General features: G+C 57.4%; 47 protein-coding genes. 29 read left to right on the forward strand and 18 right to left on the reverse strand.

The window, feature by feature from the left end:
• Positions 1-424 precede the first annotated feature (424 nt).
• Positions 425-643, reverse strand: a complete 219-nt coding sequence (locus Q8N04_08930) for a hypothetical protein (protein ID MDP3090787.1) — start codon at positions 641-643, stop codon at positions 425-427.
• 159 nt (positions 644-802) lie between these two features.
• A complete protein-coding gene (locus Q8N04_08935) occupies positions 803-3,751 on the reverse strand; it encodes a DUF3427 domain-containing protein (GenBank protein ID MDP3090788.1) in 2,949 nt (982 codons plus the stop codon).
• A 573-nt stretch (positions 3,752-4,324) separates the two neighbouring features.
• Between Q8N04_08935 and Q8N04_08940 the strand changes: the two genes are divergently transcribed.
• The 9 genes from Q8N04_08940 to Q8N04_08980 all read left to right on the forward strand — a co-directional run bounded on the left by Q8N04_08940 (position 4,325) and on the right by Q8N04_08980 (position 10,251).
• Positions 4,325-4,579, forward strand: coding sequence for a hypothetical protein (locus tag Q8N04_08940; GenBank protein MDP3090789.1), 255 nt, complete (start codon positions 4,325-4,327; stop codon positions 4,577-4,579).
• Complete coding sequence (locus Q8N04_08945; protein ID MDP3090790.1) at positions 4,576-4,911, forward strand: hypothetical protein; 336 nt, start codon at positions 4,576-4,578, stop codon at positions 4,909-4,911. The genes Q8N04_08940 and Q8N04_08945 overlap by 4 nt, the downstream gene beginning before the upstream one ends.
• Before the next feature lie 26 nt (positions 4,912-4,937).
• On the forward strand, positions 4,938-5,315 hold the full coding sequence (locus Q8N04_08950) for a hypothetical protein (protein MDP3090791.1): 378 nt from the start codon (positions 4,938-4,940) through the stop codon (positions 5,313-5,315).
• A 216-nt stretch (positions 5,316-5,531) separates the two neighbouring features.
• The gene (locus Q8N04_08955) at positions 5,532-6,176 is read left to right on the forward strand and encodes a hypothetical protein (protein ID MDP3090792.1); all 645 of its coding nucleotides are present in this window, start codon (positions 5,532-5,534) and stop codon (positions 6,174-6,176) included.
• Between the two features lie 91 nt (positions 6,177-6,267).
• On the forward strand, positions 6,268-6,915 hold the full coding sequence (locus tag Q8N04_08960; GenBank protein MDP3090793.1) for a hypothetical protein: 648 nt from the start codon (positions 6,268-6,270) through the stop codon (positions 6,913-6,915).
• 142 nt (positions 6,916-7,057) lie between these two features.
• Entirely contained in the window at positions 7,058-8,119 is a 1,062-nt protein-coding gene (locus Q8N04_08965) for a hypothetical protein (GenBank protein ID MDP3090794.1), read from the forward strand.
• A 193-nt stretch (positions 8,120-8,312) separates the two neighbouring features.
• Positions 8,313-9,422: a DUF2914 domain-containing protein gene (locus tag Q8N04_08970; protein MDP3090795.1), complete on the forward strand. Its 1,110-nt coding sequence runs from the start codon at positions 8,313-8,315 to the stop codon at positions 9,420-9,422.
• Positions 9,422-9,808, forward strand: coding sequence for an FKBP-type peptidyl-prolyl cis-trans isomerase (locus tag Q8N04_08975; protein ID MDP3090796.1), 387 nt, complete (start codon positions 9,422-9,424; stop codon positions 9,806-9,808). The genes Q8N04_08970 and Q8N04_08975 overlap by 1 nt, the downstream gene beginning before the upstream one ends.
• A 125-nt stretch (positions 9,809-9,933) precedes the next feature.
• A complete protein-coding gene (locus Q8N04_08980) occupies positions 9,934-10,251 on the forward strand; it encodes a DUF4288 domain-containing protein (GenBank protein MDP3090797.1) in 318 nt (105 codons plus the stop codon).
• Between the two features lie 136 nt (positions 10,252-10,387).
• Here Q8N04_08980 and Q8N04_08985 read toward each other — a convergent pair whose 3' ends face one another.
• Positions 10,388-10,804, reverse strand: a complete 417-nt coding sequence (locus Q8N04_08985; protein ID MDP3090798.1) for a putative toxin-antitoxin system toxin component, PIN family — start codon at positions 10,802-10,804, stop codon at positions 10,388-10,390.
• Complete coding sequence (locus Q8N04_08990; GenBank protein MDP3090799.1) at positions 10,801-11,049, reverse strand: hypothetical protein; 249 nt, start codon at positions 11,047-11,049, stop codon at positions 10,801-10,803. Before Q8N04_08990 ends, Q8N04_08985 begins: the two co-directional genes overlap by 4 nt.
• 348 nt (positions 11,050-11,397) lie before the next feature.
• Between Q8N04_08990 and Q8N04_08995 the strand changes: the two genes are divergently transcribed.
• The 3 genes from Q8N04_08995 (at position 11,398) to Q8N04_09005 (ending at position 13,240) form a co-directional block, all read left to right on the forward strand.
• The gene (locus Q8N04_08995) at positions 11,398-12,414 is read left to right on the forward strand and encodes an endonuclease/exonuclease/phosphatase family protein (GenBank protein MDP3090800.1); all 1,017 of its coding nucleotides are present in this window, start codon (positions 11,398-11,400) and stop codon (positions 12,412-12,414) included.
• A gap of 72 nt (positions 12,415-12,486) precedes the next feature.
• Positions 12,487-12,846 carry a DUF1499 domain-containing protein gene (locus tag Q8N04_09000; protein ID MDP3090801.1) on the forward strand — a complete coding sequence of 120 codons (360 nt, stop codon included), beginning with the start codon at positions 12,487-12,489 and terminating at the stop codon, positions 12,844-12,846.
• A 70-nt stretch (positions 12,847-12,916) separates the two neighbouring features.
• Positions 12,917-13,240: a PilZ domain-containing protein gene (locus Q8N04_09005; GenBank protein ID MDP3090802.1), complete on the forward strand. Its 324-nt coding sequence runs from the start codon at positions 12,917-12,919 to the stop codon at positions 13,238-13,240.
• 10 nt (positions 13,241-13,250) lie between these two features.
• Here Q8N04_09005 and Q8N04_09010 read toward each other — a convergent pair whose 3' ends face one another.
• Together Q8N04_09010 and Q8N04_09015 are read right to left on the reverse strand one after the other, a co-directional pair.
• Complete coding sequence (locus Q8N04_09010; protein ID MDP3090803.1) at positions 13,251-15,230, reverse strand: patatin-like phospholipase family protein; 1,980 nt, start codon at positions 15,228-15,230, stop codon at positions 13,251-13,253.
• A gap of 79 nt (positions 15,231-15,309) precedes the next feature.
• The gene (locus Q8N04_09015) at positions 15,310-15,495 is read right to left on the reverse strand and encodes a hypothetical protein (GenBank protein ID MDP3090804.1); all 186 of its coding nucleotides are present in this window, start codon (positions 15,493-15,495) and stop codon (positions 15,310-15,312) included.
• Between the two features lie 254 nt (positions 15,496-15,749).
• Here Q8N04_09015 and Q8N04_09020 point away from each other — a divergent pair, with 254 nt between their 5' ends.
• From Q8N04_09020 to ylqF, 3 genes are all read left to right on the forward strand, one after another.
• Positions 15,750-16,112 carry an S-adenosylmethionine decarboxylase gene (locus Q8N04_09020; protein ID MDP3090805.1) on the forward strand — a complete coding sequence of 121 codons (363 nt, stop codon included), beginning with the start codon at positions 15,750-15,752 and terminating at the stop codon, positions 16,110-16,112.
• Between the two features lie 83 nt (positions 16,113-16,195).
• Entirely contained in the window at positions 16,196-16,531 is a 336-nt protein-coding gene (locus tag Q8N04_09025) for an SCP2 sterol-binding domain-containing protein (GenBank protein MDP3090806.1), read from the forward strand.
• A gap of 127 nt (positions 16,532-16,658) precedes the next feature.
• On the forward strand, positions 16,659-17,519 hold the full coding sequence (gene ylqF, locus Q8N04_09030) for a ribosome biogenesis GTPase YlqF (GenBank protein ID MDP3090807.1): 861 nt from the start codon (positions 16,659-16,661) through the stop codon (positions 17,517-17,519).
• Positions 17,520-17,990: 471 nt separating this feature from the next.
• Here the strand turns inward: ylqF and Q8N04_09035 are convergent, their stop codons facing one another.
• The 12 genes from Q8N04_09035 to Q8N04_09090 form a co-directional block, all read right to left on the reverse strand.
• On the reverse strand, positions 17,991-18,497 hold the full coding sequence (locus Q8N04_09035; protein MDP3090808.1) for a hypothetical protein: 507 nt from the start codon (positions 18,495-18,497) through the stop codon (positions 17,991-17,993).
• Positions 18,494-19,264, reverse strand: coding sequence for a TIGR04255 family protein (locus Q8N04_09040; GenBank protein ID MDP3090809.1), 771 nt, complete (start codon positions 19,262-19,264; stop codon positions 18,494-18,496). The genes Q8N04_09035 and Q8N04_09040 overlap by 4 nt, the downstream gene beginning before the upstream one ends.
• Before the next feature lie 139 nt (positions 19,265-19,403).
• Positions 19,404-22,592, reverse strand: coding sequence for an efflux RND transporter permease subunit (locus Q8N04_09045; GenBank protein MDP3090810.1), 3,189 nt, complete (start codon positions 22,590-22,592; stop codon positions 19,404-19,406).
• A 65-nt stretch (positions 22,593-22,657) separates the two neighbouring features.
• Positions 22,658-23,845, reverse strand: coding sequence for an efflux RND transporter periplasmic adaptor subunit (locus Q8N04_09050; protein MDP3090811.1), 1,188 nt, complete (start codon positions 23,843-23,845; stop codon positions 22,658-22,660).
• Positions 23,842-24,492: a TetR/AcrR family transcriptional regulator gene (locus Q8N04_09055; GenBank protein MDP3090812.1), complete on the reverse strand. Its 651-nt coding sequence runs from the start codon at positions 24,490-24,492 to the stop codon at positions 23,842-23,844. The genes Q8N04_09050 and Q8N04_09055 overlap by 4 nt, the downstream gene beginning before the upstream one ends.
• An 85-nt stretch (positions 24,493-24,577) precedes the next feature.
• Positions 24,578-25,009 carry a PilZ domain-containing protein gene (locus Q8N04_09060; GenBank protein ID MDP3090813.1) on the reverse strand — a complete coding sequence of 144 codons (432 nt, stop codon included), beginning with the start codon at positions 25,007-25,009 and terminating at the stop codon, positions 24,578-24,580.
• A 14-nt stretch (positions 25,010-25,023) separates the two neighbouring features.
• Positions 25,024-25,419, reverse strand: a complete 396-nt coding sequence (locus Q8N04_09065) for a PilZ domain-containing protein (GenBank protein ID MDP3090814.1) — start codon at positions 25,417-25,419, stop codon at positions 25,024-25,026.
• Between the two features lie 36 nt (positions 25,420-25,455).
• Positions 25,456-25,827 carry a PilZ domain-containing protein gene (locus Q8N04_09070; GenBank protein MDP3090815.1) on the reverse strand — a complete coding sequence of 124 codons (372 nt, stop codon included), beginning with the start codon at positions 25,825-25,827 and terminating at the stop codon, positions 25,456-25,458.
• Between the two features lie 48 nt (positions 25,828-25,875).
• Positions 25,876-26,262, reverse strand: a complete 387-nt coding sequence (locus Q8N04_09075) for a hypothetical protein (GenBank protein MDP3090816.1) — start codon at positions 26,260-26,262, stop codon at positions 25,876-25,878.
• A gap of 331 nt (positions 26,263-26,593) precedes the next feature.
• Positions 26,594-27,016 carry a PilZ domain-containing protein gene (locus tag Q8N04_09080; protein MDP3090817.1) on the reverse strand — a complete coding sequence of 141 codons (423 nt, stop codon included), beginning with the start codon at positions 27,014-27,016 and terminating at the stop codon, positions 26,594-26,596.
• Between the two features lie 295 nt (positions 27,017-27,311).
• Positions 27,312-27,827: a hypothetical protein gene (locus Q8N04_09085; GenBank protein MDP3090818.1), complete on the reverse strand. Its 516-nt coding sequence runs from the start codon at positions 27,825-27,827 to the stop codon at positions 27,312-27,314.
• A gap of 16 nt (positions 27,828-27,843) precedes the next feature.
• Positions 27,844-28,368 (reverse strand): hypothetical protein, encoded by a 525-nt coding sequence (locus Q8N04_09090; GenBank protein ID MDP3090819.1) that lies wholly within the window; start codon positions 28,366-28,368, stop codon positions 27,844-27,846.
• A 181-nt stretch (positions 28,369-28,549) separates the two neighbouring features.
• On the opposite strand from Q8N04_09090, the gene Q8N04_09095 reads away from it, so the two are divergent.
• From Q8N04_09095 to Q8N04_09160, 14 genes are all read left to right on the forward strand, one after another.
• Positions 28,550-29,047 carry a thiamine pyrophosphate-binding protein gene (locus Q8N04_09095; protein MDP3090820.1) on the forward strand — a complete coding sequence of 166 codons (498 nt, stop codon included), beginning with the start codon at positions 28,550-28,552 and terminating at the stop codon, positions 29,045-29,047.
• Entirely contained in the window at positions 29,044-29,622 is a 579-nt protein-coding gene (locus Q8N04_09100; GenBank protein ID MDP3090821.1) for a thiamine pyrophosphate-dependent enzyme, read from the forward strand. Before Q8N04_09095 ends, Q8N04_09100 begins: the two co-directional genes overlap by 4 nt.
• Before the next feature lie 88 nt (positions 29,623-29,710).
• Complete coding sequence (locus Q8N04_09105; GenBank protein MDP3090822.1) at positions 29,711-30,793, forward strand: alanine--glyoxylate aminotransferase family protein; 1,083 nt, start codon at positions 29,711-29,713, stop codon at positions 30,791-30,793.
• The gene (locus Q8N04_09110; GenBank protein MDP3090823.1) at positions 30,790-31,509 is read left to right on the forward strand and encodes a phosphocholine cytidylyltransferase family protein; all 720 of its coding nucleotides are present in this window, start codon (positions 30,790-30,792) and stop codon (positions 31,507-31,509) included. The genes Q8N04_09105 and Q8N04_09110 overlap by 4 nt, the downstream gene beginning before the upstream one ends.
• Before the next feature lie 98 nt (positions 31,510-31,607).
• Positions 31,608-33,032, forward strand: coding sequence for a CDP-alcohol phosphatidyltransferase family protein (locus Q8N04_09115; GenBank protein ID MDP3090824.1), 1,425 nt, complete (start codon positions 31,608-31,610; stop codon positions 33,030-33,032).
• 261 nt (positions 33,033-33,293) lie between these two features.
• Positions 33,294-34,313: a lysylphosphatidylglycerol synthase transmembrane domain-containing protein gene (locus Q8N04_09120; protein ID MDP3090825.1), complete on the forward strand. Its 1,020-nt coding sequence runs from the start codon at positions 33,294-33,296 to the stop codon at positions 34,311-34,313.
• 237 nt (positions 34,314-34,550) lie between these two features.
• A complete protein-coding gene (locus Q8N04_09125; protein ID MDP3090826.1) occupies positions 34,551-35,627 on the forward strand; it encodes a glycosyltransferase family 2 protein in 1,077 nt (358 codons plus the stop codon).
• Entirely contained in the window at positions 35,624-37,465 is a 1,842-nt protein-coding gene (locus tag Q8N04_09130; protein MDP3090827.1) for an NAD(P)/FAD-dependent oxidoreductase, read from the forward strand. The genes Q8N04_09125 and Q8N04_09130 overlap by 4 nt, the downstream gene beginning before the upstream one ends.
• A gap of 29 nt (positions 37,466-37,494) precedes the next feature.
• Positions 37,495-37,803 carry a hypothetical protein gene (locus tag Q8N04_09135; protein MDP3090828.1) on the forward strand — a complete coding sequence of 103 codons (309 nt, stop codon included), beginning with the start codon at positions 37,495-37,497 and terminating at the stop codon, positions 37,801-37,803.
• A gap of 39 nt (positions 37,804-37,842) precedes the next feature.
• Positions 37,843-39,648: a hypothetical protein gene (locus Q8N04_09140; protein MDP3090829.1), complete on the forward strand. Its 1,806-nt coding sequence runs from the start codon at positions 37,843-37,845 to the stop codon at positions 39,646-39,648.
• Positions 39,635-41,260, forward strand: a complete 1,626-nt coding sequence (locus Q8N04_09145) for a glycosyltransferase family 39 protein (protein MDP3090830.1) — start codon at positions 39,635-39,637, stop codon at positions 41,258-41,260. The genes Q8N04_09140 and Q8N04_09145 overlap by 14 nt, the downstream gene beginning before the upstream one ends.
• On the forward strand, positions 41,257-42,429 hold the full coding sequence (locus Q8N04_09150; protein MDP3090831.1) for a glycosyltransferase family 2 protein: 1,173 nt from the start codon (positions 41,257-41,259) through the stop codon (positions 42,427-42,429). The genes Q8N04_09145 and Q8N04_09150 overlap by 4 nt, the downstream gene beginning before the upstream one ends.
• Positions 42,430-42,582: 153 nt before the next feature.
• Positions 42,583-44,166 carry a glycosyltransferase gene (locus Q8N04_09155; GenBank protein ID MDP3090832.1) on the forward strand — a complete coding sequence of 528 codons (1,584 nt, stop codon included), beginning with the start codon at positions 42,583-42,585 and terminating at the stop codon, positions 44,164-44,166.
• A gap of 3 nt (positions 44,167-44,169) precedes the next feature.
• Positions 44,170-45,744, forward strand: a complete 1,575-nt coding sequence (locus Q8N04_09160; protein MDP3090833.1) for a glycosyltransferase — start codon at positions 44,170-44,172, stop codon at positions 45,742-45,744.
• Positions 45,745-45,988: the final 244 nt, after the last annotated feature.

Below are 45,988 nucleotides of genomic sequence, written 5' to 3' on the forward strand. Positions count from 1 at the left end.
TGCACTCGTCTCAGTTCCTTCACACTCATGATGACCCTGTCCTCTCCGACCATCCAGCCCTCCGTCTGAAAGCCGGCAGTCTAGCAACGAAGAGGACATTTCTACTGTGGTGAAAGCGGACATTATCATTGTGGTATTACAACGAGGAGAAAGGCGGGCTAGTGGCCTTCTGTGCTTGTGCAGTGTGTGGTCTCGGAAGGGAGAGGGGGAGCAGCCAGACCATCCTTCTTGCTTGCAGGACATAGGAGGGGATAGAAGCTGATGAGCTTTTGTGCTCGCGCAACGCGGGGCCTCGGAAGGTCTTCGTTGAACCCGCGCATTTGAGGATCGACAGGCTACTTTTAAAGAAAGAAGTAACGATTAAGCGGGTGCATGCAGTGGGAGACTCTTCTGGGCCATCTTGGAACGACGTGCACAAGCGAGCTTAGCATGGAGCATTTGTCTCAGCATCAAAGTGATAACCGGCCATTTCCAAACTGGCGTGGAACTTTAGCCCCAATTCGGGCTGAGTGAATGCTGCATGCATAAGATCCGTTAGCACATCGGTTAAGTTAGCGCTTGGATCATAGGGATCGCCGAATTGGAGTGCGTAGCTCTCGAGAATTTCTCTCCCACGTTCCGCTCGTTCTTTGTTGGTTGGCATATGCCCCTCCATGTTAGCGTAAGCTTAATAGCTGTGTCCTTTCCCTTACGAAGGGGAAGCAGAAGAGAATGCGCAGGCACCATACGCTGAAAACGCGACGCGTGACTCACTCGATTTTCTAAAGCGCCAATTTTACTGTTCCCTAAGAACGCTGAATTCTTAGAATAGACGAATTGGGAGAGGTATTTCAAGCTTCCATTCGATGGACATTGGCTTCTCCCCTTCTGCCTTTTCGATCGTCACCGGGCCACAAGCTTGATAGGGATCCCCCTTGCTTCGGCGGACGAAGAGTTGAAAGGACCAGCCGTTGGTGGGGCTCTCAAGGTACCACCGACCGGCTGGTGTATCGGGTCCATCTGAATTCTGGCTTTGCCAGTGAAATCGTTCGGTGCTGATAGCGTAATCGCGGTAGGCAATGCGGTCGTGGAAGCCCTCTGACTTGTCGAGGGTGACAAACAGGAGTTCCATCTTCTTATTTTGCAGTGGAAGCACACCAGATTGGAAGGGAGTTCGTCGCTCTGCGGTTAGCCAGCCTACCGCGGTTAGGATTTCACGAATGCCGTAGTTTGCATGAAGGCACAGAGGTAGGTCGGTTAGGCCAGGTATCGGGTGAAAGCGCAAGGTGCTTCTTGCCTGAAGGACTGCACCCAGCTCACCGAGTTCAGCAGAGATTTCTGGTGCCTGTGAGAGTCGGGCAAGAAAGGCTTCTCCACTACCTGCTTGGTGATGTTGACCGTCTATCTGATAGGCGAGCATCTGGGTCCGGCGACGGTCACGGTCACTGAAGCTTTGGTATTGCGCGGAGGATTCACCGATACGTATAAGAAGGTCCACTTGCTCCGGGTCGTTACAGTGCAGCAAGTTTGAAAAACGGTGACCAAAATATTTGTCTTCTGGGCTTTCAGGTGTGGACAATAACCCAGCATCGCGTCGCAAAGCGGTCCACCCACTGCGGCCTTGGCTGCGATAAAGTTCATCTAGCTGCACTGCTTGCTCACGCAGGAATTCTGCAAGCCGAGCAGTCGCTCGTCCGCGGAGCGCAATATAAGTCTGAAGCTCGCTGCGGAGCCGCCGCCATGATTGGTTCATGGTGGTTCGCAGGCTCCTGAGGATTTGCTCTTTCGTTAATTGCTGCAACTGAATGTGGCAGCCCACTGGAAGGGAGCTGAATCCTTCGTTCACAGCGTCAATCATCTGGCTGCGTGAAAGCCCACTTATTGTTGAAAGTAGACGATCAAAACGAAAGTCTGCGCGGTATCGGCCAACAAAGTCTAATACAAGGCAACCTTGCTTGCCCTCATGAAGTCGTAGACCACGTCCGATCTGTTGTTGGAATAGCACGGGACTTTGCGTCGGTCGAAGGAGTAACAGCGTATCAACAGAAGGAAGGTCAATGCCCTCGTTATAAAGGTCGCAAGTGACAAGCGCGCAAACTTCCCCCCGGGCTAAACGTTCTGGTGCTTGGCGACGTACATCAGTGTCTGTCGAGCCTACTATACAGAGCGAAGGCAGTCCGGCCTCGTTGAATTTCCGCGTCATGAATTCGGCGTGTGCGACTGTTATGCAAAATGCAATCGTTTTGCTCCGCTTGGGGTTGCCAGTCAATCGCCGCCATTCGTCGATAACAAGTCTCGCGCGGGTGTCATTCCCAGTCACAAGATTGTCGATGGCCTCTCGCTCACCCGGTTTATCCCAAGGCACTTCTGAGAAGTCGGTGTCGTCGTCGCAGCCATAGTATTCAAACGGGCAGAGTAGTTGGAGGTCTAGTGCATGCCAGAGGCGTAACTCGACAGCAGGCGATCCATCAGGCCGATTGTCGAAGTACGGGAAAATAGATTTCCCATCTGAACGCTCTGGTGTGGCTGTTAGACCTAGCAGGACCTGAGGGAATACTGATTTGACGAATGCATCGAAGCGGTCCGCTGCCAACCGGTGGCACTCGTCGATAACGACGGTGTGCCAATATTGTGGACCGCATCTTGTGACGAGGTCGCGCGCGCAAACACTGTCGATGGTGGCGAAAATGTGATCGTAGCTCTGCGGCTCAGAGCCACCTGTTAATATTTCACCGAATGAGTGGTCGCGCAGTACCTCGCGGTAGGTTCGTCGAGCCTGGAGTAGAATTTCTTTGCGGTGCGCGACGAAGAGTAAACGTGGGCGGCCGCCGATAGCTTGACAGGCCGCACGGTAATCAAATGCCGCAACTATGGTTTTGCCTGTGCCGGTTGCTGCGACAACGAGATTGCGAGACCTGCTATGTTCTCGCTCCAGCATAAGTTGCTCTAGCATGTCCTTCTGATAGTCCTTAGGCGCAAGGTCGAGGAACGTCGTTGTGGCCGAAATTTGGTCACCGGCCTCCCGCTTCAGCGCGCGGGTCAACTTGGAGCGGTGCTCTGGGTTTGCAGCATCATAATGCTGGAACTCACCATCGTTCCAAAGTGTCTCGAAGTGGGCTTGGGCGCGAGCAAACAGTTCAGTCTGTCCCTGCTCGGTGAATTTGACTGTCCATTCGAGCCCGCCGAGCAGCGCCGAGCCTGATAGGTTTGCACTGCCGACGTAAGCCGAACCAAACCTTGTTTTACGTTTGAAGATCCATGCTTTTGCGTGCAGTCGTGTCCGTCTGCCATCGAGAGAAACCTTAATTTCGCAACCTGGCATTTTTGCGAAATAGTCGAGCGCTTCCATCTCAGTCGCACCAGTGTAAGTGGTGGTGAGGATTCGCAGGCGGGTTCGTGGCTGGCCACCAGTGCTCACGGCTGTAGCTGCCTGAAGAATATCGAACAACTTCCGAACTCCTGCGACTGTGATGAAGCTGACTAACACGTCAACTTGGTCACAGCAGGAAATTTCACGACGGAGTTCAGAGAGCAGGGATGGAGAACCTTTGCCCGAAGTAAATAGCCATGGAATGGCAAGCCCGGTTTCTGGAAATTTCGGTGCAACTCCGATTCTATGAACCGCCTGGAGGATCTGAGGCGGCTCAATAAGCGGGTCCACGCTTCCCGCTACCTGTCGCCTAAGCTGAACTAGTAGCGCGTTAACGAGGGCAAGCTGTTGCTTTACCTTATCCGCACCATCTCCTTCAATTTCATCGAGCAGCAGAGTCACTTGTCTGGCTAGAGCGTCCGTGATTCGCTCTGCTGCTTGTTCAGGAGGTAATGCGGATAGTGTGCGGTATGAGGGATCTCGAAGGTCAGCTATTAGCTGCGCCAACGATTCGGTAACGATACTATCGTATAACCCATCAGGTAGTTGCATCGGTGCTAGCGTATTGCCGAAGGCTTAAGGTGCGACGGAGGCTACTCGATCACGTTGTCGTGAAGAGACACACTCACGATTTAGACCTCCAAGGAAAATGCAAGAGCAGGTGTTGCGACCATGGTATTCATCGGTATTCATCCGGAGGCCCACACTTACCTGATTGGGTTATCCAAGACAACTCCACACAGACTAGGTTCCCACTCAACTATTCGTACCAAAGAATACGCGTTCCCATTTAGGAAAGCACCCCTCATTTATGGGCAGGGCTGAGCTGGTTGCTTGGCAAATTTGGATTGGTTGCTAATAAGAAAAAGAGGTAAGTATCGGTGTTATATTCTGCGCCCCTTGCCTCTCGCCGCTCGCCTTCGCTATACTCCCCCTACTATGAGTATCAGAAAAGGCGGCGGAGATTGGGAGCCTATGTTGCTGGGGATCGAGCCCCGGAACTGCAAAGTGTGCAACGAAGGGCTCTATCGGAACAAAACCTTCTTCACCGGCGGCTGGTCCCGTTGCGCCCTCTGCGATGAATTTGTCCATTACAGCTGTCTCGCCAGCGGCAAAGTATCGTTTCTGAAAGCCCGTCCGCGCGTGTGTAAAACATGCCGCGCGGCTCAAGAGGGCGCCCCCTCTCCTTCGGCGAAGAAGGACGAGACTCCGGCTGCCGTCGGGTCGTGACCTCCAACTCTCCGTCGAATCAAGCTCCGTCCCGCACCGACTGGCACGCCTATTTCTCTGAAGCGATCCGGCTGGCGCTGGCCCCGCTGGTCCTGCTCTTCGCGGGATTTTTTACGTCCAATTTCATCATCAGTGGTCAGTACACCTGGCCGCGGACGAGCCGCACGCTGGCGCTGACGCTGACGATCGTCATTCTCTCCTACGAGTTTGTCTACAAAGAACAGCTCGCGCGCCAGGCCTCACCGGAGCGGGCGAAATCCGTGCTGTTTTATTCCTGCGTGATCCCCTATCTGGTCGGTATTCTTGTGATGTTCGCCTTGTGGAAGCTGTAGCAGGCGTGCCTGGGAAAGGGTAGACAATGGCCCAGGTCATTCGAAGCGGCGCCTTTCTGCAACAATGTTGGTCGGTCCATCCGTTATGCCTGACGGTAAAACGGATTGCCGACGATCGCACAGTGGTGCTGCTGTGTAGTTCCTGCCGGTCCGCGCATCATTTGCAGTGTAACTCTGTCGTGGCCCAGGCGTCGGCCGAGCAAAGCCAGAGCGATGCTTCGGTTTCCCCTGTGGTCGGTGAGTCTGAGGGGCTGACGCAGTTGGCGAGCTGTATTGCCGGCCATCGCCCCGCATTGTCGCTGCGTGAGATGGATGTCTTTGAAGACCGCGTGCTGATCCGTTGTGCCGATTGCCGATGCCACTACGATCTGGCGGTCGCGCAGTTTGAAATGCGGCAGAAATAGCGAGAGGATGTTGCAAAAGCCCTCCAGCAGCGTTCTCGCTTCGCTCAAGGCCTCAACGAATACAAGAGTCGACTTGAGGCAAAGGACCTATCCGCTCGCATGTGATCGAAGCGAGCGGGTCAAGCGAGCTTGGTATGTACCTCCTCGGCCTTTCGCTTGCTGCGGCCTTGCTGGAAGTTCTTTTTCATCATCCTCCGGGACGCAGCGTGGGCGTGCATGCTAGGGCATGATGGTTTCTCCGCATCACCTTCCCTCGCTTTGACCGATGAAGAGGCCGCGCTGGTGGCGGATGCGCAATTCTTTCGCAAGAAAGAGCGGATCTCGGCCAAGGTGCGGGCTCAGCTCGATGCGACCTTCGCGGGACTGACGGAAGAGTTCGGCCATGCCAGCTTGATGGTGCCGCCGGGGTTCAAACCTCATGCGCATCAGTTTGTCAAAGGCGAACAGCTCGAATTCTTTCCCTACCAGTACCTCGACTATCCCAAACATTTCGATGGGGGCAACAAGTTTACCTATCGGACGCTGTTCTGGTGGGGCCATCATCTGGTCTGCGCGTTGATTCTCGAAGGGGACGGCATCAAACAGTACAAGAAGCACATCGTTGATCGGTTTCATCAGCTGGCCGGGCGGGAATTGGAACTGTCGCTGGCTCCGACCTTGTGGGAGTGGAAGCGGGGGGAAGGCTATACCCTGCCGATCACGCACGATCGCAAGGCGCAGATCGCGTCGGTGCTGGCCGAGCGTCGGTTCATCAAGATCGTGAGGTTTGTGCCGATGACCGATTCCCGGCTGCAAGCGGGTTCGCTCCCTGACCTGAGTCGGGAAACCTTTCGGTCGATGTTGCCGATTCTCACGGCCTGACGGTCGGTGTCCTGGGAATTGTCTCTGAATGCCAACTTGGGTAAACTGGGCCAGCGTCGGCGCACTATTTGTTTAGCGTGAGGAGGCGTCTGTGAAATCAATGATGCTGCGGCAGGTGATGGGAGTGGGTCTGGTCGGAGTCATGGCTGTGATGGCCGGATGTGTGGGGAAGGGAGAGACGCGCTATCTCGACGTCAGGACGCCGACGGCCGCGGCTCCATCTCCTGAACAAGAGCCGGTCAAGATTGTGATTGAGCCGTTTGAAGACCGCCGCGATGACAAGACGCGAGTGGGACAGCGGACACATCTCTGGGGCGGCACAACGGTATTCAATGTGTCGGGAGAACGTCCGGGAGAAGTGATCGCCCAGGCCCTGGCGGATCGTCTGAAGAATCGCGGCTGGCGGGGACGCCCCTGGAAAGTGCAAGTCGGCCGGAGTGCGGATGCTCCGGATGCCGACATTATTATCAGTGGCCAGGTCTCTGAATTCTCGGCCACGGCCAAGAGCCGGGTGTTTTCGACCGTGATTAACGCCAGCAACAAGTTCAGCATTCAGGCGCGCAATGTCGGGGATAGCAGCACGACGATTCGAAGCGTCGAGGGCGCGCAGCGGACCACGGTCTTCTGGTTTGCCGAGGAAGATGTGCAGGAACTGCTGGCGGCGACTTTGAAAGACGGCATCGACCGGTTCATTGCGGATACGATGGTCTCAGATCGGGCATTGCGACCAGCCCACTAGCGGGATGGGCCGGATCGCAGGTCTATCTGGTCTATTCAGTCTGTTCGGTCTGTCTGGTGCCGGACCAAACAGACGAGACAGACAAAAAGACCAGACAGACTAAGAAGGACTAGCCATGGGGTGACAGGGGAGATTCGGAAGAGTGCGTGAGCGGCGCTGGGAAACAACGACACCGCTGACGTTCAACCAGATCCTGGCGGTCGGGGAACGGCTGGCCGCGTTGGGTCTCAAACCGGCGGTGCCCGCGCAGGATGTGATCTGCTACGTCGAGGAATGGACCGTGTCCGCGCCCGACGAATTCGATCAGCTCGATCCCTGGGCTACGGAAGACGTGACGCTCGTGCATGTGCGCGAGGGGTGGCGGGGGGACTTCTTCCTGCTGGCCGGCGCCTACCACACGGCCTTTCAACGCTATCAGGACGTCGGCACCTATTGTTCGGTGAGCCATCCCTGGCGCATTCGCGAGTCGTTGCGGCGACACGAGCCACGCAGCATGTTCTGGCTCGGGTTCCGGCATGCCCATTCCTTCCTGCGCATCCGCCTGCAGACGACGGAGGTGATTACGCCTGGGGAAACGCGCGCGGACAGCGAACGCGCGGAATGGCTGGATGAACGGCGGGCCGCTTTTCTCGATGCCATCACCATTCTGGAACTGCCCATCGAAACGCTGATCGAGAAGGAGCAAGTCATCTTGCGTCCGGCCGATCCGACGACACCCTTCTTCTGTTCCTGGCCTGACGCCTTCGGGCCCTGCCAGTTTGAGTACAACACGACCGACTCTTTTGAGTTCCTGGTGCCGGCCAGCAAGCTGGCGGCCACGTTTGCGCAGGAACCGGCTGGCGTGCGGGCCTATCTGACGGGATTCTCTGAAGAGGCGCTGGCCGATTTCGCGGCTATTGAGCCGGGCGCCCGCTTTGCCTATCGCTGTTCGGTCCACTGTCCCTTGGATGAGTTGCCGGAAGTGTTGGAAGCGATCCAGCCGGAGGGGCGCCTGTATGCCACGCTCTGTGAGTTTCAAACGCAGGCGGTGTTGCCAGAAGGAGACGATGCCTCGGCGATCATCGGCATTGTCGGATTAAACGGGCAGTTCCAGATCGAGGCGCGGTTGAATCGGGCTCCGCTCAAAGAAGAGGCCATGGGGCCATGGCTGGAGCGTCTAATCGGGCATCCTCTAAGCTATGCTCCCTTGCCCGCCTTCGTCTAACAGGTTGCTGAAACCGGCCGCCAGCGGCGTTCTCACGTCGCAGCTCCCCTGCGGCGTACCGGCGGAGAGTACGCCTCGGGGTTCTGCTCGTTGCGGCCTTGCTGGACAACCGGTTTGAGCAACCTCTATTGAGCTGCTCCTCAAGAACCAATTTTTCATTGAAGAAACCCTTCGGATTTCGCACAGTGTTGGCATGAGCCCGCTCGCGAAAGTCCAATCCCTCCTCACTAAGCCCTTTATGCCGGCGGTGTTTTTTCTGTCCGGTGTGACGTACGACACCCTGACGCTCACGCGCATCGACCGGCTGCAAGACAATCTCTTGTTGCTGATCTATCTATTGCTCTTGGGCGTCCTCGTTGTGCTGACCGGCCGGTTAGGGATTGAGCCGCCGCCGGAGCGGGAGCAATTGGCCGCGCTCTCGCCCTTTACACGGTGGGTGCTGCGCGCCAGGCCCTATTACCCGATAGCGGTGCAGTTTCTGTTGGGCGGGTTGTTCAGCGCTTACGCGATCTTCTATTCCCGTAGCGCCACGCTGACGAGCAGCGCGATCTTCTTCGCCCTGTTGATCCTGCTGCTGGTCGGAAACGAGTTTCTGCGCGACCGGCTCTCCAGCCTGCGGCTTTTAGTCAGTCTCTATGCGTTAGTCTGCTTCGCATTTTTCACCTTCTTTCTTCCGGTCATGACCGGTCTGATGAACGCGGCCATATTTCTCGCGGGTGCCGGATTGACGGCGGCGGTCACCTTTCGGGGCGTGCATTTGATTTATCGCAACAATCCGGATCGCTCCAAACGTGAAGCGGTTGGTGTGACGGCTCCAGCCTTCGGGCTTATTGCACTGCTGGTGGGGTTTTATTTCCTGAACTGGATTCCGCCGGTGCCGCTCTCGATGAAGTTCGGCGGCATTTATCGCGAAGTGCAGCGGCAGGGGGATCATTTTCTCCTGACCTACGATCGGAAATGGTACGAAGTCTGGAAACGCTCCGAGAATCCCTTCCCCGCCGACGAGCCGATCTACTGCTTCACGGCCGTCTTTGCCCCGGTGGCGCTGGATACGACGGTCTATCACCATTGGTATTTCCGTCCAAACAGCAGCAAGCCGTTCTCCCATGCCGACAGGATTCCCATCAAGATTTCCGGCGGCCGCGAAGGCGGCTATCGGGCCTACACCTTCAAACAGCGCCTCGATCCCGGCGACTGGCGGGTGGACGTAGAAACCGAAGACGGCCGCATCGTCGGCCGCGTGTCGGTGCGAGTCGAACAACGGAACGAACAACCGACTGCTTTGAAAACGCTGGCCTACTGATGAAGCGCCTGAGTGGAATCAAGTTACTGGAGGAACGGGAGGGGGAAGGTCGGCAGGCTGAAAAGGGCGACAGGGTTGTCTATAACGCGCGGATCTTTCTGAATCAGGGCAATGAAGTCCCGCTCAACGCCATCCAGGCAGAGCAGGTTCCCAAGGAGATGATCCGGGTCGTCGACGGTGCCACCCTCATCGACCACACGATCGTACTCGGCCCGCGCCAGGCCATCGCCGGGATCGAACACGCGCTAGTAGGTATGATAGCTGGCGGCTATCGTAAAGTCCGCATCGGCTCCCACCTGGCCTATCGGGACAAAGGAATTCCTGATCTGGTTCCCGCCGATGCGGTGTTGGTGGTGGAGGTTTGGATACGAGAAGTGGGCGAGTGATTTGAGCACTGTTAACGAATTTCTGGTGTCGCTTTCTGGAGGTAAGGTGATGGGCAAGCGAAAGAAAATACCTCTCAGAAAAAAATCATACTGGTTGGTGGATATTCACTGAGGTTGCGCAGTGGGTGTCCAATCGCCAGACGAAGCTAACCCCGAACAGCCGTTGCCTGGTGTGGGAGAATACACGACTGATACGCGCAAGTAATCGAGATCAAGCGTATCGAAAGGCACTAAAGTTTGGTCGGCTGGGAAATCCTTCGAAGACAAAAGGTGGAGAGTGGAGGTTCGCCGGAATTTCTATGCTAATGCCTGTCTATGAAGAGATCGAAGATGGTGCTGAGATTTTGTGGGTCGACCATGGCACATTGCCGATAAAAGCCATTAAGAAGTTGGTTAAAACGAAGCGCCAGCTCAGTGTTTTTGATGATGGGGAAAAGAAATAAGATATGTTAAAAAAGTACATATTAGAATGCTTGTGTTATGAAGCAATTAGCTCCCTGTCCCTCCAGCCCCAACTGCGTGTCTACCCAGGCCACGGATGAGGGCCATGCCGGTCTTTTGTCTCGGGCTGCGTTGTAGCTAGGATTTGCGCTTCAAGAGTTTAAGGAAGTGTGCCACCGGCACGATCTCGATTGAGCCGACTGTGCCTAGCGAGAGCAAGTCGTCATCGCCGCTCACGAGCCAACGAACCTTTGCGGCTTTCGCGCAGGCGATGAACTTCAGGTCGTCGGGATCTCGTAATGAAGGGACTGTCACGGGGGCTGTTCGCACGGTGTCGACAAAGGGCAGCAGGTCTTCCTCAATCAGGCCGTGAATCTCGTCGTCAGTCAGTTTGAACTTACGGTAAGCCAGCACTCGCAGGTATTCTTCCAGGATCTCAGCGGAGAGGACTGGACGGAGGCGGCCCGATTGCCAGGCGGGAACGAGTTGGGAAGGCGGGCCGGTAAAAAGGAGCGCCGACACGAGCACGTTCGTGTCCAGGACGGCCCGGATCACCGCCGGCGACCCTTGCGGCCGCGAGCCTGCTGGATGGCCCGGTCGATATCACCGGGTTCTATGCCGAGGTCGCGGATTTTCTGTCGGACCGCCGCCAGCCGGTTGCCATGTTCGCCGACGGTCACTGGGCGAAGCATGACGACGCCTTCGTGCAGTGAGACGTCAAAGTAATCCGTGTCAGGAATGTCCTTGAGGATTTTCTTTGGCAGGGTGACTTGGTTCTTCGAAGTCTTTTTGGCTAACATGTGCAGTGCCTCCTGTAAAAAAGGATATCCTACTTCCTTACTGTAAGGCAATTCACTGGGGTTTCTATGGAAACGCGCGCTCCCTGCCCCTCCAGATCCAACCATGTGTCGGCACAAGTCACAGAAAAGGGTCATGCCATTGCGACGATTTGCGATCCCCGTCCGTGACACGAAGATGGCAACTCGTAATCATGTGCGCCCGCTGGTGAGTCACTGCCGCCTCGACTTTTTTCTCCATTCTGTTTAGGCTCTGCCTGCTGTATTTCTTCTTGCGTAGTCGAAGCAGTACTGCGGCACGATCGCCTACGATCGTGTCGCAGATACCGTGTTTATCATGAGGGAACTCTCATGCCTTTCTATCGCGCGATAGACAATCGAACTCCGGTGGGTCGACGAACAGCGGAAGGGCTGCTCCGCCTCAAAAAGGCGTTGGATTCAACTGTGCCGGCGAAGACGCTCGATCAGACGTTGCTCTTGGCAAGTTGGAATATCCGGGAGTTCGGCGGCAACAAGTCCGATGGGCGGGATAAAGAGGCGCTCTTTTATCTGGCGGAGATCATTTCGCGGTTTGATTTGATTGCGATTCAGGAAGTGCGCGACGATCTCGACGCATTGGACGGCTTGATGGGGATTCTCGGAGGCTGGTGGAAATTCCTGGTGTCCGACGTGACACTCGGCGTGCAGGGAAACAGCGAACGGCATGCCTATATTTACGATACGCGGAAGCTGGCGTTCGGCGGATTGGCCGGCGAGTTGGTTCCGCCCATGAAGAAAGACGGGAACACGTTGGTGTCGGATTTTGCCTTCTCACGGACGCCCTATCTGGCCGGGTTTCGTGCGGGCTGGTTCAAATTTACGATTTGCACGCAGCATTTGTATTACGGGGATGCGAAACCGGACGATCCGCAGCGTCAGAAAGAGTCCGAGGTCGTGGTGAAGCTGCTGAAGGCTCGTATGAAGTCAAAGGATCGATGGGCCAACAACGCCGTCCTGCTGGGAGACTTCAACGTCTTCAGCACCAACGATGCCACATTCAAAGCGATCGAGAAGGCGGACTTTGAGATCCCCGCAGGGTTGAAAGGAAAGTACACGAACGCCAATCTGGACAAACCGTTCGATCAGATGGCTTTTCTGGCTCCGGACATCAAAAGCCAGGTGAGCGTCGCCAAGGCCGGCGTGTTTCCATTTTTCGACCAGGTGTATCGCAACGACGATCAGGCCACGTACCTGCCGGACAAGGATGCCAAGACCTATCGCGAGTGGCGGACCTACAAGATGTCCGATCATCTGCCGATCTGGGTCGAGTTGGGGGTAGATTTCGGCGCGGACTATTTGAAACGAAAAGCTAAGCCGCCAGTGCCGTGATTGCATCAATGGCTCAAGCGGGGTGCTTTCTGTCGGATATGAGATGTGATCGCCGAAGGGGAATCAGCTGATATGGCAACCAGAAGCCTGACCTGTCCCTCCAGCCCTAACTGCGTGTCTACCCAAGCCCAGGACGAAGGCCATGCCATTGCGCCGTTTCGTTACCGCAAGTCGCGGGCTGAGGCGAAGGAGTCGCTCAAGGCCATGGTTCAGGCCATGCCCCGTACCAGGCTCGTCGAGGAAGATGAGTCCTACCTGCACTACGAATTCACCAGTCTGCTGCTCCGCTTTGTCGATGATGTGGAGTTCCTCTTCGACGACGAGAACAAGACCATTCACTTCCGTTCGGCCTCACGTACCGGCCACAGTGATCTTGGGGTAAACCGGAAGCGGATGGAAGAGATCCGGTCATTCGTCAGCGACAAGCTCTAGCGCTATTCGGTAATTTCCTTGGGGGTTGTCCGCCCTCTTGCTATGCTTCCAACCCAGGAGGCCGGATTCTATGGGGTTCAAACGAAAAGGCTCGCGTGTTGATGTCAGTCGTGCCGGGCGTTTGCAACGAGGGGCACTCTCGGCGTCGTGCAAGGTCTTGGATGTCAGCGAAACCGGCGTGAAGATTGAGAGCCGCCTGTTCGTGAAGAGCGGCGATACGCTCCAGTTGGTGCTCGATCTTGAGCAGGGCCGAACACTGACCTGTGGATTACAGGTCGTCCATGTGCGATCCCCGAAGTTCGGCGCGACGATCTCGTCCATCAGCCCAGAGGATCGTGAGCGACTGGCCCATATTCTCGACGACCATGTGCAGAATAGCTTTTCCCGCCGCTAGACGCTGACCACTATAATCTTCGGCAGGTCGCAGTGGGGGCGAGTTCCGTTTCTGACAATTCCAGCTTCGAGAGGTAGGCCCAGCCCATCAGGTAGCCCAGGTGCCGGTAGGCTTCGAATTCTTCCAGCTCATACCATTGAAACACCGTGCTCGTCTGGGGAAACTCCTTGCCTTCAGGCGCCTCGACGATCTTTGTCACCTTCTTGATGGCCAGTTGCGCCCGTTCACGGGCCTGGTCGTCATTGATCATTGCGAGCAGCCGGTTCCCATCCAGATGGGTCGGGTTCGTGGGCGGACTGGCCCGCGGCGCTTCGGCCAACGGGCGGCCGCTCTCCGGATCGGTGCTCACGAAGATCTTTCCAGGCGCGGCCAATGACGGGTTCTTTTTGAAGAGGGTCGGGTTGTACGCATATGGCTTCAGGTAGTGAATGACGGTCGGGGTGCCGTCAGGGCGTTTGACCCAGAAGCGCCGGTACCAGACAATCTCGTGCTCTTGCGGAATCTCGCCGCACCATTCGACGCCCTCGCCAAAGTAGCTCTTCATCCGCTTCTGTAAATTGTGCAGGTAGTCGTATTGCCAGGTGGTGTCCAGCGTGGCATCGCCCACGATGATGTGACTGACCTGGCGGCGTAAGAGAGTTTGGACGCCCAGGTTGTCGTAGAACGACCCGTCGGTGATCTCGATCCACCGGCTCTTGGTGTCGGGCCAGATCCGTTGGATGGTCATCATCAGGAAATAGTCCCAGACGGTGGTGACGGGGGTATTGAACCGGCGGGCGTAGTTCCAGGTTTGATACTCGTTGTTGATATTGAAGGGGGCAGTGCCGAACCGGAACAGCAGGCGCGCGATGTCGTTCCTGTACCATTCTTCGACCAGGCTATCCAGGTCCAGCCCCGCGCCGGAGGCGGTCATGGCCTGGGAGAGCCGGACGCAGGCGTCCGCCCTGATCCGTTCCGGTCTCGGCTTGTGGCAGGTGCCTTCGGTCAGATCCTCCACCACGACTTTTCGCGGATTGAACCAGGCCGGCTTCCCGTCTTCGGTCTGGGCTTCGACTACGGGCAAGCCGAACCCGGCGCTCTGGATATAGCCGAGGCCGTCGGAGCCGGTGTAGTCGCGCGTAAACTCGAAATTGTAATTGTCGCGGTAGGGACGGTTCGACTCGCCTTCATAGGCGCGTGGCCGGCCGCGGTTGACCAGATTGCCGTTGATGATCAGATACGGCGCATCGGCGTCTTTGCGATTGAGCCGAACGAGCGGAGTCTCGTGCTTCCCGCGCAGGTAGGTGAGCTGAATCCGGTCTTCATAGGGGGTGAAGAGGTGGAGTTCGTTGCCGATCTCCGGCGGAGTTTTAATGTGGAGAATCAAATCCCACATGTAATAGGGGATCAGTCGCCACATATAGCCCCACATGAGCTTCGGCCCTTCCCAGAAGCCGCCCTCCTTGATGAAGCCGGAATGATGCCGCAGATGGGCGACGAAATCGTTGTGTGGGTCGAGGAGCTTGCCCTGGTCCATCGTCTGGACGAGATTGCCGTAGACATCGTCCTGTTCCTGGCCCAGATGAGCCAGCATCCAGCCTGCCACATAGGATCCGCCTGACACGGTGCTCAGGTAGTCGATCTTGGGCAATCGCTGCATGTCGTGGAGCGATTGCAACAGGCCCAGATGGAAGGTGGCCGAGCGAATGCCGCCGCCGGAGAAAGCCAGGCCGGTCAGGTGCGGGGGCACCTGCAGGACCATCGGGACATGATCGGCGACGCCGTTGGACTCGCCGCTGGCCACGGTGTTCCGCCGCTGTTCGATATAGGCGTACTCCTCCTGGTAATCCTGGACGAGGGTCCTGGGTTGATAGGTGAAGGCCCGCTGGCGGATGTCATAGGTCTTGGTCGGAACGGTTTGGCAGGCGGAGAGTGCGGCCAGCAGAAGCAGGCCCGCGCTCGACAGGCAGAGATCGCGCGATGATCGCCGGAGGTCCATCACAGGCGGCACTCTAGCGGAATCCCGGAAGTGAAGAAAGAGGGCGCGAGTGATTCCACTTAAGCTTTGGAGCGGAGCAACCGAGAGGGGGTTAGTGTTTGACCGGAGGGAGCTTCGGGCCCAGTCGGGTCGTGTGTTGGAAGACGCACTTCGGGCAGGTGTAGTGGACGAATTGCGCGCCGCCGACCAGGCGTTTCTTCATCGACACCTTGCACCAGGTGCAGAGTCGGTCCGGGAGCGTCGCTGCGGATACGGTCGGAGTCGATGGGTTGCTCATAGTGGGGCGCATTGTCACCGAGGGGTGTGAACCTTGTCAACCGACTTGGAGCGCACCGGGTGGCCCGAGCTAAAAAAAGTTTTCGCGCTGCGTCTCACTGAAAAAACTTCATGGTATAGTGCAAAAAATGTGCTGCGCGCGTGCCTCTTTACTCTTTAACAGAAAGGTCTCTACCCATGAGCATCTCGGCTGGATCCGAGTCGTCAATCTTACCAACGAGCACCCCTGCGGCCGCTTCGCTACCTGTCCAAGACATGGTAGGACCCGGCAAGGCATGGGGCCTTTGCACCGCCGTCGATCTCCAAGATTGCAATCCCGACCTCATCCGTGATGCTGACCACATCAAGCGCTACGTCGTTGAGCTGTGCGAGCTCATCGGGATGAAGCGGTTTGGCGAGTGCCAGGTCGTGAATTTCGGCGAAGGTCGTGTGGCCGGCTACTCCATGGTGCAGCTGATCTCGACGTCGTTGATCGGCGGCCATTTTGCCAACGACACCAACAACGCCTATCTCGATATTTTCAGCTGCAAGGGGTATGACCCGGCCGTCGTCGAATCCTTTTCGAAGGAATTCTTCGGCGCGCGCCGAAGTATGGCGACGGTCACGCTGCGTTACTAGTTAGTTGCTGAATTGCCTGCGCGTGGGGGCCACAGATCCGTGGCCCCCATTGCCGTCACCGACAACCTCCCCTCTATCCATTCATGAAACCCTCCACCGTCGGTGAATTTTTCCAGTTGCTTCCGGCCTCGCTTGATCGGGATGCCGCCGAAGATGTGACCGTCGTGTATCAATTTGATCTGAGCGGCACTCAGGGCGGGCAGTATTCGGTCCAGGTAAAGGATGGGGCCTGTACGGTGCAGTCAGGGGTGCATGCCGATCCGCAGGTGACGATCTCTATGGCGGGGGAGGACTGTCTGAAGTTGCTCAACGGCAAGCTCAATGTTCCGGCCAGTGTGATGACCGGCCGCCTTCGCGTGAGCGGAGATATGGGCCTGGCCATGCAGCTCAAAGCGCTGTTTCCTACTCTCGGGGCCTGACTCCCCCTCGGTTGTTCATCGCTCAATTCTTCGTGACCGATTGCACGCGCGGAGCCTGCGCTTGACGGCTCTTGCCCTTCTCTGCGACGCTGTGCACCTGTTCTTTTGATCAGAAAGACGACCCATCATGTCGATACAGTGGTTTCCCGGTCACATGAATGCCGCGCGCAAAGAAGCGGCCAAGACGATGGAAGCGATCGATGTCATCGTCGAGGTGCTGGATGCGCGGGTCCCCCAGGCCAGTTGTAATCCATTGATCGAGGAGTTGCGTCTGCCCCGGCAGCGTCCATGCCTTAAGGTTCTGAACAAGGCCGATCTTGCCGATCCGGCGGTCACGAAGGCCTGGATCGAACGGTATAACCAACAAGAGGGTGTGACGGCGGTGGCTCTGTCGTGCAAGGGGGCAGGTGACGCGGCCAAGATCCCCCGGCTGTGCCAGCAGATCGCGCCCCATCGCAATAGTATCGTCAAGCCGTTGCGTATGCTGATCATGGGTGTCCCCAATGTCGGCAAATCGACCCTGATGAACACGCTCCTCAAGCGGCGCATCGCCCGTGTGGGGGACGAACCGGCGGTGACCAAAGTGCAACAGCGGCACAAGCTGAACGACAAGATGGCCATCATCGACTCGCCCGGACTGCTCTGGGGAACGATCAAAGATCCACAGGTAGGTTTGTTGCTCGCGACGATCAATGCCGTCGGACACACGGTCGTGGATGACGAAACCGTCGCCGAATTTCTTGCCGGGAAGCTGCTCGAGCGGTATCCCGCCAGGTTGACTGCCCGCTATGGGTTTGCGACCGAGGGCCTGACGAGCGCGGGGGTGATAGAAGCCATCGCCAGAAAGCGCGGTTGCCTGTTGGCCGGAAGCGGCGGGGCATTGGATCGGGACAAGGCGGCGAGGATTCTCTTAGCCGATTTTCGCGACGGCACGCTGGGCCGCGCCAGTTTGGAAGTTCCAGGGCCGGAGGAAAGCGAACATAGCTGACGGCCCATATACTGTTTTATGATTTCTCTATAGTGGTAGGTAGCTGTAGCCGATTTTTCTTAGAAGCAGCCCTAAGTTTCAGTTAGTCAGGCAGCAGTTTGGTTTTGCCCGCAATTCTAGCGATCTCGATGGCCAAGATTTTCTGGGAAGGTTTGTCTTTGGGCCACCCAATAATGTCAACGTGCTGTGGATTTTCTGGAGTAGGCGTTAACTCCATGGAGAGGCTTTGAGGAATGTGCGACGGGTTAATGTCAGCACGACCATAAAGATTCTTGCCTGCCAATTCGGCGATGTGACGCCCGCGGGCCCAAAGATCAGCTTCGGGTAAGGCCTCGCGTTTCGTGACAGATAGTCTAGGGTAAGGGTGAGGAATGAATGGGTCTGGTCTTATGGTGAAGTCAGCCCTAATGTGATTCCGTTGAAGGAGGAAGCGACTAAGCGTCTCGGATTCGAACGTAGTCGCTGGATCACTCATGCCAGCAACGGGCTTGAAACCTTATATATAAGCTGCAAGAGAGAGGTGGGCGAATCACCAAAGAAAGCCTCCGTCCCATAAAACTTACTGATTCCATGGATGCCAGCATAGTGGAGATTATTGTCTGGACTGATGCTAATGGATAGTTGTTCCTGTGGCGATTGGTACCACTCGATCGTTAAATGACCGTCGGCTTCTGCTCCAATGGTGGGTGCAGGCGTGCCGAGAGGGAGAGCGTCCAGAAACGCCTCTGCTGTGAGGTATGTTGTATAGCTGACAGGCAGCGCTCCATACCCATCCCAGTTGGGCGTTCGACAGTCTTGGTAGACGCGGCACAGCTCGGTCAGAACTCCCTTCCCACGTAAACCTAATTCATGCGAATCGTGCAATCGTCGCACTTCTGCTTTGGTCGTAGTGTGAAGAAAGTCGGCAAGATCACTTTGCCCTTGCGAGGACATAGGATCTGCAGAGAGAGCAGAGCTAATGGTAAGTGGAAGAATCATCGAAAGAGTTCCTTGGCTTTTTCGGTAATGCTACCAAAGAAAGCTTTATTTTTTAACCAACGCATATTTTTTAGACAGGCTTCAAGCCCTGCTGTTGTGGTGGAGCGAGGCATGTTTGTAAAAACATCGATGTCCAGGATTAAGGCAAACCGGTTATTTGTTGTCGGAGAAGGTGATTGAATGGTCTTGGTGATCATAATGGAGTAAGGGGATTCAGGAACTTGAAAGATGCCTTGGTGCATGAAGCCAAGAAACGGCATGGACATGTTCTCGGGAGGACTTGGCGGGCTAGTCATATAGCGCTCAAAGTTGACCTCCCCTTGTGGGAGAATAATCTGGTTGATGAAGCGAACGCCAATTCGAGAGATAGTTTCTGGTTTGGAAAGAGAAGTGGAAAAATCCCAGAGCCGGAGTCCTTCCTCTTGGAATTGCTCCCAGTCTTGATATGGTGATAGTCGGCTGAAGGTCATGCCGTCTCGGTGGATGTTGACGATGTATCCCCGATCGGCTGATCGGAATCGCATGCCTTTCCATCCCAAATCTTGGAGGCCTTGTTGGATTTCCTCGCCTTTGGCTGTGCTGAATCTAACTTCGTGCTTAATCTCTCGCTGGGAATCGAGAAATTCATATGCTGGTAGGTGCTGTTGTGCCGCTTCGAGAAGTCGCTGCTCCGTAAGCTCTACAGTGGCCCGTGCTTTGATGTCGAGGACGGCTTCAATGGCAGGGGCTTGGGGGAAATGCTCGAAAGTCTCTGCAAGATTAATCACTGGCCCTCTTGGGAGATGTCACAAGATGGTCTGTAGTATAAATGGTGCAGCAGGTTAGCATACTCAATTGTGGAGGGGCTACCCGAGCTTCAGGGTTTGGTTTTACATGGGTTCTCTTAAGTTCCCCCTCAAGGTATTGTTACTCGAGTACCGGAAGCGGGCTGGTCGGTACTAAGGGAGCAGTGGCCTGCTGCTCCTTCTCGAATTTTCTGGGGTGCCACTCTTCAAACATCATATACATCGTGGGCACGAGGAAGAGGGTCAGCAAGGTCGAGACGCTGAGCCCTCCGACGACGGACCGCGCGAGGGGCGCGTTGGTTTCTCCGCCGGTGCCCCAGCCGATGGCCATCGGCAACAGGCCGAAGACGGTCGCGAGCGAGGTCATCAGGATCGGGCGCAGCCGCGTGCGCGAGGCCGTGATGACCGCGTCCGCCAACGAGTGGCCTCTGCGGCGCAAGACGTTCGTATAATCGACGAGCAGCACGCCGTTCGAAACCACGATCCCGAGCATCATGATGATGCCCATCATCGAGGTGGTCGACAGAGTCGTGTTGGTCAGGAAGAGAATCAAGATCACGCCGGGGAAACCCATCGGCACCGAGAACATGATGATGAAGGGGTCGATCAGCGATTTAAACTGCGCCGCCATCACCATGTAGACCAGGGCCAACGCGAGGACGGTAGCGAACTGCAGGCCCTGGAAGGTTTCCCGCTGTTGCTGAATCTGCCCGGCCAACTTGATAGTGAATCCGGTCGGCAACTGGATGGCGGCAAAGGCCGACTCCAGGTCTTCGGCAATGGCGCCCAACGGGCGCGTGGTGGGGTTGGCGGTAATGTGGACGACGCGCTGAAAATATTTCCGGTCGATCTTCACCGGTCCGGCATTCAGCTTCAGTGAGGCCACGTTCTTGAGGAGCACCGGCTCTCCCGCCTTCGTGGTGAGCAGAATGTTGTCCAGGTCGGTCAGGTCCTTGCGGTGCTCTTCGGCCAGCCAGGCGCTGATGTAGTACTCATTTCCGTTCTGCGGGTCGGTATAGATGATCGGGTCGGTCTGGCCGTTTCCGTTGAGCGAGAACAGCACGGCGTTGGCGACATCGGTTTCACTGATGCCGAGCAGCGCCGCCTTTTCCCGATCCACCACCACGTTGATTTCCGGGTAGTTCTCTTCGCGGCTCACTTCGATGTCGGCGATCCCCGGTATCTTGTGCATGGCGTCTTCGACCTGGCGGATCACGCCGCGCGCCTTTTCAAAATCGTATCCGTAAATCTCGACGTCGATCGATTTCTGCGAGCCGAAACTGGTCACCCGTTTTACGAGTCCACCCGGATCGAAGAACATGGCGACGCCGGGGAACAGCTTGATGATTTTCGGCCGCACGTCGTTCATGACCTGCACCTGGTTCCGCGTCCGTTTGTCCGGCGGTGTGAGGTAGACGGAGATGACGGAGGTATGCGGGCCGGTGTTGGGATTGAAAAGGGAGGAGCGGCCCTGAGCGAGGACGCCGGTGCTGGAGACCATCGTTTCCAGTTCATCCGGCGGAATGTTTTCTCTGAGCACCCGTTCGACTTCGGCGACCTGCTGCTCCGTCTTTTCTACGCGTTGGCCGACCGGGGCCCGCAGGACGATGCGGAACTGGCTTTCGTCCGAGACCGGCAGGAACTCCGTGCCGATCATCGGAAGCAGCATGAGGGAGCCGATGAAGATCAGCACGATGGTGGCGATGAACAGGCGACGGTGCGCGAGCACCCAGCGCAACGAGTCTTCGTAACTCCGATCCAGCGATTCGTAGCGGTCCCGGCTCCAGTCCATGATGCGCACGAACCAGGCCGGCATGGACCGATGGGCCTCCTGCTCGGGCTTCAGGAACTTGTAGCAGAGCGCCGGGGTGACCGTGCGCGAGATGAAAAAGGACGTGAAGAGGGCGATGGCGATGGTGACGGTCAACGGGATCAGTAACAAACGTGCAATGCCGACGACGAAGAACATGGGCAGAAAGACGACCACGGTCGTGACGGTCGAGGCGAAGATCGGCATGGCGACTTCACGGGCGGCTTCCAGGATGGCGTCCCACCGGCGCGGCGTCGTATTGAGATGCCGTTGAATATTTTCTAGTTCCACGATCGAGTCGTCGACGAGCCGGCCGATGCCCAGGGCGAGCCCTCCCAGCGTAAAGACGTTCAGTGTTTGACCGGTGAAGTAGAGCACGATGAAGGTCACCAGGATCGAGAGCGGAATCGAAACGGAAATGATCAAGGTGCTCGTCAGATTGCGCAGGAAAATCAGAATGACGGCGGCGGCGAGCAGTGACCCGTGCAGGGCCTGCTCGATCAGGTTCTGGATGGATTGGCGAATGTAGACGGATTGATCGAAGGAGATGCCGAGCTTCACGCCGGGCGGAATGCCGATCATCTTGGGGAGTGCCGCGCGGAGGGCGTCTACGACTCCCACTGTGTTGGCGATGGGTTGCTTGTTCACGCGGAGATACACGGCCCTGGTGCCGTCGGTACGGACGATGTTGGTCTGGATGTCGGAGGAATCGGTGACGGTTCCCACATCGCGCACGCGGACGGGGTTGCCCTGCTGATTCACTTTGACGATGACGTCTTGGATCGGATCGACGGTCTTGAACTGATTGTTCGTGAAGACGTTGTAGTCGAGATTGCCGGCCTTCAAGTCGCCGGAGGGCAGGATCAGGTTGGCCGCTTTGACGGACTTGACGACGTCGAGGATCGAGAGCCCGCGCGCGGTGAGCAGGGCCGGGTCCAGATTGATATTGATCTGGCGGATCTTCCCGCCTTCCACCGTGGCGGCGGCGACATTGGCGATCTGCTCGATCTGCGGGGCAATCGTGTTGTAGGCCAGGTCGTAGAGCGCCCGTTCGTCCAGATCGTCGCTGGAGACCGTCACAAAGGACACCGGGATATTAGAGACGTCGAACTTCACGATAAAGGGTTGCAGGATGCCCGGCGGCAGACTGTTCAGAATCTGGGTGATGCGCTGCATCACCTCCATCTGGCCGACATTGATGTCGGCGCCCCAGTTGAACCAAATCTGGACTGCGCCGATGCCTTGCTTGGAAAAGGACTCGACATGCTCCACGTTGGAAGCGGAGCTCACAGCTTTTTCGATGGGATAGACGACGCTTTGCTCGATGTCGAGCGGCGGTGCCCCCTTATAGATGACTCCGACGAAGGCGACGGGTACCTGGATGTTGGGGAAGAGATCGACGGGGAGCCGTTCCAGCGAGGTGACGCCCAGCACCACCATCGCGAGCGACAACATCAGGATGCCGATACGGTTGCGTAATGCGAGTAGGGTCAGCCACATAATGAAGAGAGGTGACGTGTGACAAGTGACAGGTGACGAGTGGAATGCTGGTTACGCGTCACGTGTCACCTGTCACGTTTGGTCGGTTCGAGCGACTGTGTCTGAACGGGGGTGCCGTCGTGCACGAGGTCTTTGCCCGAGACGATGACCTGTTCGTTGCCGCTCAGTCCCTTGGTAATTTCCACGCGATTCTCCTGGCGAGCGCCGATCTCCACATTCACGCGTTGCGCCTTGCCGTCCCGCACGATGTAGACATACTGCACGTCTTCCAGCCGGCTGACGGCGTCGATCGGGATTTGCACGGCCTGTTGGTGGATGCCCACCAGGGCTTCGACGCGCGCGAACATACCGCCTTTCAGCGCCCGGTCTTTATTGGGCAGATCGATCTCGACGGTCATGGTGCGGGTGGCGCGATTGAGTGCCTGGACGATGCGGGTGACCGTTCCGTCGAATACGCGATCGGGATAGGCTTCGGCGCGGACCTCTGCTTTCTGCCCGATATGGACAAGAGGAATATCTTTCTCGACGACTTCGATCAAAATCCGCACGGTTTCGATCTCGTGCAGGCTCAGGATGCCGCGCGAATTGGCCGAGGTGCTGGCGGTGGCGCTGGTGACGTTGGCGCCCGGATCGAGGTTGCGCTCGGCGACATAACCAGCAAAGGGTGCGCGGATATAGGAGTAGGCGAGATTCGTTTCCGCTTGGGCGAGCGCAACTTCCATCTGCTTGACCTGGGCCTGGAGGGATTCCAGGGCGGCAGAAGCGCCGTCGAAGTTCACCTGCGCATTATCCAAATCCTGCTGCGAGACAAACTGGTCTTTAATGAGGGCTTGCATCCGGTCGAGCGTCAGCGTTGCATTGCGAACGGCTGCTTGTTGTTGCGCGACCTTTGCCTTGGCCGCTGCGAGGTTGGCCTTGGCCTGATTGACGGCATGTTGATAGTCCGTATGGTCGATCTCCACCAGCAGTTGATTGGCTTTGACGTGATCCCCCTTATCCACGTGAATTTTGGCGATGTAGCCATCGACCCGCGAAAAGAGGTTCACCACCTGGTTGGGAATTATGTCGGCGGTGTAGGCCAGGCGGATAGGGAGGTCCTGTTTCAACGGGAGGGTCGTTCCCACCGTGATGACGCGTGTCTTCTTGTTATCGGTTTTAGCGCCGCTGCTCAGACGGAAGACCACCAGCGCGGTGACGGCGAAGAAAATGATCACGCCGAGAATGACGAAGGGGTGTTGTTTCAGCGACCTCATATCCGGGTCCTTGCTTTCCTGGGGCGGCTGGTGCGAGGCACCGCCACGAGTCCTTGGAGAAAGATGTCGACATAGGTGGAGACGGTGTCGTCATAGGGCCGATCGATCGGGACCCCGAAGATTTCGTGTAGCAGGCGATGATGGACGACCATGCCGATGAAGGCGCGGGCGGCCAAGAGGGGATCGACCTGTCGAAAAGCGCCGTCCTCAACCCGCGTGTGAATGTAGGTTGCCAGATGGTCGTAGAAGACTTTGTGGTGCTTGCCGAAAAACATGTCGGACAATTCGTGGCCTTCCAACGCGCTGAACAGCAGGAGCCGCAGTAAGGTGGGGTCGACGCCGGAGCGAATCCGGTAGCTGGCGATCAAGGTGAACACGCGCCGGTCGTCCCGCTTTTTGGCGGATTCCTCGATCGCGCTGAGGAGTTCGCTGACCGTGACTTTTTCCGCAAGGATGGCCGCATACAGGGCGCGCTTGGTCGGAAAGTGTTTGAAGACCAGCGCTTCACTGATACCGGCGGCCCTGGCGATCTCTTTCGTCGTCGTGCCGTTGAAGCCTTTTTTGGCAAACAGTGTCGTCGCGGCCTGGATCAGGCTCGCCTGGCGCTCGGTGCTGGACTGTCTGGATGGTTGGGCTATCCGCGGCATCGTATGTAAGTGAGTCATTACTCACCGAAAAGGTAGCACGGCCAGAACGGGGAAGACAAGCAATCGCTCGAATCGAAGTGGGCCGTTATCTCAGGATCTGTAGGCGTGTTTGCGAATGGTGCGGCTCTTCGACCGTAGCAAAGAGCGGGAGAAGATCGCTCATGGCGGCATCGGGGAGGTGCTTCCAGAGAAACCGGCGCAGGCGTGAACGTTCGAGCGGACTCACGCGCGCAAAGCTCAGCCCGTACCGGGACCTGTCGATCCACACGACCTGCGCATCCGTAATCAGCACCGTCTGCGGAAGTTCGAGGACCAGGGCCAGTCTCTCTCCCACCGTGAGACGGCTGTTGCTTTCGAGACTGCATCCGACATCAGAGAGGTCGAGCAGGAGGGCCTTGCCGATCCGGCTGGTCTTATGGCGCTGCGCAAACTGCAGGCGTCTGGTTACAGTGATGCGATAGGTCTGTCGCTGGTCTGCTCGTGATGGCGGATTCTGTTGCGCGGTGGATGAAGACATCGTGGGTACTCCTGTTAAGCTTTTCCGCTTGTGCGAGTTGTGTGAAAGAATGACTGGAGAAACCGCTGAAGGCGGGGCTCTGATGTGGCCGGAATAGGTTGGGGTCTCAGACCAAACCGGTGCTCGTGGACCCACGCGACCTGAGCCTGAATGACGAAGAGCGGATCTTTCTTGTCCGGCAGAGAGAGAAACAGGGTGAGATCCATGTCGACTGTGACCGGTTGGTTGCCCCGGACCCCCAATCCTCCCCGCGACATGTCGACAACCGTGCCATTGCCCATGATGACGTCGGTTTCGTTCGAGCCCGAATACATCAGGCCGAACGAGAGCGGGATGCGGTTGATCCCGCGTCGATCAGCCATGGGGCTATTGAAAAATCCTGGTGTCTTCGGGACAGGGTGCAGTGTCATAACCGGATCCTTTCACGCCGTGACGGGCGTCGCGGTCTAGTGACAGTCAAGGAGGGCATCCATCCAATCCATCGTCCCGATTTTCTGAGGTGGGAGCTGCATGCCGCAGCGTTGGCCATCCATCCAGAGTACCCGCACTTGCGGGATGCAGAGAGGGCGTTCAGCCTCGGGCAGTTCGAGAAAGAGCGCGAGTTCCATTCCCTGTTTGAGTCCCCGGGCGCCCGTGAGGCCGAAGCCGCGGCGGCTTAAGTCAACGATGGTCGCATGGCCCATCACAATCTTTTGGCCGTCCGCGCCCGAATATCGAACCTTGAAGGTCCCGCCGATCCGCGGATCCTGCCGGCGCTCGGCTCCGCCTCCGGCGGTGTGTGAGGGCGAGGTTGTCGAATCTGATTTCCACCAACTCATTGTGCGAGATCTCTCTTTCTGTTCCCGTGTCTGTGGCTTATGGCGTGACTACACCGCATAGCAGAAGTCTGCCGGCGCCTCCCGGCGATTTTGCACCAGGGTTGCTAGTTGCTGCCGGGTTGCCTCAGGCACTTGCCGGAGATCCATCTCGAAGGAGTGCGATGTGGATGATGACACCTGTCCGCCCACAAGGTAGAGATGATCATCCGAGTCAGGAATGGCGACCATCAGGGCGAGTTCCGTCCCGGGTTTTACCGGGCAATCACCATAGATCTGCATCCTGTCGGCTGAGGCGGCGGTGATGGTTCCATCGCCAATGACAAACCGACTGTTATCCATTCCCGAATAGCAGGCTTGCAGGTTCTGACGGGCATCCGTTTCGTGCCGAGCGATCATCGGGGAGCCCTGCTCTGCGTATGTCTTGGTGTGTTCCATGGTCTGGTTCCTTCCCGGCCTCTCGCGGCCGTTTGCGTTGTCCTGATGGTGTAACCCTACCCCGAGGCAGGCCGTTTGACAGCCCCCTAGGCGGGGGGTGAGGGGACCCTCCTGAAGGGGGGCTATATCAGATAGCCGCGTCAGTATTGGTGCTGAACCCGCATCAGGTCTGTCGGTATTGTCGGAATGTGAAGATGCGGGAGAGATCATGACCGGCCGGAACTGGCCCCTGAGGACTCATTCGGGCAGGGCGCTGCCGGTTCCTGATAGGCAAAGGCCCCGGCGGTGATGTACCGTCGAGGCCTTGCGAAGGCGCTGTGGAGCAGGGAGTTTAGACTAGCCGGAATCGGGGCCGCTGATCGTGAACGGTCGCATGCGAGATGTTTTTCCAGATACAGGCTTGCAGCCGTTTCCGCTGGTCTTGCGAGAGCTGCATGAATCGAACGGAAAGCTGGCATCCCGACACCCAGACAACATGCGCTGAAGTGAGGCACAACGGGCCCTCTCCATCGGGAAGATCAATAGTAAGACTGAGGAGGGTTCCCCGAGTGACCGGGCGATCGCTGATGATCTTGCATCCCGATACGGAGATATCTTTGGTCAGCCCCTGTCCGGCATGAGGCTGACTAGGGATGTCGCCCTTGTATCGGACTTTACAGCTGATAGCGAGTCGTTCGGTATAGCGTTTGTCGAGGCTGGAATAGGCCGGCCGCATCGGCTTCGGGGGCTCGGGGAAGGACTTTCTCATGCTCATATTGCCCTCAGATCAATGTCTAGGTGGTGATGATTCTACCCTTGTCGGCTGTTTCGTGGTCTGACTGTACCGTGATTTGCGCATGCTTGAAATTCCCTGAGTGGAGGGGGTGATACCCTTCTTTGAGTGGGGGGAGCAGAGTGAGTAGCACCGGCTCTATCGAACAACATGAAGGAGTATTGGTTGAAATGCCAACGATTGATGGATATGGGGAGCGGGGTTATATCCCATGAAATGAAGCCGGTTTTAGCGATCTTGGGAAACGTCCGTACGGAGGCGAGAGATAAATCAGGTCTTAGAAGACCGTTCCTGAATTTCCTTCCGAGAGTTTTTCGCGCAGAATGCGGCTCTCGAAAAAGATGATCCCTCGTTCGATTCGTGACTCGTACCGGAGCGTAATTTCCGTGTCGAAGCCATGCCAGGCATAGACGCGGATCGGGCCCACCGAGATCTGTCCCGGCGTGCGATCGAGCGGACCATATTGGGTTTGCAGATAGGTCAGGATCTGTTCGTGCGTATCTTTGCCCTGGTAGCGGACCAGCACGCGGCCGAACTTCCCGTCAAAAGTTGTGTAGCGCAAGACCTCGACCGGAATCGTTCCGAGCGTCGGCTTTCCGGTTTTCAGCTCATACGACAGCAAGCGCCCTGCTTCTTCGACTTTGGCGAACTGGTCGCCTTCCGTCAGCGCCGATTCCCAGGGCAGCCCTTCAAACCCGTTTGGATCGTTGAGAATCGGGACGGCCAGCGCCAGAGCCGACTGGAATAGAAGCCCGAGGGTCAGGGTGGTCAGGCCTAAGGGGAAGCGGATCATCGTGTTTCAGATTCCCTTACTCAGCGGAGTCCGTAATATGGTCGTTGAATCGCGGCGCCAGTGTGCGGCTGTCGATGAAGATGAACCCGCGTTCGGTGTTGGCTTGATAGGTCACATTGATCTCGGTTTCCGGCCCACGCCAATTATATTGCTGATTCAGTCCCCGCGCCATCTGCCCGGGGATACGTTCCAACGGCCCGAATTGCGTTTCGAGGAATCGCATGACCTGGGCATGGATCTGCTCGCCCTGGTAGCGAATGGTGACGCGGGCGAACTGATCATCAACCGACAGGAGGAGAATGCTGGTCATTTCAGCCCCGGCGAAGGTGGCGGGGCCGGTCGTGGAACGATATTCGGTGATATGGGGGCCGGTCCGTGACGGGACTACATCTGTGCGTCCCTTCAGCACGCTCCCCCAGGCAAGATTCTGAAACCCTTTCGGATCGTTGATCATCGGGACGGCAGACACCGGCAACGTGTGCAGCACGCTGGAAACACAGACAAGCCCGAGGAGAAGACGCCGGAGCAAATGGTTACTCATGGTGTCGCGAACGATCCGAAACACGAGCCATTCTCGCACGCTACCATGGCGTCGGGGTCGGCGCAACCGGGATGTTTTGTTGAGAATGCGCGCAGCCCTGTCTTATAATGCGCCGGCTTTTAGAACGGGACTGTGCCCAGCGGGCTCAGCACAACGGCATCGACAAAGGATCGGGAGCGAGATGATTGAAAGTGATGCATTTGTTCAGGCCTTGCAGGATATAGGAGTCGACTTCTTTACCGGAGTCCCTGACTCGATCCTGGGCGGCATTATTGCGGAACTGATGGTGCGGCGGCTCTATACGCCGGCGGTGCGCGAAGACGAAGCGGTAGGAATGGCGGCCGGCGCCTATATGGCGGGGAAGATCCCTGCTGTGTTGATGCAGAATTCCGGGCTCGGCACCTCTCTCAATACGCTCATCTCGTTGAACATGATTTACCGGCAGCCCTGCATTCTGATCGTGTCCTGGCGCGGCCAAGGGGGCAAGGATGCTCCGGAGCATCTGGTGATGGGCGAGGTGATGCCGCAGTTTCTCGACACCATGAAGATTCCGCACCGGACGCTGACCGAGAAAACCGCCGTCGAAGATTTCAAGTGGGTGGCCGAGACCTTTATGAAGCAACGCATTCCCGTTGCGCTGGTGATTACCAAGGGTGTCGTGAAAGGGTTGCATCCATGAGACCTGAAGAAGGAACCCTGATCAGCCGGGCGCAGGCGTTGGCCGCGCTTCTCGAATTGCTGACCGACCAGCCCGTGATCATCTGCAACGGCTTCCCGTCACGCGAAGCGCACAAGATCGCCGACCGTCCGACTCATTTCTATATGATCGGGTCGATGGGAAATGCCCCGGCGATCGCACTGGGTGTGGCGTTGGCCAAGCCGAACAAACAAGTCATCACTTTCGACGGCGACGGCAACGTGCTGATGGGGATGGGGACCCTCGCCACGGTCGGCGCGTTGAAGCCGAAGAATTTCATTCATGTGGTGTTCGACAACGAAGTGTATGGCACCACCGGCAACCAGCCGACGATTTCGAACGTGGTGCCGCTGGAGAAGGTGGCCAAAGCGGCCGGCTATATGAATGTGGAGCGCGTGCTCGACCGCGAAGATCTCGTCTATGAATTCAAAGATATGCTGAAGAAGGACGGGCCGAGCATGTTGCTGATCAAGGTCAATGAGTTTGCCGAAGATGCCGGACGGGTGCTCCATGAGCCGCCGGACATCACGAAGCGGTTTATGAAAGCCATTGAGTAAGTAGGTAATGAGTGACAGGTGATAGGGTCAGACATTTCCGGACGTGCGTGTTACGCCTCCCGCGTCGCGCAGTACAAGGCTTCACACAATGATTCTCCTCAATCCAGGTCCGGTCAATGTGTCCGAGCGGGTGCGGCAGGCGTTGTTGCGGCCGGATATCTGCCATCGTGAATCCGAGTTCACCGAGTTGCTGCTCCGGATTCAAGGCAAACTGCTGAAGGCTTTTGTGCCCGGCGCGGAATCCGAGTATGCCGCCGTGCTCATCACCGGCTCAGGCACCGCGGCGGTCGAGTCCGCGCTGATGTCCGCCATCCCCCACGGCAAGCGGGTGCTGGTGCTGAATAACGGTGTGTACGGCGAGCGCTTGTCTCAGATGGTCGGCTTGCACCGGTTGGGTGTGTCTGAGCTTAAGTACGATTGGACCGCCAGGCCGGATCCTGAGCGTCTCCGGCTGGCCCTTCGGCAGCATCCTGAAGTCCATGCGGTGGCGATGGTCCATCATGAAACCACCACCGGTCTGATCAATCCGGTGAAAGAGATTGCCGACGTGGTCGACAGTCAGAACCGCGCCTTCATCCTCGATGCCGTCAGCGGGCTGGGCGGAGAAACCATCGATATCGCCGGGTCGCACATTTATATGGTGGCTGGCACGGCCGGCAAATGCATTCAGGGCTTTCCCGGCGTGTCGTTCGTCCTGGTACGCAAGGGGTTTCTTGAGCGGATGCGCCAGTATCCGAAACGGTCGTGGTATCTCCACCTCACACATTATGTCGACGATCAAGGCCGCGGCACGATTCCCTTCACGCCGGCGGTGCAGGTGTATTATGGTTTTGACGAAGCGCTGAGCGAGTTGCTGGAAGAGGGCGTGGCGAACCGGATTCTGCGCTACAAGAAGGCGTCGACTCTGATCCGCGCGCGCATGGCGAAGCTGGGGGTCAAGCCGATGCTGACGCCTGAGCGCCAGTCGAACACCATTACCGCTTACTCGCTCCCCGACGGCGTGACCTATGACCAGTTGCACGATCGCCTCAAGGCGCAGGGCTATGTCATCTATGCGGGGCAGGGACAATTGGAACACAAGATTTTCCGTGTGGCCAACATGGGCGCACTGACCGAGGCGCAGTTGACCGGATTTCTCGACGCCTTCGAACAGGCCTGTAAACCGGCATGAAGGCGATCATTCTGGCCGCAGGAGTCGGCAAGCGGCTGTGGCCCGTCACGCAGCATCACCCGAAGTGCCTCATCAAGATCGGCGAGCAGACTCTGCTGCACCGGTATCTGACGCTCTTGTCGAGTGTGGGGGTTCGTCAAGCCGACATTGTCGTCGGCTACAAGCAGGAAATGATCCGCGCCGCCGTCGAATCCGATGCCTGCGGCGTCCGGGTCAATTTTTTGGTGAACGAGCAGTTCCATCGGGGCAGCATCTCGTCTTTGTGGATCGCCAGGACTGCGTTCACCGACGACACGATTGTTATGGATGCGGATGTGCTCTTTCATCGGGAAATTTTACAGCGGCTGGTGAGTTCGCTTTACGAGAATGCGTTGCTGATGGATGAATCGGTGAAACAGACCGGCGAAGAATGTATGGTCGTGGTCGAAGGCGGGCGGGTGATCGCGCTGACGAAAACCATGCCGCCGCGGTATGAGTATGCCGGTGAAGGCGTGGGGTTTCTCAAGGTGCGGCATGCCGATTCGCCGCATCTCGTCGCGTCGCTCCGGAGATTTGTCGATCGGGAAGCCTGGCAGATGGAGTATGAAGACGCGCTGATCGGCTTTTTCCGCGACGTGAAGGTTGGCCATGAAAAGATCGGCGGCCTGCCGTGGACCGAGATCGATTTCCCCGACGATGTGACGAAAGCCGAGCGCGAGATCCTGCCGAGGCTGTGACGGACAGACGTCATTCGTCATGCGTCAATCGCAGTGAAGTTCAGAATGGCGTGTGTATCGGTTGACGAGTGACGATTGACCGTTGACGGGGTTCAGATATGAGTGAAAGTCTCATCCAGCATCGCGCGGAAGTTCAGGGACTGGCGACCGCCATTCTCTTGCCTTCCGTCAGTGTCTTCGGCGAATCCCCTGATCGTGTACCGGGCAGTGCCGGCCCTCTGACGCAGGTTGTGGGGATTGGGCTGTTTCAGCGCGCTGTGCTCACGCTGCAACGGGCCGGCATTCGGCAATTGATCGTGCTCGCCGGTCCGGAAGAAGACCAGCTCAAGCAGGCGTTAGGCCGGGGGCCGCGCGTGACGATTCCTGTGCGGTGGATGCCGATCAGGGAGTTTCCGCTCGACGATCCGCGCACCTGGGAGGCGATGGCGGCGGAAGTCACCGGGTTCTGTCTCGTCGCGAGCGCGCGAGGGATGTTCTCGCGGGCCTTGATCGAAAGTCTGCGCCGCGAGGTGCAGGAGGGACAGGCGATTCTGGTCGCGCACCCGGTTGCGCAGCGGGCAGCGGGAGATCGACGGGTTTCGGTCAAAGTGCAGGCCGAGCGGCTTCTCGCCCTCGGATCGTCCCGGGCCGAAGATGCGCCGCTGGTTGCGGCGGATTTGCTGGTCCTGCCGGCCAGCCTGATGGCCGCGGCGCAGGATACCCAAACACCTCCCGGCGCCCTGCCGATCAGGCGATGGCTTGAACGGGCGGCGATTGATGGACGGGTGAGGGTTCTGCGAACGGACGGGCATCCCTCCCAGTGGTACCAGGATGTGCGGACGCAGGCCGAGGTCCCGGCGGCTGAACGGAAGCTGTTCTCCTCGCTCAAGGGCGAGTTCGAGGGATTCGTCGATCGCTACTTCAATCGCAAGGTATCCCGCTGGTTCACTCGGTTCTTTCTGGCGGTGGGAGCCTCGCCTAATGCCATTACCATGGTGGCCACAATCGTGGGGATCCTGGCTGCCGTGGGATTCGGAATCGGGACCTATCAGGCGGCCGTCGTGGCGGCGTTGCTGTTTCAATTTGCGGCGGTGATCGATTGTTGCGATGGTGAAGTGGCCCGTCTCACGTTTACTGAGTCTGCGTTCGGCGCCTGGCTTGATATCGCGATGGACAACGTCGTGCATATGGCCATCTTCGCCGGGATTGCCGTGGGGGCGTACCAACAGACTGCCGGGCAGGCCGAGGCCTGGATTCCGCTCGCGTTGGGTGCGGCTGCCGTGCTCGGGAACGCCTCGTCCTTTGTGTTGGTGACTCGGGCCCAGAAGATCAAAGCGGCGAGCGGGTGGAAGGCGCCGGTCCATGCGGCCTGGTCCGAGTTCATGCTGAAGAATGTCGCCAGCCGTGATTTTTCGGTGATCGTCCTGATCGCGGCATTGTTGGGCAAGCTGGATTGGTTTCTCTGGATGGCCTCAGCCGGTTCCCTGGTGTTCACTGCGCTGATGCTGTGGGTGATTCGTCCGTCAGCAAGATCTCGTGCGTAGCGGGATGCTGAAAACTGCCCCCAGCTTCGTTCTCGGTTGCTCATTCCCCTCACTGTACGTAGGAGGCTACTTGAGGCAAAGTAACTCTCCGCTCGCATATGATCGAAGCGAGCGGCTCAAGCGAAGCTTGGTATGTACCTCTTCGGGGGCTGCGTATCCTGCGGCCTCGGACGCGGAGAAGGCGCGCCTCGGCGCGCCGAGGGAGGGGTGGGTGAGAACCGTCGACAGTTTTGAGCATCCCGAAGATAGGACTCGATCCACGTGCTGAGAGTCATCCTCCTGCTCGTCGGGTTCCTCACGCTCAGTCTCATCGTCTGGCACATCGGTCCCGGGAATATCTATGACGCCGCGACCAGGCTCGGGCCGGTGGCGTTGTGCGTGATCCTCATTCCCTCCCTCGTCATGTATGCCGTCGATGCCTATGGGTGGAAGGTCACGCTTGGTCAGGCCGGCCGGCCGGTCTCGTTTCTGCGGGTTTTTGCCGTTCGCACGGCCGGTGAAGTGGTGAACATGACGACGCCGACAGCCTATGTCGGCGGCGAGCCGCTCAAAGCGTACTTGCTGCAGAAGTCCGGCGTGCCGATAGTGGAAGGGTTGGCCTCCGTCGTCATTGCCAAGACGACCATGACCATCGCTCAGGTGTTGTTCATTCTCTTAGGAATTGCGTTGGGCTTCTGGATATTGGGCGCGCAGGGTTCGTCGGGGCAAATCGTGGCGGCAGGGTTGCTGAGCATCGGGCTGTTGGCCTTCGGAACCATGGCGTTTGTGTTCGTGCAACGGCGCGGCCTCTTTACCTGGATCCTGGAGACGCTGCGGAAGTTCGGTGTGCGGATCGGCTTTCTTGAAGCACGGGAAGACAAGCTGCGGGCGCTTGATCAGACGATTCTGAATTTCTATACCCGGCACCAGGCGGCGTTCTATGCGTCCACTGGTTTGTACTTCCTGGGGTGGTTGGCTGAGGCGCTGGAAGTGTTCGTCATCATCTACTTCCTCGGAGGCCCCGCCGATGTATGGTCGGCAATCTCGATCGGAGCCCTCTCCGGTTTCATCAAAGGCGGGACGTTCTTCATTCCCGGCAGCCTGGGTGCGCAGGATGGCGGCAATCTGCTGTTGCTCCAAGCCTTCGGCTATTCCGATGTCACAGGGATTACCTTTGCACTGCTGCGACGATTCCGCGAGTTGGTGTGGATCGGGATCGGGCTGCTGTGTCTCTCGCTGATGGGCAAGCAAGCAGGCGTTGCTCAGAAAGGTTCTTCCAAGGAAGCTTCGCGAGGGAATTGACGTGAGGGCGGAAAGTAACCAATTGTATTCCCGCTTCTCAGGCTGTGAAGCGGGGTAAGGGCCCTCCCTGGGAGCCGGTTTCTTCAGTACCAAAGGTGGGCTTGTTGTCTGGGCCTTCTTCCTCTACCCTTCGAGCTAACTTCTTAACGGGGCTCCTGACCGGCGGAGGGGCAAAACCCCGCAGTGTGTCACTGCGCATGTATCTCTGCGCGCTGAGCCAAAGGGGCCACCAGGATAATGAATGCCAGAGTATCAGCTTCGCCTTTAACCGTTGCGGTCATCGTGCCTGTCTACAACGGGGGCGAGCGATTTCATGCGAGCTTGAAATCGATCAGGCAGACGGTGCCTCCGCCGGATGAACTCATCGTAATCGGCGATGGGGATACCGACGGGTCCTCGCAGTACGCAGAGGCGGCCGGCGTGACCCTGTATCGCTTTCCCCAACCGGGAGGGCCCGGTCGCGCCAGGAATCTCGGCGCATCGAAGGCAACCTCGGATCTGCTCTTCTTCATCGATGCAGACGTAACCGTGCCTGAGAAGGCGATTGAGCAGGTAAGGGACATCTTTGCTCGGCATCCTGAGATAGCTGCCATGATCGGGTCCTATGACGATCAACCGGGGGAAGCGAATTTTCTTTCACAGTACAGGAATCTCCTGCACCATTACGTCCATCAGAATGGCCGGGAGGAGGCCTCAACGTTTTGGGGCGCCTGCGGGGCGATCCGGCGGGAGGTCTTTCTCGCGATGGGCGGATTCGATGAAACGTATCGCAAGCCCTCCATCGAAGATATTGAATTGGGCTACCGCCTCACACGAGCCGGTCACAGGATTCGGCTCTGTAAATCCATTCAGGTCAAACATTGGAAACGCTGGACGATCGGGTCGATGCTCCAGGCTGACTTTTTTCAGCGGGCCGTGCCATGGACACAGCTGATTCACCGGCATCAAGGCTTTGTGAACGATTTGAATATCGGCATCTCCGGGCGCGTGAGCGTGATGTTGGCAGCTGGACTTCTCGGCGCACTCATGCTGTCTCCCTGGCAGCCGCTTTTCTTGGTCGGGGCTGCCATGATGGGGGTGATGCTCTTTTCCCTCAATGCCCGGCTCTACCGGTTTTTCCTGGAGAAGCGAGGGCTCCGATTCGCTGCGCAAACCGTCCCGTGGCACTGGTTGTATTTTCTGTATAGCGGAGTCGCCTTCGCCGTCGGGACGGTGTGTTATTTCGCAAAGGGTGAAGGGGAGCTTAGGGGGCCTGCTTCCCTGGTCACGCAAGACGCACGACGCGCAAGATCACGAGTGGAGAAACGCGAATGAGCCAAGAGTCTTCTATTATCATCGGGGCAGGGCCGGCAGGGCTCACGGCCGCCTACGAGTTGGGCAAGCGGGGCATGACGTCTACCGTGCTCGAGGCGAGCGATCAGGTCGGGGGAATCTCGAAAACCGTCAACTATCGCGGGTATCGGTTTGATATCGGCGGACATCGATTCTTCTCCAAAGTCCCCCTTATCAATGAACTGTGGCACGAAATTCTCGGAGAGGAGTTCTTGCTGCGTCCGCGCATCTCCCGCATCTATTACAATCAACACTTCTTTGACTACCCTCTCAAACCGCTGAATGCGCTGGCCGGTCTCGGCCCGTTGGAATCGTTTCTGATCGGCCTCAGCTACATCAAGGCCAAGTTCTTCCACATCCAGGATGAGAAAACATTCGAGCAGTGGGTGTCCAACCGATTCGGGTATCGGCTGTACAGCATTTTCTTCAAGACCTACACAGAGAAGGTCTGGGGAATTCCGTGCCACGAGATCTCAGCGGACTGGGCGGCGCAACGCATCAAGAACCTCTCTCTGAAACAAGCCGTGCGGAATGCGCTGTTCGGAGCCAAACAGGGCATGGACGGGTCGACATTGACCTCTCTGATCGAGCAATTTCACTATCCCCGCTTTGGTCCGGGGTTGATGTGGGAACGGTGCCGCGGTTTGATCGAAAGTCAGGGCTCTCAGACGATCCAAGGCGTGAAAGTGGAACGTGTCAGGCATCGTCACGGTGTGGTTGACTGTGTTCAGGGGCAAGGCGCGGCCGGTGAGTCGCTGGAGTATGATGGTCGGCACTTCGTGTCGACCATGCCGCTACGGGAACTGGTGCAGGCCCTGGATCCTTTGCCGCCGGAGGATGTGCTCAAAGCCGCACAAGCTCTCCGTTACCGGGATTACCTGACGGTAGTACTGGTCATCGATCGCGAGTCCGTCTTCCCCGACAATTGGCTCTACGTGCATTCGCCGGAGGTCAAGCTCGGGCGGATTCAGAATTACAAAAACTGGAGTCCCTATATGGTACCGGACGCCTCACGGACCTCACTGGGATTGGAATATTTCTTGTGGGATACGGATGATATGTGGACGTGGTCGGATGAGCGCCTCATTGAACTGGGCATTCGCGAATGCGCGCAAATCGGCCTCATCGATCCGCGGGAAGTCAAAGACGGGACGGTCGTGCGGATGGAGAAGGCCTATCCGGTCTACGACCAGACGTATCAAGACAGTGTCGCCACGATCCGTCGCTATCTGGAGACCTTCTCGAATCTGCAGACCATCGGGCGAAACGGATTGCATCGCTATAACAATCAAGACCACTCCATGCTGACCGGTGTGTATGCGGCCGGGAACATTCTCGGTGGCAAGCGCGATGTCTGGGCAGTCAACACAGAAAAGGAATATCACGAAGAAGAACGAGCGACTCAGCCAAATGCCGGAGATCGGCTGGTGCCGACGCGAGTCTCCGTCTCGGTCGATGAGGCGGTAGGGGAAGCTGAAGACGTCGTGATCGAAGTCGCGTTTGCGAACATAGATCCGCTCGCCTTGGGGATAGCCGTCGGCGTGGTGAGCAGTTTCGGGATATTCATGGCCTCGGCCGTCTTGTTACTGAGAGGCGGGGCTGCGCCTGGTCCAAACTTGTCGTTGCTCGGGAACTACCTGTTCGGGTTTGAAGTCACGTGGGCAGGCGCGGTGATCGGGTTAGTCGAAGCAGGGCTGTTGGGGTTTGTAGTGGGGGCACTTGCGGCCGGACTCAGAAATTGGACGCTTACGGGCTACGCAAAATTCGTTCGGTGGCGCGCAGAGCGGGATGACCGGCGCCATCTTCTCGACAAGATGTAATCCATTTCAGAAGAAAGGCGGTGGCTGTGATGAAACCGCACGTGAAGCAGACAGAAGAAGTGAGCCATACTCTCGCGCAGATCAAGGCGGATGCGCTGGCGTTGGTTTGCGGGCTGATCGGGGGAGCGGGGCTCTTCACGATGACGGCGTGGCTGGTCATTAAAGATGGTCCTCAGGCGGGGCAGCATCTTCAGCTGCTTTCGAACTATTTTGTCGGGTATTCCGTGAGTTGGCCAGGTGCATTTGTCGGATTGCTATATGGAGCCATCACGGGAGGGGCGATCGGGTGGCTGGTTGGGCGGATTTACAATGCGGTGGTGGATGCCCGCAAGAAGTAGCGTGAACCAGGGCCTCTGGTGAAGCCAAGCGTGGAGAATATGTGGCATCCGTTGCGGCGGGAACTGAGTAAGGAGCGGCCGGTCTATGCGATCCTCGGATTGCTGGTCCTTGCCCTATGGCTCCCTCGCTTTCAGGGCCCGATCGATCTCCGATGGGATGGAGGCGTGTACTATGTGCTCGGGACGTCGCTCGCCGAGGGGAAGGGATACCGGCTGCTCAACGAGCCCGGCGAGATCCAGGCCAATCAGTACCCTCCGCTACTTCCGCTGATCATTGCTGCGCATCAGCTCGTCCTCGGGACGAGCGACCCGCTTGTCGTCGGCCCTTGGCTTCGACTCTGGTCCTTCGTCCTATTTGCGGCGTATATCATGGCAGTCCATTGGCTGCTCCGGCATTACCTCTCGAAGCATTATGCTTTTTGGGGGAGTGCGATCTGTCTGTTGAGTGTCCAGACGTACATGCTGTCAGACTTATGTTTCCCAGACGTACTTTTTGGTCTCTTGACGGTCGGATTCCTGCTCGTGCATCCGACTGAAGGGCGAATGCCCTCGAAATGGTTGGCGGGTGCGTTTGCCATTGTGGCGTTTGCGGCACGCACAGCAGGAATCGCGCTGCTTGCAACCTGGGTGGCTGAGGGCCTTTTGAAGAAGGAGTGGAAGACTGCTGTCATTCGGGCCGTGGTGTCATTAGTCCCTGTTGTCGCTTGGTTTTCCTATGTTCATATAGTTGAAACCAGCACGGAGTACGAGCATCCGGCCTATGCGTATCAGCGTGCCGATTACATGTTCTACAACGTGAGTTACGCAAGAAACGTTTCGCTTAATGACCCCTTTGATCCAGCGCTAGGGTATTCAACGGTTTTGGATCGGATCAATCGGGTCATCCAGAATGTGATGGTGGAGCCGAGATACATAGGGGAATCCGTGAGCTCAACGAAACGCCTGTGGGAAATAGAGTGGGAGACGATCTATAGGCTAACCGGAATGCATTTGGGGCCGTCCTGGATTGTTGACATCCCATTATTTGCGCTGGGGGGGCTTGTTCTTTTAGGGACTGGCATTCTTGCCGCCCAACGACACGTCATCATCCCGCTTTGTGTGGTGAGTTATCTATTGATGCTGTGCCTCACACCATGGCCAGGGCAATTTAGTCGATATCTGATTCCGATCGTCCCGTTGCTGGCACTGTCCTTATGCACCACCATCATGTGGCTGCTCTGTTGGCTTCGGCAAGGCCGTTCGGCAATATGGAAAGTGGTGAGCCGTACGGTTGTTTATTTGGTTGTTACCGGAGTCATTGGGCAACAAGTCATCACAGTTGGCGCGGTATATGCCATGAGGCATCAAGTCGTGCGCTATGACACTCGTCAAGGGAATACAGTCGCCTATCGTCTCTTTTTCTATATGGATGCTTTCCGCGCGTTAGATGCGGGTCTTGATTGGGTGATGGCGCATGCCAAGCGAAGTGACGTCATTGCCGTGTCGATGCCCCATTGGGTCTATCTTCGAACGGGGAACAAAACCGTGATGCCTCCGTTTGAATCGGACCCCATCAAGGCCGTGCAACTCTTGGAGTCAGTGCCGGTCACCTATCTGATTCTTGACGAGGGCTTGGCCATTGATAGCAAACGCTTTATGAAAAGTGTAGTCGAGGGTTTCCCTGATCGCTGGAAACGCGTCTACAGTGATGACGTCGTGACAGAAACCGGAGCGCGACATGAGCAGGCGTTCGAAATTTATGAGCACGTTCGTCCTGGCTCAGTCATCGTGCAGCCTGAGACGGGATTGCTGCCTCTCATGCCTGAGAACGCTCGCAGCGAAAAGGAGCGTCATGAAGTCGGCTGATATGATTGCGCCGGAAACGTCGCCGGTTTTCGTGAAAGCTTGGCAATGGGCCGAGGACTCTGCGGAAGCTTTTCGAGGGCTGTGCGACCGGCGCAGGATGTGGCTGTTGGCGGCGGTCTCGCTCGTGTATTTCACGGCGACAAGCCTGCTGGCCTCGCGCAAGCCCATGTGGAACGATGAACTGTTCACGTACTTTATCGCCCAGGCACCCACGCTCTCCGGTATCTGGTCCGCGCTCCTCACTGGGGCAGATCAGACGCCATTCCCGTTCTACGTGCTGACTCGCTGGTCGCTTGGCCTGTTCGGTATCAATGAATGGGCCCTGCGTTTGCCGGAAGTGATCGGGGTGTGGGTGGCGGGGCTCTGTCTCTTTCACATCGTTGCACGCCAAACTGAGGCATTGTATGGATTCGTCGCGATGGTATTTCTCTTTGTGACGGGCGCGAATTTGTACAGCTACGAAGCAAGGCCGTACGGATTGGTGTTGGCCTTTTCCTCCCTCGCCTGGCTGTGCTGGCTACAGGCAACGTCCGGTCGATCCCGGAAACTTTCCGTCCCGGGGCTTGCGGCGAGTCTGGCTGCCGCTGTGTGCAGCCACTACTATGCTGTATTTGTGTTTATTCCGCTCGGAGTCGGGGAGCTCGTGCGTTCAGCGGTTCGACGTCGTATAGATTGGCCGATCTGGTATGCAATGCTGGGCGCGTTATCCCCGTTGCTGTTCTTGGCGCCCCTCATTCAACAAGCGAGAACTTATTCCCAAGGGTTTTGGGCTCGGCCGAGTTTGCAGTCGCTCCCGGATGCCTATTCAGCCCTGCTCATGCCGACGCCCTTGCTGGCGCTGGCCGTCTTGATTCTAAGTGGGCTCTATTCCCTCTCGCTTTCAGGGAAGTTGCGCCCTCAGGCTGCCGCCAGTTACTCTCTTGCCCCTCTCCACGAAGGTGTGGTGGCCGCAGGGTTTGTCGCACTCCCGATCATCGCTGTACTGGCGACCATGCTGACGACTGGGGCATTCACGTTTCGGTATGCCTTGCCCGCTGTGCTTGGAGTCAGTGTGCTCGTGGCCGTGGCTATAGCGCGGCTCTTTCAAGGGCATGCTGTTGTGGGGGTCGCGATTCTTCTTTTGTCGTGCGCGGGATTCGGCCTGTTGTCCGCTCGCAACCTGCAAGGTGCGACGGAAGCGTCCTTTGGGAAAGTCTATGAGTTGATCGGACGTGAATCGATTACGAGTTTGCCCGTCGTGGTGTCCGATGCTCATTCGTTCATGATGTTGTCTCACTATGCTCCCCGTGAACTGTCGTCCCGACTGGTTTATCTGGCAGATCCTCAAGCATCGTTGCGGCATCTCGGGCATGACACGGTCGATCGAGGGATTTTGGATCTCAGGCCGTGGTTTGGTTTTCATATCGAAGACTTTTCTCGCTATCTTGAGGCGCACCCGAAGTTCTTTGTGTATCTGAACGGTGGGCGTCACGGGAATCTCACCTGGCTTCTCACAGAGCTGGTATCGGCACCAGTCGCGATTGAATTGCGCGCGAAGGTCGATGATCACTTGTTATTCCTTGTCAGGAGCAAGGCTATCTCGTCGGCCGTATCCTGGGAGTCTCAACCATGATCGGCACTTCTAAGGGTGAATCGCTTCCGTTGGTCTCCGTCGTACTCCCCTGCCTCAATGAGGAGGCAGCCATCGGTGCCTGTCTCCAGAAAATCCGGGACACGTTCGATAAGGCGCAGCTCGATGGCGAAATTGTGGTTTGTGACAATGGATCGACGGACCGATCTGTGGCGATTGCCGAGAGCATGGGCGCCCGAGTCGTGCATCAGCCGGAACGGGGATATGGGAATGCGTACTTGAAGGGGTTTGCGAGCGCCAAGGGCACGTACCTTGTGATGGGCGATGCCGATGATACCTATGACTTTACAATGATCCCCATCTTCCTCAATAAGCTACAAGAGGGCCACGATTTCGTGACCGGGAGTCGCTATCTCGAAGGGGGGCATGCCACGATTCCCTTTCTTCATCGATTCTTCGGGAATCCCTTGCTGACGAGAATTCTGAATGTGTTGTTCAAGACCGCCTACACCGATGTCTATTGCGGCTATCGCGCTTTTAGTCGACGGGCGTACGATCTGATCCAACCGGTCAGCCCCGGTATGGAGTTTAATCTCGAACTGGCCATCAATGCGGGCTTGGCCGGTTTGAAGACGGCTGAGTTGCCGATCCAGCTGGCTGAGCGAAAAGGGGAGTCGAAGCTGCGGACCTTTCGAGACGGCTGGCGAAGTCTCCGTATGATGTTGATTTATTGTCCCAACAAGGTGTTCTTCCTCCCGGGCCTCCTGTCGCTGGCGCTTGGGGTTGCCGCGCATGTTGTCTCCCTGGCCGGTCTCATCCAGTTCAACGGGAAGCCCCTCGGGACCGCGACAGGAATTTTTGGCACGATCTTCAGCGTGGTGGGATTTCAAGTCGTGAGTTTGGGCCTGCACGCCAAGACCTATTCATGGAGTCGTCGCTTCGACAGAAACAATAAGGGACTCGGTGCGTTCTACGACTGGTTTCGCCTTGAGACCGGGCTCTTGCTCGGCGGGGGCATCCTGCTCATCGGGATGGCGCTCCTCGCCTTCCTGGTATGGGAGTGGATACAGTCAGGATTTTTGCCGCTCTCGCGTCCCGAATGGGTATCGCTGGGCGCCACTCTCATCATTATAGGAGGGGGGACGATGTTTTCTTCCCTCTTCATCTCAGCGATGTCCATGAAAAAAACGGAACAGGTCACAACGAAGTAGCAGCGCATGAACGACCTGGTCGAGCGGTCTCATGGGGTTTGAGTTCGTAATGTTTCTCGACAGCCGGGCCACGCATGTGATCGGGGGCGTTAAGATGGGTTGCGCGAAATGATCCCAGCACGGGACATTCGCTTACGTCAAGGAGGAGCAAGAGTGGGAATCACAGGCCAATCGCTTCTCCAGACTCTCGCCATTCGTGAAAAGACACGGGATGAGTATTTTGCGAAACGGGATCCGATCGCGGAGGATCGGCTCCGGTGGCGCGCACAGTCCTTCCGGCATCTGGTTCATCTCCTGCCTGGGCAAACCATCCTTGAATTGGGATGCGGCCAGGGCCTCTTTACGCGGCAGCTCGTACAGGTGACCCACGGTAGAAATCCCCTCACTGCGGTGACATTCGGGTCCTCCTCCGAGAAGCCGGTGGACTGGCCAGGATCGACGGAGTTGATCGGGGCCGAGTCTTTCCCTGGGATGCTGGGAGCTCGTCGATTCGATTTTGTCGTTGCGATGGATATCCTCGACCAACGCAACTGTGCTGCCCTGCTGCAAGAGGTGTACGGGCTGTTAAAGCCCGGCGGGCAGGTGGTGTTTTACGAAAGCAACCCATGGAATGTGGTGTTGAAACTTCGACGCCTCTTTGCCACGCTGCGTGGTCGGTCCGATCCTCGCTCCCTGTTGAGCCGGGGACGATTGTATGAACTTATCTCTGAAGTAGGCTTTATTCGAGTCTTTGCCGTCTTCAACGATTTCGTCTTTGCGCCCCTCTCCCCACGGCTTGTCTGGTTCTTTCGCAATCTTTCGATCATTCTGGAAAATGCGCCGGGCATTCGTACGCTCGCGGGATCGATTCTGGTCCATGCTCAAAAGCCGCCCCGTGTGGTTGAGCGACCGGCGGTGTCGCTGGCCGAGCATCAGGCGCTTCGGCGATCGGTCTCGGTGGTCGTGCCCTGCTTCAACGAAGAGATGAATGTCGAGCCGCTTGTGGCGGGGCTGTGCCGTCATTATGACGACTACCTGCAGGAAATCATCCTCGTCGACGACAACAGTAAGGATGAAACGGCCGCGGTCATCAAGCGGATGGCGGCCGTCGACGGCCGGATACGGCTGGTTTCGCGGGCAGGTCCGAACGGAGTCGGCCGGGCCTTATCCGATGGTTACCGGGCGGCCACGGGACGCTACGTCCTCACCATGGATTGCGATTTTCAACATCTGTTGCCGGAAATAGCGGATCTGTTCGATGAGGCTGTGAAAGGGTATGACGTGGTCGTCGGGAGCCGATTCTCCCGACATAGTGTCCTGCTGAACTATCCATTCGGGAAGATCGTCGCCAACCGGGGGTTTCATCTGATCGCGCAGGTTCTCTTGCTCCGCCGTTTCCGCGACCTCACCAATAATCTGAAGCTGCTTCGCCGCGAAGTCGTGGAGCAGCTCTGCCTTGTGGAGCCCTGGTTCGCGGTGAATGCGGAGACTGGGTTGCAACCTCTGCTGATGGGCTATCAGGTGAAGGAGGTTCCGATTTCCTGGATCAATCGCACGCCGGATATGGGCATGTCCTCGTTCAAGCTGGCCCAGGTGGGATGGGGCTATTGGAGGGTCCTGGGCCGTCTGTGGCTGCGTACCGTGTGTGGCGTGGGGGCCTATCGCGGCCTCGTGGTTCGGGCAGGAGCGCGCCAGACCTGGCGGAGCACCGATGCGGATCAGCTCCGCCCGTTCGGTGAAAACGAGAGAGGCAGATAGAATATGGTGCGGTCTGACGTAAGCAGTCTCCCGACCAGAGTGGTAAGCGACCACGTTCTCCAGCCGGGAGACCGTTTCGTCTACTGGCTGTTGACGGGGTCGGGAGCGGCTGCCATCGCAGCGTTTCTCTTTCTCTGGTTCCAACTCCAGGCCTGGGGAGAACATCCTTTTGTCATGACGGTCTGCTCCGGGCTCCTCGCGGTGCTTCTCCTCAACCATCTCGGACGATGGCTGATTCTTCCCAGCATGAAGCGGCCAAGAGCTGTCTTGCCGAGACCGGGCTGGAAGGTTGCGGTCGTGACCACATATGTGCCGGGGATTGAGCCATTGGATTTGCTGGAACAGACCCTGAAGGCCTTGGTGAACCTCGATTATCCTCACGACACGTGGGTCCTGGATGAGGGAGATGACGAGCGGGTTAAGCAGGTCTGCGCCGCGCTGGGCGTCCATCATTTCAGCCGCAAGTCGTTCCCGCGCTATCAGGCCGAGGTCGGCATGTTTCGGAAAGCCTCCAAGCACGGAAACTATAATGCCTGGCTCCATGCGATCGGATTCGATCGATACGAGATCTTGACGGCCTTTGATCCCGATCACGTGCCCGATCGTGGGTATCTCGCCAAAGTTCTCGGGTATTTCGATGATGCAAGAGTGGGATATGTGCAGGCTCCGCAGGTGTATGGCAATCAAGAGGCGAGCTTTATCGCCAGAGGGGCGGCTGAAGAAACCTATGAGTTCTACTCGCTCGTGCAAATGGCCTGTCATGGGAAAGGGTTCCCGCTCATCATCGGGTGCCACGCCACACACCGTCTCAGCGCGTTGCGCGAGTGCGGCGGGTTCGCGGCGCACGATGCCGACGATCTGCTGTTGACGCTCCTGTACCAGAATCGTGAGTGGGAAGGCGTCTATGTTCCCGAGGTATTGGCCCGAGGGCTGGCTCCGGCGGACTGGCCGGCGTACCTCAATCAGCAACGGCGGTGGACCCGTTCTGTCCTCGATGTGAAGCTACGAATCGGGCCTGCCGTGGCCAGGAACCTCTCGCCGGCTTCCGCATTGTTGAACGCCTTGCACGGATTGAACTATGTCCATAGGAGCATGGTGATTCCTATTGCGATGATGCTAGTGGCGTTCATGCTGGTATCCGGGAGCATTCCCGCTGTGGCCACCACCGAAGCGCTGGTCAGGGGCGGGTTCATGGTTGTTACGTTGGGGGTCTGGGAGCGCTATCGACAGCGGTTCTACTTGAATAGGAAATCAGAGCAGGGGATTCATTGGCGAGCCGGCCTCCTGCAATTCGCGAAATGGCCGTATCAATTGGCGGCCGTTACCGACGTCTTGGTCAATCGCCAGTTCCCTTTTATCACGACTCCCAAAACGACGTCCCCTGCGCGTGCCTCCTTCGCGCTATGGCCGCACTTTATTTCCCTGGGCATAGTGGGATTGGCGTGGGTGCTTGGGCTGAGCTTGCATGGAACCCTTCCGCTCCCAGTCCAGTTGTGCGCGATGGGGCTTGCGGTCCTCACCGTGGGTCTGATGGCCACTGAGTGGAGCGGGGTCTTGAGACGCCGCGTGAGTCGGTAACTGATACGTCAAGACCCAGTCATCTGGTTAGCCGCGTGCTTCGGATTCACCCTGGTGCCTATCAGGACTGCTCGCATAGATGCCCGAGGCAACAAAGATGGGCGGGCTAGGAGCCTGTCCGAGTAATGTGCATTTTGGACTGGACAGGCAGCGGGCATTGTGGTTTCTAGGCGGCATGGCTAAAACATTCAAATCCTGGGACGTCGATCAGCCGGTACTGCTCCCTCCGTCCGTGCAGGAGCTG

This window comes from Nitrospira sp., from assembly GCA_030692565.1.
Taxonomy (GTDB): Bacteria; Nitrospirota; Nitrospiria; order Nitrospirales; family Nitrospiraceae; genus Nitrospira_D.

What these genes read in the sequence shown, in the direction of transcription:
- Q8N04_08930 (MDP3090787.1), bottom strand. Translation starts at nt 643, where the DNA reads ATGCCAACCAACAAAGAACGAGCGGAACGTGGGAGAGAAATTCTCGAG.
- Q8N04_08940 (MDP3090789.1), top strand. Translation starts at nt 4,325, where the DNA reads ATGTTGCTGGGGATCGAGCCCCGGAACTGCAAAGTGTGCAACGAAGGG.
- Q8N04_08950 (MDP3090791.1), top strand. Translation starts at nt 4,938, where the DNA reads ATGGCCCAGGTCATTCGAAGCGGCGCCTTTCTGCAACAATGTTGGTCG.
- Q8N04_08955 (MDP3090792.1), top strand. Translation starts at nt 5,532, where the DNA reads ATGCTAGGGCATGATGGTTTCTCCGCATCACCTTCCCTCGCTTTGACC.
- Q8N04_08970 (MDP3090795.1), top strand. Translation starts at nt 8,313, where the DNA reads ATGAGCCCGCTCGCGAAAGTCCAATCCCTCCTCACTAAGCCCTTTATG.
- Q8N04_08975 (MDP3090796.1), top strand. Translation starts at nt 9,422, where the DNA reads ATGAAGCGCCTGAGTGGAATCAAGTTACTGGAGGAACGGGAGGGGGAA.
- Q8N04_08990 (MDP3090799.1), bottom strand. Translation starts at nt 11,049, where the DNA reads ATGTTAGCCAAAAAGACTTCGAAGAACCAAGTCACCCTGCCAAAGAAA.
- Q8N04_08995 (MDP3090800.1), top strand. Translation starts at nt 11,398, where the DNA reads ATGCCTTTCTATCGCGCGATAGACAATCGAACTCCGGTGGGTCGACGA.
- Q8N04_09000 (MDP3090801.1), top strand. Translation starts at nt 12,487, where the DNA reads ATGGCAACCAGAAGCCTGACCTGTCCCTCCAGCCCTAACTGCGTGTCT.
- Q8N04_09005 (MDP3090802.1), top strand. Translation starts at nt 12,917, where the DNA reads ATGGGGTTCAAACGAAAAGGCTCGCGTGTTGATGTCAGTCGTGCCGGG.
- Q8N04_09015 (MDP3090804.1), bottom strand. Translation starts at nt 15,495, where the DNA reads ATGAGCAACCCATCGACTCCGACCGTATCCGCAGCGACGCTCCCGGAC.
- Q8N04_09020 (MDP3090805.1), top strand. Translation starts at nt 15,750, where the DNA reads ATGGTAGGACCCGGCAAGGCATGGGGCCTTTGCACCGCCGTCGATCTC.
- Q8N04_09025 (MDP3090806.1), top strand. Translation starts at nt 16,196, where the DNA reads ATGAAACCCTCCACCGTCGGTGAATTTTTCCAGTTGCTTCCGGCCTCG.
- ylqF (MDP3090807.1), top strand. Translation starts at nt 16,659, where the DNA reads ATGTCGATACAGTGGTTTCCCGGTCACATGAATGCCGCGCGCAAAGAA.
- Q8N04_09035 (MDP3090808.1), bottom strand. Translation starts at nt 18,497, where the DNA reads ATGATTCTTCCACTTACCATTAGCTCTGCTCTCTCTGCAGATCCTATG.
- Q8N04_09045 (MDP3090810.1), bottom strand. Translation starts at nt 22,592, where the DNA reads ATGTGGCTGACCCTACTCGCATTACGCAACCGTATCGGCATCCTGATG.
- Q8N04_09050 (MDP3090811.1), bottom strand. Translation starts at nt 23,845, where the DNA reads ATGAGGTCGCTGAAACAACACCCCTTCGTCATTCTCGGCGTGATCATT.
- Q8N04_09055 (MDP3090812.1), bottom strand. Translation starts at nt 24,492, where the DNA reads ATGCCGCGGATAGCCCAACCATCCAGACAGTCCAGCACCGAGCGCCAG.
- Q8N04_09060 (MDP3090813.1), bottom strand. Translation starts at nt 25,009, where the DNA reads ATGTCTTCATCCACCGCGCAACAGAATCCGCCATCACGAGCAGACCAG.
- Q8N04_09065 (MDP3090814.1), bottom strand. Translation starts at nt 25,419, where the DNA reads ATGACACTGCACCCTGTCCCGAAGACACCAGGATTTTTCAATAGCCCC.
- Q8N04_09070 (MDP3090815.1), bottom strand. Translation starts at nt 25,827, where the DNA reads ATGAGTTGGTGGAAATCAGATTCGACAACCTCGCCCTCACACACCGCC.
- Q8N04_09075 (MDP3090816.1), bottom strand. Translation starts at nt 26,262, where the DNA reads ATGGAACACACCAAGACATACGCAGAGCAGGGCTCCCCGATGATCGCT.
- Q8N04_09080 (MDP3090817.1), bottom strand. Translation starts at nt 27,016, where the DNA reads ATGAGCATGAGAAAGTCCTTCCCCGAGCCCCCGAAGCCGATGCGGCCG.
- Q8N04_09085 (MDP3090818.1), bottom strand. Translation starts at nt 27,827, where the DNA reads ATGATCCGCTTCCCCTTAGGCCTGACCACCCTGACCCTCGGGCTTCTA.
- Q8N04_09090 (MDP3090819.1), bottom strand. Translation starts at nt 28,368, where the DNA reads ATGAGTAACCATTTGCTCCGGCGTCTTCTCCTCGGGCTTGTCTGTGTT.
- Q8N04_09095 (MDP3090820.1), top strand. Translation starts at nt 28,550, where the DNA reads ATGATTGAAAGTGATGCATTTGTTCAGGCCTTGCAGGATATAGGAGTC.
- Q8N04_09100 (MDP3090821.1), top strand. Translation starts at nt 29,044, where the DNA reads ATGAGACCTGAAGAAGGAACCCTGATCAGCCGGGCGCAGGCGTTGGCC.
- Q8N04_09105 (MDP3090822.1), top strand. Translation starts at nt 29,711, where the DNA reads ATGATTCTCCTCAATCCAGGTCCGGTCAATGTGTCCGAGCGGGTGCGG.
- Q8N04_09110 (MDP3090823.1), top strand. Translation starts at nt 30,790, where the DNA reads ATGAAGGCGATCATTCTGGCCGCAGGAGTCGGCAAGCGGCTGTGGCCC.
- Q8N04_09115 (MDP3090824.1), top strand. Translation starts at nt 31,608, where the DNA reads ATGAGTGAAAGTCTCATCCAGCATCGCGCGGAAGTTCAGGGACTGGCG.
- Q8N04_09125 (MDP3090826.1), top strand. Translation starts at nt 34,551, where the DNA reads ATGAATGCCAGAGTATCAGCTTCGCCTTTAACCGTTGCGGTCATCGTG.
- Q8N04_09130 (MDP3090827.1), top strand. Translation starts at nt 35,624, where the DNA reads ATGAGCCAAGAGTCTTCTATTATCATCGGGGCAGGGCCGGCAGGGCTC.
- Q8N04_09135 (MDP3090828.1), top strand. Translation starts at nt 37,495, where the DNA reads ATGAAACCGCACGTGAAGCAGACAGAAGAAGTGAGCCATACTCTCGCG.
- Q8N04_09140 (MDP3090829.1), top strand. Translation starts at nt 37,843, where the DNA reads ATGTGGCATCCGTTGCGGCGGGAACTGAGTAAGGAGCGGCCGGTCTAT.
- Q8N04_09145 (MDP3090830.1), top strand. Translation starts at nt 39,635, where the DNA reads ATGAAGTCGGCTGATATGATTGCGCCGGAAACGTCGCCGGTTTTCGTG.
- Q8N04_09150 (MDP3090831.1), top strand. Translation starts at nt 41,257, where the DNA reads ATGATCGGCACTTCTAAGGGTGAATCGCTTCCGTTGGTCTCCGTCGTA.
- Q8N04_09160 (MDP3090833.1), top strand. Translation starts at nt 44,170, where the DNA reads ATGGTGCGGTCTGACGTAAGCAGTCTCCCGACCAGAGTGGTAAGCGAC.